The sequence below is a fragment of the Staphylococcus auricularis genome, assembly GCF_001500315.1.
GTDB classification, from domain to species: domain Bacteria; phylum Bacillota; class Bacilli; order Staphylococcales; family Staphylococcaceae; genus Staphylococcus; species Staphylococcus auricularis.
The window spans coordinates 57,672-115,342 of record NZ_LLER01000020.1 but is presented as its reverse complement, the minus strand read 5'-3'; the positions used below and the strand labels follow the sequence as shown (position 1 = coordinate 115,342).

Annotated in this window: 47 protein-coding genes and 2 pseudogenes (2 of these 49 cut by a window edge); 19 read left to right on the top strand and 30 right to left on the bottom strand. The window is 37.4% G+C overall.

Annotated features, from left to right (window positions below):
• Together APS80_RS09605 and APS80_RS09600 are read left to right on the top strand one after the other, a co-directional pair.
• Positions 1-1,031: the 3' portion of an MDR family MFS transporter gene (locus APS80_RS09605; RefSeq protein WP_059108039.1), read on the top strand. It extends 406 nt beyond the left edge of the window; only the last 1,031 of its 1,437 coding nucleotides appear in the window; the start codon falls outside the window, past its left edge; its stop codon occupies positions 1,029-1,031.
• Positions 1,032-1,077: 46 nt separating this feature from the next.
• Positions 1,078-2,310, top strand: coding sequence for an ArgE/DapE family deacylase (locus APS80_RS09600; RefSeq protein WP_059108038.1), 1,233 nt, complete (start codon positions 1,078-1,080; stop codon positions 2,308-2,310).
• A gap of 129 nt (positions 2,311-2,439) precedes the next feature.
• Here the strand turns inward: APS80_RS09600 and APS80_RS09595 are convergent, their stop codons facing one another.
• Both APS80_RS09595 and APS80_RS09590 read right to left on the bottom strand, forming a co-directional pair.
• Positions 2,440-4,698 (bottom strand): ATP-binding cassette domain-containing protein, encoded by a 2,259-nt coding sequence (locus tag APS80_RS09595; RefSeq protein ID WP_059108037.1) that lies wholly within the window; start codon positions 4,696-4,698, stop codon positions 2,440-2,442.
• Between the two features lie 267 nt (positions 4,699-4,965).
• Positions 4,966-5,382 carry a DUF2188 domain-containing protein gene (locus APS80_RS09590; protein ID WP_059108036.1) on the bottom strand — a complete coding sequence of 139 codons (417 nt, stop codon included), beginning with the start codon at positions 5,380-5,382 and terminating at the stop codon, positions 4,966-4,968.
• A gap of 235 nt (positions 5,383-5,617) precedes the next feature.
• Here APS80_RS09590 and APS80_RS09585 point away from each other — a divergent pair, with 235 nt between their 5' ends.
• Positions 5,618-6,805, top strand: coding sequence for a hypothetical protein (locus APS80_RS09585; protein WP_059108035.1), 1,188 nt, complete (start codon positions 5,618-5,620; stop codon positions 6,803-6,805).
• Positions 6,798-7,946, top strand: a complete 1,149-nt coding sequence (locus APS80_RS09580; protein WP_059108034.1) for a hypothetical protein — start codon at positions 6,798-6,800, stop codon at positions 7,944-7,946. The genes APS80_RS09585 and APS80_RS09580 overlap by 8 nt, the downstream gene beginning before the upstream one ends.
• A gap of 111 nt (positions 7,947-8,057) precedes the next feature.
• On the opposite strand, the gene APS80_RS09575 is transcribed toward APS80_RS09580, so the two are convergent.
• The 3 genes and pseudogenes from APS80_RS09575 to APS80_RS09565 form a co-directional block, all read right to left on the bottom strand.
• The gene (locus APS80_RS09575) at positions 8,058-9,959 is read right to left on the bottom strand and encodes an FUSC family protein (protein ID WP_232234371.1); all 1,902 of its coding nucleotides are present in this window, start codon (positions 9,957-9,959) and stop codon (positions 8,058-8,060) included.
• A gap of 126 nt (positions 9,960-10,085) precedes the next feature.
• Positions 10,086-10,799 (bottom strand): acetolactate decarboxylase, encoded by a 714-nt coding sequence (budA, locus tag APS80_RS09570; protein ID WP_225309973.1) that lies wholly within the window; start codon positions 10,797-10,799, stop codon positions 10,086-10,088.
• Between the two features lie 162 nt (positions 10,800-10,961).
• Positions 10,962-12,241, bottom strand: a pseudogene (locus APS80_RS09565) (pyruvate MFS transporter).
• A 902-nt stretch (positions 12,242-13,143) separates the two neighbouring features.
• Between APS80_RS09565 and APS80_RS09560 the strand changes: the two are divergent.
• Complete coding sequence (locus APS80_RS09560) at positions 13,144-15,096, top strand: fructose-bisphosphatase class III (RefSeq protein WP_059108033.1); 1,953 nt, start codon at positions 13,144-13,146, stop codon at positions 15,094-15,096.
• A 460-nt stretch (positions 15,097-15,556) separates the two neighbouring features.
• Here APS80_RS09560 and APS80_RS09555 read toward each other — a convergent pair whose 3' ends face one another.
• A complete protein-coding gene (locus APS80_RS09555) occupies positions 15,557-17,347 on the bottom strand; it encodes a cation:proton antiporter (protein ID WP_059108032.1) in 1,791 nt (596 codons plus the stop codon).
• 468 nt (positions 17,348-17,815) lie between these two features.
• On the opposite strand from APS80_RS09555, the gene APS80_RS09550 reads away from it, so the two are divergent.
• The 4 genes and pseudogenes from APS80_RS09550 (at position 17,816) to APS80_RS09540 (ending at position 22,144) form a co-directional block, all read left to right on the top strand.
• Positions 17,816-18,883, top strand: a complete 1,068-nt coding sequence (locus tag APS80_RS09550; protein ID WP_059108031.1) for a YkvI family membrane protein — start codon at positions 17,816-17,818, stop codon at positions 18,881-18,883.
• A gap of 65 nt (positions 18,884-18,948) precedes the next feature.
• Positions 18,949-19,098 (top strand): annotated as a pseudogene (locus tag APS80_RS11210) (ISL3 family transposase); the annotation flags it as partial.
• A 540-nt stretch (positions 19,099-19,638) separates the two neighbouring features.
• A complete protein-coding gene (locus tag APS80_RS09545) occupies positions 19,639-21,054 on the top strand; it encodes an anion permease (RefSeq protein WP_059108030.1) in 1,416 nt (471 codons plus the stop codon).
• Positions 21,055-21,406: 352 nt separating this feature from the next.
• Positions 21,407-22,144, top strand: coding sequence for a CHAP domain-containing protein (locus tag APS80_RS09540; RefSeq protein WP_059108029.1), 738 nt, complete (start codon positions 21,407-21,409; stop codon positions 22,142-22,144).
• A gap of 75 nt (positions 22,145-22,219) precedes the next feature.
• Here the strand turns inward: APS80_RS09540 and APS80_RS09535 are convergent, their stop codons facing one another.
• From APS80_RS09535 to APS80_RS09520, 4 genes are all read right to left on the bottom strand, one after another.
• Positions 22,220-22,813, bottom strand: coding sequence for an alpha/beta hydrolase (locus APS80_RS09535; protein WP_059108028.1), 594 nt, complete (start codon positions 22,811-22,813; stop codon positions 22,220-22,222).
• A gap of 44 nt (positions 22,814-22,857) precedes the next feature.
• Positions 22,858-23,835 (bottom strand): ring-cleaving dioxygenase MhqE, encoded by a 978-nt coding sequence (mhqE, locus tag APS80_RS09530; protein WP_059108027.1) that lies wholly within the window; start codon positions 23,833-23,835, stop codon positions 22,858-22,860.
• 74 nt (positions 23,836-23,909) lie between these two features.
• Positions 23,910-24,344 (bottom strand): MarR family winged helix-turn-helix transcriptional regulator, encoded by a 435-nt coding sequence (locus APS80_RS09525; protein ID WP_059108026.1) that lies wholly within the window; start codon positions 24,342-24,344, stop codon positions 23,910-23,912.
• Between the two features lie 149 nt (positions 24,345-24,493).
• Positions 24,494-24,838 carry an antibiotic biosynthesis monooxygenase gene (locus APS80_RS09520; protein ID WP_059108025.1) on the bottom strand — a complete coding sequence of 115 codons (345 nt, stop codon included), beginning with the start codon at positions 24,836-24,838 and terminating at the stop codon, positions 24,494-24,496.
• Between the two features lie 300 nt (positions 24,839-25,138).
• Here APS80_RS09520 and APS80_RS09515 point away from each other — a divergent pair, with 300 nt between their 5' ends.
• Positions 25,139-25,417 carry a GNAT family N-acetyltransferase gene (locus APS80_RS09515; RefSeq protein WP_059108024.1) on the top strand — a complete coding sequence of 93 codons (279 nt, stop codon included), beginning with the start codon at positions 25,139-25,141 and terminating at the stop codon, positions 25,415-25,417.
• Between the two features lie 61 nt (positions 25,418-25,478).
• Here APS80_RS09515 and APS80_RS09510 read toward each other — a convergent pair whose 3' ends face one another.
• The gene (locus tag APS80_RS09510) at positions 25,479-26,285 is read right to left on the bottom strand and encodes a Cof-type HAD-IIB family hydrolase (protein WP_059108023.1); all 807 of its coding nucleotides are present in this window, start codon (positions 26,283-26,285) and stop codon (positions 25,479-25,481) included.
• Between the two features lie 195 nt (positions 26,286-26,480).
• Here APS80_RS09510 and APS80_RS09505 point away from each other — a divergent pair, with 195 nt between their 5' ends.
• On the top strand, positions 26,481-27,032 hold the full coding sequence (locus APS80_RS09505; RefSeq protein WP_059108022.1) for a GNAT family N-acetyltransferase: 552 nt from the start codon (positions 26,481-26,483) through the stop codon (positions 27,030-27,032).
• Between the two features lie 59 nt (positions 27,033-27,091).
• On the opposite strand, the gene srtA is transcribed toward APS80_RS09505, so the two are convergent.
• Entirely contained in the window at positions 27,092-27,724 is a 633-nt protein-coding gene (gene srtA / locus APS80_RS09500) for a class A sortase SrtA (RefSeq protein ID WP_059108021.1), read from the bottom strand.
• Positions 27,725-28,022: 298 nt separating this feature from the next.
• On the opposite strand from srtA, the gene APS80_RS09495 reads away from it, so the two are divergent.
• The gene (locus tag APS80_RS09495; RefSeq protein WP_059108020.1) at positions 28,023-28,511 is read left to right on the top strand and encodes a GNAT family N-acetyltransferase; all 489 of its coding nucleotides are present in this window, start codon (positions 28,023-28,025) and stop codon (positions 28,509-28,511) included.
• Positions 28,512-28,810: 299 nt separating this feature from the next.
• Here APS80_RS09495 and sdaAA read toward each other — a convergent pair whose 3' ends face one another.
• From sdaAA to APS80_RS09480, 3 genes are read right to left on the bottom strand one after another with little or no spacing between them, the layout of a single operon-like run.
• Positions 28,811-29,701, bottom strand: a complete 891-nt coding sequence (gene sdaAA / locus APS80_RS09490; protein ID WP_059108019.1) for an L-serine ammonia-lyase, iron-sulfur-dependent, subunit alpha — start codon at positions 29,699-29,701, stop codon at positions 28,811-28,813.
• A gap of 12 nt (positions 29,702-29,713) precedes the next feature.
• Entirely contained in the window at positions 29,714-30,391 is a 678-nt protein-coding gene (gene sdaAB / locus APS80_RS09485; RefSeq protein WP_059108018.1) for an L-serine ammonia-lyase, iron-sulfur-dependent subunit beta, read from the bottom strand.
• Between the two features lie 39 nt (positions 30,392-30,430).
• Entirely contained in the window at positions 30,431-31,468 is a 1,038-nt protein-coding gene (locus APS80_RS09480; protein WP_059108017.1) for a PTS sugar transporter subunit IIC, read from the bottom strand.
• Between the two features lie 774 nt (positions 31,469-32,242).
• Here APS80_RS09480 and APS80_RS10790 point away from each other — a divergent pair.
• Entirely contained in the window at positions 32,243-32,509 is a 267-nt protein-coding gene (locus APS80_RS10790; RefSeq protein ID WP_142381994.1) for a hypothetical protein, read from the top strand.
• A 131-nt stretch (positions 32,510-32,640) separates the two neighbouring features.
• On the opposite strand, the gene APS80_RS09475 is transcribed toward APS80_RS10790, so the two are convergent.
• The gene (locus tag APS80_RS09475; RefSeq protein ID WP_059108016.1) at positions 32,641-33,213 is read right to left on the bottom strand and encodes a TetR/AcrR family transcriptional regulator; all 573 of its coding nucleotides are present in this window, start codon (positions 33,211-33,213) and stop codon (positions 32,641-32,643) included.
• A gap of 148 nt (positions 33,214-33,361) precedes the next feature.
• On the opposite strand from APS80_RS09475, the gene APS80_RS09470 reads away from it, so the two are divergent.
• The 4 genes from APS80_RS09470 (at position 33,362) to APS80_RS09455 (ending at position 38,177) form a co-directional block, all read left to right on the top strand.
• The gene (locus APS80_RS09470) at positions 33,362-34,879 is read left to right on the top strand and encodes an MDR family MFS transporter (RefSeq protein WP_059108015.1); all 1,518 of its coding nucleotides are present in this window, start codon (positions 33,362-33,364) and stop codon (positions 34,877-34,879) included.
• Position 34,880: 1 nt separating this feature from the next.
• Positions 34,881-35,633, top strand: a complete 753-nt coding sequence (locus tag APS80_RS09465; protein WP_059108014.1) for a DUF4811 domain-containing protein — start codon at positions 34,881-34,883, stop codon at positions 35,631-35,633.
• Positions 35,634-36,079: 446 nt separating this feature from the next.
• Positions 36,080-36,937 carry a helix-turn-helix domain-containing protein gene (locus tag APS80_RS09460; protein ID WP_059108013.1) on the top strand — a complete coding sequence of 286 codons (858 nt, stop codon included), beginning with the start codon at positions 36,080-36,082 and terminating at the stop codon, positions 36,935-36,937.
• A 208-nt stretch (positions 36,938-37,145) separates the two neighbouring features.
• Entirely contained in the window at positions 37,146-38,177 is a 1,032-nt protein-coding gene (locus tag APS80_RS09455) for a hypothetical protein (RefSeq protein WP_142381995.1), read from the top strand.
• Between the two features lie 117 nt (positions 38,178-38,294).
• Here the strand turns inward: APS80_RS09455 and APS80_RS10650 are convergent, their stop codons facing one another.
• From APS80_RS10650 to APS80_RS09410, 9 genes are all read right to left on the bottom strand, one after another.
• Entirely contained in the window at positions 38,295-40,484 is a 2,190-nt protein-coding gene (locus APS80_RS10650) for a bifunctional glycosyltransferase/CDP-glycerol:glycerophosphate glycerophosphotransferase (RefSeq protein WP_083498198.1), read from the bottom strand.
• Positions 40,485-40,788: 304 nt separating this feature from the next.
• On the bottom strand, positions 40,789-41,655 hold the full coding sequence (gene galU, locus APS80_RS09445; RefSeq protein ID WP_059108011.1) for a UTP--glucose-1-phosphate uridylyltransferase GalU: 867 nt from the start codon (positions 41,653-41,655) through the stop codon (positions 40,789-40,791).
• A 2-nt stretch (positions 41,656-41,657) separates the two neighbouring features.
• On the bottom strand, positions 41,658-43,508 hold the full coding sequence (locus APS80_RS09440) for a DUF6270 domain-containing protein (protein WP_059108010.1): 1,851 nt from the start codon (positions 43,506-43,508) through the stop codon (positions 41,658-41,660).
• Between the two features lie 27 nt (positions 43,509-43,535).
• Positions 43,536-45,554, bottom strand: a complete 2,019-nt coding sequence (locus APS80_RS09435; RefSeq protein WP_059108009.1) for a CDP-glycerol glycerophosphotransferase family protein — start codon at positions 45,552-45,554, stop codon at positions 43,536-43,538.
• A 15-nt stretch (positions 45,555-45,569) separates the two neighbouring features.
• A complete protein-coding gene (locus tag APS80_RS09430; RefSeq protein ID WP_059108008.1) occupies positions 45,570-46,679 on the bottom strand; it encodes a glycosyltransferase family 2 protein in 1,110 nt (369 codons plus the stop codon).
• Positions 46,676-48,010 carry a glycosyltransferase family 2 protein gene (locus APS80_RS09425; RefSeq protein WP_059108007.1) on the bottom strand — a complete coding sequence of 445 codons (1,335 nt, stop codon included), beginning with the start codon at positions 48,008-48,010 and terminating at the stop codon, positions 46,676-46,678. The genes APS80_RS09430 and APS80_RS09425 overlap by 4 nt, the downstream gene beginning before the upstream one ends.
• 147 nt (positions 48,011-48,157) lie before the next feature.
• Entirely contained in the window at positions 48,158-49,618 is a 1,461-nt protein-coding gene (locus tag APS80_RS09420) for an ABC transporter ATP-binding protein (protein WP_059108006.1), read from the bottom strand.
• A gap of 10 nt (positions 49,619-49,628) precedes the next feature.
• Positions 49,629-50,348 carry an energy-coupling factor transporter transmembrane component T gene (locus APS80_RS09415; RefSeq protein ID WP_059108005.1) on the bottom strand — a complete coding sequence of 240 codons (720 nt, stop codon included), beginning with the start codon at positions 50,346-50,348 and terminating at the stop codon, positions 49,629-49,631.
• A gap of 2 nt (positions 50,349-50,350) precedes the next feature.
• Positions 50,351-50,935 carry an MptD family putative ECF transporter S component gene (locus APS80_RS09410; RefSeq protein ID WP_059108004.1) on the bottom strand — a complete coding sequence of 195 codons (585 nt, stop codon included), beginning with the start codon at positions 50,933-50,935 and terminating at the stop codon, positions 50,351-50,353.
• Between the two features lie 277 nt (positions 50,936-51,212).
• Here APS80_RS09410 and APS80_RS09405 point away from each other — a divergent pair, with 277 nt between their 5' ends.
• On the top strand, positions 51,213-52,550 hold the full coding sequence (locus APS80_RS09405) for an aspartate aminotransferase family protein (protein WP_059108003.1): 1,338 nt from the start codon (positions 51,213-51,215) through the stop codon (positions 52,548-52,550).
• A gap of 115 nt (positions 52,551-52,665) precedes the next feature.
• Here the strand turns inward: APS80_RS09405 and APS80_RS09400 are convergent, their stop codons facing one another.
• From APS80_RS09400 to pgsB, 5 genes are read right to left on the bottom strand one after another with little or no spacing between them, the layout of a single operon-like run.
• Entirely contained in the window at positions 52,666-54,261 is a 1,596-nt protein-coding gene (locus APS80_RS09400; protein ID WP_059108002.1) for a gamma-glutamyltransferase, read from the bottom strand.
• A gap of 2 nt (positions 54,262-54,263) precedes the next feature.
• Positions 54,264-54,425 carry a hypothetical protein gene (locus tag APS80_RS10885; RefSeq protein WP_169791265.1) on the bottom strand — a complete coding sequence of 54 codons (162 nt, stop codon included), beginning with the start codon at positions 54,423-54,425 and terminating at the stop codon, positions 54,264-54,266.
• Complete coding sequence (locus APS80_RS09395) at positions 54,415-55,485, bottom strand: CapA family protein (protein ID WP_059108001.1); 1,071 nt, start codon at positions 55,483-55,485, stop codon at positions 54,415-54,417. The genes APS80_RS10885 and APS80_RS09395 overlap by 11 nt, the downstream gene beginning before the upstream one ends.
• Before the next feature lie 14 nt (positions 55,486-55,499).
• Positions 55,500-55,952 (bottom strand): poly-gamma-glutamate biosynthesis protein PgsC, encoded by a 453-nt coding sequence (gene pgsC, locus APS80_RS09390; RefSeq protein WP_059108000.1) that lies wholly within the window; start codon positions 55,950-55,952, stop codon positions 55,500-55,502.
• Positions 55,953-55,957: 5 nt separating this feature from the next.
• On the bottom strand, positions 55,958-57,115 hold the full coding sequence (gene pgsB, locus APS80_RS09385) for a poly-gamma-glutamate synthase PgsB (RefSeq protein WP_249664840.1): 1,158 nt from the start codon (positions 57,113-57,115) through the stop codon (positions 55,958-55,960).
• Between the two features lie 401 nt (positions 57,116-57,516).
• Here pgsB and APS80_RS09380 point away from each other — a divergent pair, with 401 nt between their 5' ends.
• Positions 57,517-57,671: the 5' portion of a hypothetical protein gene (locus APS80_RS09380; protein WP_059107999.1), read on the top strand. The gene runs 136 nt beyond the window's last position; 155 of the gene's 291 nt are visible here — the first part of the coding sequence; its start codon is at positions 57,517-57,519; the stop codon falls past the right edge of the window.

Here is a 57,671-nt window from a genome sequence, read left to right as displayed (position 1 = left end):
GTTTCGCGATGGGACTTACAGGTATCGTTGCACAATCAGCTCCGGCTATTGGGCCTACTGTTACCGGTCTTCTCATCGATCACTTTAGTTGGAGAATGCCATTCCTCATCGTAGCAGCGATTGCACTGCTCGCATTTGTTATCGGTGCACTCTTCGTTCAAAATAAAGGCGAAACAAAAGCTATCAGTCTCGATAAAATTTCAGTTGTTTATTCAACATTTGGTTTCGGACTCGTCCTTTATGCATTTAGTAGTGTAGGTCAACTCGGCCTTAAATCTCCTTTAGTATATATTACATTCATCGTTGGGGTTATCATCATCACGATCTTCGTCTTACGACAACTCAAAATGGATACACCATTACTTAAAATGGATATTTTCAAAAACAAAACATTTACACTTTCTTCAATCGGTACAACATTCGTATTCATCGGTATTGTTGGACCTGCTTTACTCATACCAATCTATATACAAGATGGCTTAGGTTTATCTGCTTTGCTATCGGGTATAGTTATACTACCTGGTGCAATTGTCAATGCATTTATTTCTGTCTATACGGGTAAAATCTATGACAGATTTGGTGCGAAAGTGTTAATCATTCCAGGATTTACACTATTAACGATTATGACAATACTACATTCTTTCTTAACTGTAGACACACCTTATTGGTACGTTGTTGTGATTTATGCGATCCGCATGTTCTCTGTTGGGCTCATCATGATGCCATTAAATACAGCTGGACTTAACGCATTACACAACGATGAACTTTCTCATGGTACTGCAATCATGAATTCATTAAGAATTATCGCCGGTGCTATGGGTACAGCTATTAGTATTACGGTTATGTCTGTATTCTCAAGAATGTTTGTAGAACACGGAAATCCAAGCGGTACAAAAGAAGAAGTGATGCAACAAGCAACCGTTCGCGGTGTCGATGCTGCCTTCATCTTTACAACCATCTTAATCGTTATTGGATTTATCCTTTCAGCATTCATTAAAGAGAAAAAACAATCTAACCATAATGTTCAATAGTGAAAACGCAAGTGAAATAATTTCTGAAGAAGAAAGGTAGATGACTATGAGTAAATTTTCTAAAGAAGAGAAAGTTGAAATCCTATCTGATATCGTTGGTATTAAAACGGTTAACGATAACGAGATCGAAGTTGCAGAGTATTTACAAGACCTATTCAAAAAACATGATATCGATACTGAAATCGATAAAATTAACGACAAACGTGCAAACTTAATCGCCACAATCGGTGAAGGTGAACCTGTCGTTGCTATTTCTGGTCACATGGACGTTGTTGATCCTGGTGATGAAGACGATTGGGAACACCCACCATTTGAATTAACCGAAAAAGACGGTTACCTCTATGGCCGCGGTTCTGCTGATATGAAATCAGGTTTAGCCGCACTTGCCATCGCAATGATTGAAATCAAAGAAAGTGATGCACTCGAAAAAGGTACCATTAAATTCTTAGCAACTGCTGGAGAAGAAATGGAACAAACAGGTTCTCAACAACTTTACGAAAATGGTTATATGGATGATGTAGACGCGCTGATCATCGCTGAACCATCAGAAACATCTCTTGTTTACGCACATAAAGGTTCTATGGACTTCCGCATCACTTCAAAAGGTCTGGCATCTCATAGTTCAATGCCTATCCTTGGTAAAAATGCAATCAAACCTTTAATCGACTTCATTCAAGCCATCGACAAAGATTATCAAGAAGCATCTAAAGATATTAAATTTGAAAAAATGGACTTCTCAAAACTGCTTGATTTAGCTAAAGAAAAAGGTCGTGACGACATTGATGATGATGTTATCGAAAGCGTCGTTTCAGGCTTAGTTCTTAACAATACAGTCATTAAAGGTGGTAACCAAGTTAACTCAATTCCTGAGGTTGCAGAAGCTGAATTTAACGTACGTACCGTACCTGAATTTGATAATGACAAAGTAAAAGAACTGTTCCAAAAACACCTTGATAAAGTCAATGACGAAGGTGGCGATCTTAAATCAGAAATGTTCTTAGACTTAGATCCCGTACTTACAACTGGTGACAATGACCTCATTAAAACAGGTCACGACATCGCAAGTGACATGTTCGATGAAGAAATCATTATCACACCTACTGTAGGGGTTACAGATGCTTCAAACTTACTCAGAGGTAAAGACGAAGACTTCTCTTTCTTAATGCTTGGACCTGGTAGTACACCACACCAAGTAGATGAAAATGTTAAAAAAGACACTTACCTAGACTTTATTGATTACTACATTAAATTATTAACAACATATATCAATAATCAATAATACTTCAATGGATATAGATCAAAGAAGCGTGGTCGTTGCAACGCATGATGTGTTGCAACGGCCACTTTTTTGTATTAAAAAAGGGATGACTACCGTCACCCCTTACATCGATTAGATATGCTTTTACTCTTATGCTTCCACGTAACGTTTCAAGTGCTTAGACGTTAACGTATCTGCTTCATTAATAAAGTCTTTCGGTGTACCACTATAGAGGACGTTACCTCCTTCTAAACCTGGACCTGGTCCGATATCCATCACCCAGTCCGCTTCACACATCGTAGATAGATTATGTTCGATGAGGATGACCGTATTATGATTTTCTATTAAATCATTGAAACGATCCATTAATAATGGAATATCCGCTTCGTGTAGGCCTGTCGTTGGTTCATCAAAGACAAAGACTTTATTCTCATGATCTTCTATCAAGTACTGACTTAATTTCACGCGTTGGATTTCCCCACCTGAAAATGTAGAGAGTGGTTGACCAAGTGACATATAACCTAGGCCTGTTTTTGCGACTGAATCTAACACACGGTGAATATCTTTATGCGATTCAAAGAATGATAGACCTTCTTTTACCGTTAAATCAAGTACATCTGCGATAGAATAGCCATCTACTTTCGCTTCTAATACTTCATCTTTATAACGCTTACCGTGACATACCGGACAAGTTTGTGAAAAGTCACCCATAAAGGCAAGTTCTGTTTTTACATAACCTTTACCACCACAATTTGGGCAACCGCCTTTAGAGTTATAACTAAACATCGCTTTTTTCAAACCTGTTTGTTTACTGAAGAAACTTCTCACCTGATCAAAGATGCCTAAATACGTCATGAGATTGGAACGGCTAGACCCTTGTAATGCTTTTTGACTCATAAAGATGACGTCATCGTCGTCTCTAAATCCTGCTTTAACGAGCGTACTCTTACCTGAACCTGCAACCCCTGTTAACACGGTTAATGTCTCTTTCGGAATAGAGGCCTTAACTTCTTCTAAATTATTTTCGGTAATGGGGCCGAGTTCATAATAACCTTGAGGCTCACGTACCTCTTTTTTGAGATGATGTGTTTCTGAAAGTGCACGGCCAGTCGCTGTATCAGATTCAAGCAAGTCATCATACGTGCCTTCAAACGTAATTTGACCGCCGTCAGTACCTGAACCTGGTCCCATATCTATGACGTAATCCCCTTCTTTAATCACATCGGGATCATGTTCTACAATCAGTACCGTATTCCCTTTATCTTTTAGAGATTGTAAGATTTCATTGATCTTCGCAATATCTTCCGGATGTAGACCCACACTTGGTTCATCGATGATATAAACGAGATCGGACAGTGGACTATTCAGATGACGAATCAATTTGAGTCGTTGCGCTTCCCCACCAGATAATGTCGTCGTTACACGATCTAATGTGAGATAACTAAGTCCGATATAATCTAATGCTTCTAGTTGTTCAAGAAGAGGTTCAATAATGTATTTCGCCGTAGGATCGTCTAATTCTTTAAGGAAATCAATATTTTCTTTAATGGTCATTTGTGTAAAATCAGAAATATTATAGCCATTAATCTTACAACTTAGCATTTTTTGATTGAGTCGTTGACCATGACATGTTGGACACACTTTATTCGTCACGACATGTTTTAAATGTTTTGCATAGCGTTTTTTGTTGAATTCTTTATCCCCTAAAAAGATACGACTAAATCTATGAATGAGTCCCACATATTTTGCTGATTTACGCCACTCTTTAGGCGGATTCTCTAATTTCATCGGTTCTTGATATAAAAATAAATGCAACTCTTCATCTGTGTAGTCTTTTAATTTTTTATCATTATCAAATAAACCACTGTCACGATAGGCTTTACCGCGTTCTTTATCTGGCCCGAACGATGGGAAGTCAATCGCGCCTTCATTCAGTGATTTGTCCCAATCGAGTAATTCATCTAAGTTGATATCTTCAATGTAGCCTAAGCCTTCACATGTTTCACACATGCCACTCGGACTATTAAATGAAAAGGCATCAGAGTAACCAACAAATGGTTCCCCTATCCGTGACCATAATAACCGTACTGAAGCGTAAATATCAGATACGGTACCGACTGTTGAACGTGAATTACCATTAAAGCGTTGTTGGCTAATCGTCATCGCTACCGGTAAGTTTTGAATTTCTTTCACATCCGGTCTTGGTTGTTGGTTTAAGTGAAACTGTATGTAACTCGAATAACTTTCGTTCAGTAATTGTTCAGATTCAGCCGCAATCGTATTAAACACGAGTGATGATTTTCCTGAACCTGAACGTCCGGTAAATACACTAATTAAATGCTTAGGTACAGACAAATCAATATCCTTTAAATTATTTTGCACCGCACCTTTGATGTTAATATAATCCATACGTCTCCTCCTCTATTTCTCGTATGTCATTGGAATCCTTAAAAATACGCCGTAATAACTTTATTTAACGCATAAACAGTATGATTGCTTGATCCAGAAACCAGCCAAAAGTCATGAAGCTAGATCATAAAACACAAAAAACGTATTCCTGATTGAGTATGATCAAGAAATACGTTTTTAAGACCCTCGGCAATACGCACTCGTTAAACCCGTCTCTGCTGAGTTATGAAGCTTAACGAAATGAATGCCGCTTGTCATGAAAGCCGATTATGATTCATTCTTTTTATGTTCAATCACTTCAGTGTCTCTGTTATCTGCAATGTTGCGGGCACGTTTCATCGCATCTTCTTTTTTATCAAAGCTGTCTGTCGCTTGTGATGCTTGGTCGGTTTTTACTTTCCATTTACTATCTTCGTAATATACATGTACATCACGATCGTCTAATGAAGGATCGGATGATTGATTATCATCGTGCTGAGTGATTTTCTTATTTTTTAATTCTTTAAGCTCAGAGTCACTGGCATCCTTGTACCAACTTTCAGCTTGTTTCGTAGCGATAGGGATTGTATCATTTTCACTGTGACCATCTTTAAGCATGGCATTCCCAATATCAATCGCTTTTTTACGCTCTAACTTATCCATGTTCTTCCAACTTTGTGGATAGTCATCCATTGTCCAAGGCATTTACGATCATCCTTTCATCCAGTTCTTAATTGTCGTTTACCACTCTTCGCGTTACGATAAACCCTGCATTTTAGGCTTGCTGCAAGTTTGTTTTCCTGAAATAATAAATCAAAAACATTATATGAAATATAAATATATGTACAATGTAAATTTTTACCTTTAAATTATGATTTAACTAATATGATTTAGGGAAATTATGGGAATGATATCATCATATGTTCAAAAGGAGGTCTATATGAGTAAAGACATCACCATAGGTCTCATCCCATCTCCTGATATGCCGCAAAAAATGGTCTCTAAAATCATTGATCATCTCGGTTCTGAAATGGCACATCATGTCGATGATGAAGTGAACTGGCGGTTTTCTCAATATGTTGCTTCCATCATCGGTACAGCAGAACATGTTGATAAAGCGATCGATATCGCCATCGATATCCGTAAATCAGAGGACTGGGACTTCGCTATTTGTATTACAGATTTACCAAGTATTTCTTCAACGAAAACGGTTATCTGTGATATCAACAAAGCTTCCCAAACCGCAATGTTATCGCTACCTGCTTTAGGGGTGATGAACCTAAAAAATAAACTTCGAGACTTGATTACAGGTATCGTCAGTTATATATACCACGATCAAGATGAACTACCACATCTCATAAAGAAACATCATAAACTTTCGAGAGTGATTGAGGTACAACCTAAAGGTGATGATGAAAATGAAGATGAAACAACACGATTGATTGTTAAATCGACGATCTTAGGTTGGTTACATTTAATTACAGGCATGACCTTGGCAAATGAACCGTGGACTGCTATCTTTGATTTCAAAAAAATTATTTCTGTATCCTTCGCTACAGGGACATATATTTCGATCTTTTCAACGCCGTGGGACTTGAGTCTCCATTATGATTATTGGCGTTTTATTTTACTGACCTTACTTTCAATCTTCGGTATGGTCGGCTGGTTAATTTATGCTTATCATTTATGGGAACCACCTAACCCTAGAACACAACGTTTATACCGTTATGTTTATAACTTTACAACGCTCACGACCTTAACCATTATTACCTTTTTAAACTATCTAGCACTCTTTGTACTACTTACGTTTAGTATCTTGCTCTTCGTCCCCGCATCACTCTTTGCAGGATGGACCTCACTTGAGCTCAACAATCCAACTGCAGGGGATTATTTCCATTTAATCTGGTTTGTAACATCTCTCGGTATCCTTGCCGGTGCGATGGGTTCTGCGGTAGAAAGTGCAGATAAAATTAAACGTGTCACTTACTCTTATCGTCAATACTTTAGATATGAAACACTAGAACAACAAGAAGAAAAAGAAGAAGACAGTCAACACGAAGCAGAAGATGACGATGAAAACTATGAAGGTAATAAACAATCACATGATAAGGAGGAGGAAGATGAGTAATCAAACGATTTCAATTGGTATCGTCGCAGCACCAGGTGTCCCCGCACGTGTAGCAACAAACTTAGAAACAAATTTACCTGATGCGTTAAAAGACCAAATCAGTGATCAAGTCACTTGGGATATTCATACCAACGTCGATCCGCTCACTGGTTCTGCAGAACATCTGACCCCTATCTTTGAAAAGATTTCCGATTACCAAAAAGAAAATGAATGGGATTATACCATCGCGATGACTGATCTTCCTTTATTTAAAGATGACAAAGTGATTGCGATTGATATTAATAAAGAAAATGGCGCCAGTGTCGTTTCAATTCCTGCTTATGGATGGCGACTTATGCAAAAAAGACTGTTACAAACAACGATTGGTATCATCAAAGACTTTAATACAGATAACCCTCATCCAGCACTAAAAGCCGACCACAGTGAAAAAGAAAGTGATGCGAAAAGTAGTAAGCGATTCTCACGTCAATTTCCACTAACATCCATCAACCAAGAAGAAGACTATTTAAACGATACGGGTTCTACCCATAAACGCTATATCGTTTCATCTAAATTAAACGGTATGATTCGCTTGCTTAGTGGCATGACGTTTGCGAACAATCCACTGACTATGATGAGTGGTTTAAGCAGTGTGCTCGCCATCGCATTTACGACAGGTGCATTTGGGATTGTCTTCACAACCATGTGGAACTTAAGCTATGTATACAGTGAATGGCGGCTCTTTATCATTTCTTGTGTGGCGATATTTGGGATGATGATTTGGATCGTCATCGCGCACGATTTATGGGAACCGCTTCGCGATAGTAGTCAGAAACGGATTACCATGTTATACAACCTCACAACACTCATGACGTTGTTTGTATCACTGTTAATTTATTTTGTGATTCTGTTCTGTCTCTTCTTACTGACAGCGGTAATTGTGTTACCATCAAGCTATCTCGGCGCTGCACTTGAATTAAATGAAGCAGCTGGTGTCGTCGATTATATTAACTTAGGCTGGTTCGCAGCCTCTATTTCAACAGTTGCGGGTGCCATTGGTGCAGGTTTAAACAACACCGAACTCATTCTCGAAAGCACGTATGGTTACCGTCAGAAAGAAAGATATAATGAATTGAATGAAGCACAGTCCTCAGATGAATAAATGGTTGGATGCTCAGGGCAAATGTTGTCCTAACTTTATAAACGAAAAGAAGCGGTTGAAGACTTTGAAACATCAAGTCGTTCAACCGCTTTTGTTATATGCGCGATATGCTTAATTTTTATGCATCGCTGATAAACAATTATGTTGCATATGAAGTAGTGCATTTCTGATATATACATATTGTGGTAAGGCAGGTAACGATTGTTGCGTGAGTTGTTGTCCGCGTTCATAATATTTCGCGAGATTTTCGAACACGAGCAAATATTGGCCCATCGGTTCTGCATCAATCGTTTTACGCTTATCGTTGTACATCGCCCGTGAGAGCATCAAGCTCAGTTCTTCTAACGCATGAATGTTGGCGTAATAAGCTTGAATATAGCGTTCCTTGCTGAAGAGCTCACCTTTAGCACTGTTGTACACTTCAAGCATATTACTGATTTTAATGCTTAAGTGAAGCAATTCGTGTTTATCAAATGGTTGTTCCCCCATCTTATCTGTTGAAAATAAGTAATGGAAGAGCACCGCTTCTTCTCGAATCACATCGACAATCGTTTTCGGAATCATAGAAGACGCCGTTTTACGACCTAAGATCATCACACCTATCACAGCGATGACGATACCCACAAAGACATCGATTAAGCGCGGTAAGGCGTTAAGAATAGTTAAGTTACCAGATGCTAAACCGTTTAAGAGTAGCACTTGGATCGTGATGAAAATGACTGCATAGAAATAGTTCGCACCTACGATCATTTCTGTAAGTCCTGCTGCGACGGCAAGTAAAATAATCGCGACAGGAATAGGAGGTGAGAAGAGTAATACGACTGATAATACGAGGACACCTAAAATGGTTCCAACGCCACGGGAACCTGCACGTTCAAAGCTGTGCCACGTAGATGAGCCGAGCAATACGGTATGCGTACTGATTGGAATCCAATATGCTTTGTCAAAATCAAACATGAGTGCGATTATAATCGAAACCGCCATAATGACAATGTAACGCAACGTATTTCTAAATTTGTAAGACTCTAAACTTAAATTCTGCAATAGTGTTTGTCCATGTATAGGTAAACGCACATCCATTTCATGCTTGATTCGTTCATCACTGACACGCATCATTTCGTCCACTTTAAAGATGTGGTTCACCAACATTTGAAATTCAGGCTCGACTTGTACTTCTTTTTGCCATTGCGCACGAATATCGCCTTTACCATAGACTAATTTGATGACGTAATCGATCATCTCTTTGATAATCGGTGGCAATGGACGATGTCCGTTTTCATTCAAATCAAGCAACTCTGAATGGATGGCTTGTGCTAAATTATGTAATAACAGCAACCGTTGAAAACCATTCGGCTCACTTGAATGCGATGCTGAAAATGTCACCAATGCTTTATCGGATCGACGGAAGCTATCGACAGCTAAACGAGACACTTCCATAAATGCATTAGGATCATCGAAATTATATATCAGTTGTTTTAACATATTATAATCGTTCTGTACTGCTTTGAACTCGCCAGCATTTCTAGAAAAATAAACGGTTAAGAGCACGACAACTGTCGCTAAGAAGCCCCCAAAGAGCATCGCACAACCTCTGAATAACGCTTCATCCGGCGCATGAGGTAAATTGATCGGTAAACTGAGTGATACGATAAAGAATATCGAAGAAGGACCTGGGATGTTTAACGTGCTGAAAATATAATACGGCACTACTGCAAAGATCAGTAACAAGATCCCAAAGATGATGGGTTCATCGACCGTTAACGTGCCCAGCATCATTCCTAGAGAAAAGCCAATACTACATAGTACAACGGTGGTTAATCTTGAACGTAAGGGACCACCAAAGACATAGATGTGTGCCAACGTACCTGTGGCTACTAATAATCCCGTTGAAAAATGATCACTAAAATAACCAATAAAAAGTGGTACAAGCATTAATAACATCTGTCTTATCCCTTTATTGATGTCTACTTTACTCGCGTTAAATTGGAGTAATGCTTGCAAATACTTTTTCAACTTGAACCTTCTTTCTCTCTTTAGTTTAGCGGGTACCGTGGTTTCACATGTTTTAACGCAACCACTTCAACCCCACTTGCTGTTTCTGTTCAAACTCGAATCGGTTCATTTGAGCATGGTCTCAATTTATTCGACTTCGTTAATTTCCTCGGAAATATGATCATAATCGATATCCGTTTCTAAAAATGTTGGATCATCGATTGGAAAATGTTGTTCTAATGTTTCAATATGATGAAGTTCAACTGTACCAGATTGTATATTAAAGTCTAACACATGTCCGCCAAATGTTTTATCGTCATCAATAAAATGTAAGTGGAATCCACCTGAAGCAATACCGTGGAAGAGTTGTGGCGCATAAAAGCCAACAATGGTTCCTTTCATGTCTGTTTTAGTAAATTCTGGTTGTTGCTCAGCAGAGTTTTTCAAACGTGTATAGGGTGGTTCTTGTTTCGGTAACATGCGTACACTTATATCTTTAAATTGACCTGTGACTTTTACCGCTAAGAAAAGATTTTTACTTTTCGCTTGATCGAGAATCGCTTGTTGTAATGCATCAGAAGCTTGCTCACTCTCCACTTCAAATTGTGAATCCTTTTGAAACGGAACGACTGTAGCAAACGGCGTTAATAATTCTCCTGTTAATGTTTTAAATTCACCCGCTGCATTTGCATGATATGCTTTACCATCCAGGATGATGACCTCTCCGTCAGAACCAGACAATGTCCCAATACCTAAATCTCCATGCGCTAAAATATCATTGATAGAGGCTGTCCCTTGTAACATACCTGCCATTAAATCAGCTAACGTGCCATGTTGATATAACATTTCTTCATCTCCCATAATTTACAGTACTTCTTACTTTCATTTAGTATTATACAACGGTTGTCGAATTTCTTCATAGGTTGAATATAACAGCTATCTTCCCTTCCTTTTTGAAAATATAAAACGCACACGTGCTGGTCAATCATCAACTGATTCAACTGCACATGTGCGCATTTCAAACTATTTTAATTTATGTTTTTCTACGATTAATGGTTTATCCGGTTTAACAAACAACCACATGATAATCGCAAAAACAACTGGAATGATAATTAATTGAAGTGTGAGCGTCCAACCGAGACGATCTGCTAAGAACCCAGCTAATAACGGGCTTAATAAAGCACCTATGTTGCCCCATAAGTTCATCCAACCCGATACAGAGCCCGCAAAGTTACGTCCAAGATCAGTTGCTGCAGCCCAGCTCATGCCTGTTGAAATACCGATACCGCCTAAACATAATGACAACCACAGAATGTTAATCACTAAATCTTCTGAACGTACAGACATAAATAACGCAATACTAAATACGACAAAGCCTGTAATTGCGATCGAGCCACGTGCGACGAAGCGAGATTTACCTGCTTGTAAAATTTTATCTGAAATCATACCACCAAGCATGATGAGGACGAACATCGCTATCCATGGTGCACCTGCCGCCCATGCCATATCAGGATCCGTTAATTTCACGTGATACTGCTCTGTTAAGTAAGTCGGTAACCAAATTAAAAAGAGTGCAACGACAAACTGAACTACAAAGTATTGAGCCGCAATCGCATAAAAACTGAAACGTTGGAAGAATAAAGACCATGGCGCAGTCGCTTTATCCGTTTGAATGACGTCACGCTCTGCCATAATGTATTGTTTCTCTGCTTCATTGACCATGCGGTGTTGCTCTGGTAAGTCTTTCGCAATGATGAACCATAATAGTGCAATGATAATCCCTACAAAACCAAAGATGTAGAACACGGCTTGCCAACCGAACATATTAACGATGGCAATCGTTACTACTGGTGCGATAACGGGTCCAAAGTATGAACCTGCGAGTAACGCACTTGATGCACGTCCTTTTTCATTTTTCGCAAACCAAAATGAGTTAAATACTGCGTTTGAAGGATACATCGGTGCTTCCCCTACACCAAAGAGGAATCGCACTGTATATAATAAACCATGATTTTTCACTAAACCTGTTAAAATCGTAAATGCACTCCACCAAACCAGGGAAATCGTCAACATTTTCTCGGTCCAAATTTTTCCGCTAAAAATCCTGACGGTACTTGCATGAGCGCATATCCTAGTGAGAAGAATGATGCTAATAAACCAAATTGCGTTTTGGTTAAATGTAAATCTTCCATCATCGGAGCCGCTATAATAGAGATGTTTGATCTATCCATATAAGCGATGACGCCAATGATGAAAAATGCAGCCATAAAAAACCAACGTACCTTTGTTCTCTTATGTGTCATAGTGTTTCCTTCTTTCCTGATAGCCTAAATATCAACTTAAGTTGTTTGGATCCACTTGATATTAGCACATAATGAAATCGGTTACAATAACATTTTTATAATTAGTGAATAATGAAACTATTTTATGTACTAGCTAACCATTTAGCCCTGTCAGTTATACATTTTTCTGCTCATTGTATAATTAAAGGAATTTATTTTACTAAGTTTTACAACATTTAAAAGTAGAATAATTCTAACTTTACGATAAACAAATAAAAAAAGGATTAACTCCCCTTATCGAGTTAATCCTTCCATATTGATAGAAATTTCTCCCTTTAGTTATGTATACTGGAACTTCTCCCTCGTATTGTTAAGCCTCCAGCAACATAAATGTAACTAAACATTGGTGTGTTTAATTCATCGTTTATTTAAACGCATACCCCTTGATAACGATTTATGATTAGTGATTGTTTATACTGATTTACGCTTTTACTTCTTACACCAATGTATGATCCGTCTATGAATTAGTTACATCATATATTATACAAAAATTCAGATACTTTTAAACCCTTACACAGTGAATTATTATATACTTATGTGAATTAATGAGTTATTTTGCATATATTTTATCTTTCTACATCAAAAATTGATCGAACTTCTATTGCTACATTTGTGAAAATATGAACAATTTACTCCTTTAATCTATTAAAACAAGTGTTACACTTAGATTTTTACATATTTGAGTAACATAACGATTCGCTTTTAAGCATCATTCATGATGACACTTTTACTATTATATCAAAACATACTTGTACACAATTGCTCATATTTTATGATATGTTGGAATTGATCTGATCTATGTGTAAGCGTTTTACTACACATGATGATATAGAGAAAATTACAAAAGATGGAGTGAACGATAAATGACTATGCCGTCATCGAACAAATTAAAAAGCAGATATTTAGATTTACTAGCTAAACAATTTGATAATGAAGAAGCGCTCGCTACAGAAATTATTAATTTAAAATCAATCCTCGACTTACCTAAAGGTACTGAGCACTTTGTCAGTGACTTACACGGAGAATATGACGCCTTCCAACACGTGTTACGTAATGGTTCAGGCAATGTACGTCAAAAAATCTCTGACATTTTCCACGACGAGTTAAGCGAACAAGAAATCAATGACTTTGCGGCGTTGGTTTATTATCCTGAAGAAAAAATCAACCTCGTCAAAAGTGATATCAAAACGAAAGATGCGTTAAACCAATGGTACATTGAAACCATTCACCGTTTAATCAAACTCGTGACATATGCTTCATCTAAATATACACGTACGAAATTACGTAAAGCATTACCTAAAAACTATGTCTTTATTATAGAAGAATTGCTCTATCACAGTAATAAATATAACAACAAATCTTCTTATTATAATACGTTGATGAATCAAATCGTCGAATTAGAACAATCAGACGATCTCATCATTGGTTTATCCTTTACTGTACAACAGCTCGTTGTCGATCATCTGCATGTGGTCGGTGATATTTACGACCGTGGACCTGATCCAGATAAAATTATGGAAACGTTGATCAACTATCATTCTGTAGACATTCAATGGGGGAACCACGATGTGCTATGGATTGGTGCTTATGCCGGTTCTAAGGTATGTCTCGCTAACTTACTTCGCATCTGTGCGCGTTATAACAACTTAGACATCATTGAAGATGCATATGGTATTAACCTAAGACCGTTACTTACATTAGCCGAAAAATACTATGACGGTACAAACGATCCATTCCGTCCAAAACATGCCGACGATTTAGGAGAAGAAGAAAAAGCACAAATCACTAAAATTCATCAAGCGATCGCGATGATTCAATTCAAACTTGAAGCACCAATCATCAAACGTCGTCCGAGCTTTGATATGGAGAGCCGTCTTGTGTTAGAAAGCATTGACTATGACAATCTCACAGCAACACTTTATGGAAAAACATATCCATTAGAACATACATGTTTCCAAACGGTCGATCCTAATGATCCTACTGCGCTCACAGAAGAAGAACAAGAAGTCATCGATAAATTACTCCTATCCGTCCAACAGTCTGAAAAATTAAAACGTCACATGACCTTCTTGATGCAAAAAGGAAAACTCTATTTACCTTATAATGGTAATCTGTTAATTCACGGCTGTATCCCAGTCAATGAAGATGGTGAAATGGAATCCATGGAAATCGATGGCGTAAAACGTTATGGCCGTGATTTATTAGATCACTTTGAAGCTTACGTGCGTTATGCGTTCAATCATAAAGACGTCGGTGATGATTTGGCGACTGACCTCGTATGGTACTTATGGACAGGGAAATATTCATCACTCTTTGGTAAGCGCGCAATGACGACGTTTGAACGTTACTTCATCGCTGATAAAGCTGCACACAAAGAGATTAAAAATCCTTACTATTATTTACGTGAAGATGTCGACATGTGTAAAAAAATGCTCAAAGACTTTGGTCTAGATCCTGAACAAGGCCGCATCATCAATGGTCATACACCTGTCAAAGAAATCGATGGTGAAAATCCAATTAAAGCTGACGGTAAAATGCTCGTCATCGATGGTGGCTTCTCTAAAGCCTATCAATCTACTACAGGTATCGCAGGTTATACACTGTTATATAATTCATTCGGTATGCAACTCGTTGCGCACCAACACTTTAACTCTAAAGAAAATGTGTTACGTAATGGGGCTGATGAATTATCTGTACGTCGCGTCGTAGATAAAGAGCTAGAGCGTAAAAAAATTAAAGATACGAATAAAGGTAAAGCCATTCAACAAGAAATTGATATCTTAAAAGAATTGATGCAAGATCGCTTCTTAAAATAAAGCGCTCCACCCTAATGGTAGATATATTAAGTGATGTTCTACAGATTGCTCACCTGTCCTCGCTTTCCTAGGCGCCTCACTTCAACTAATTTTGGCTATTAAAAAACGCCTTAAATCATTTCATGTATTTTGCCAAAATGGATTTTCAGTTTCGGCTAGATGCCTCAGGAGTCTCGGACGGTGCTGCAATCTTTCTAAGCGACTTTATCCGATTTTTCGGGTGGAGTCGCTTTTTCTTATCTTGCTTTATCTATAATTTCTTGAATTTTTATAAAATCTCACGATTTTACATCCTTACTTCTAACTTAGTAACAGTAATATCCTCATTAGTTTTAATAAATGATTGTTCATAAGCACAACTTGTGTCCTTTAATTTAGTTTTAGGGAAACCACAAAAATGCATCCGTCAAATGAGCCTTAGTCGCTCACTTGACGGGTGCTTTCTTTTTACTATGAGAATTTAATTGTTATAAGCATCTTTTAGGTAACCTATCGTACCTTCTTCAGTATCATTGAAGTTTGTGTTGTTACGTTTTAATGTGACTGTATTCTCTTCATCAATGTGATAAAGTACCATATCATTGTCCGTTAATTGATTTTGTTTATCTGCTGCAATTTCTTGGATTTCGTGATCTTTCACAAAATCATCGAACCATTTCGCCGTCATTTCTTGATCAAACAAGATGTGATTTTGAATGGGTCCATTGATGTTTTGACGCGCACGTTCATCGTTAAATGCAATCGGCATCATGTCTACATTTTTCAGACCAAACTCTGGTACAAGTTCATTAAATGCCAATGTGTTTAAGACGAATGATTTTGCCATCAATAGACATTTATCATAACGTGTTAAATCAGCGTAAATACGATCATTACTAGATAAGAAGTTACCTTCGAAGACTTCAAAGCCATCATTTTTCGCACGTTCTTTTGTATTAGAGAATAGGCTGAACATCATCACTGGAATGTCGTGCTCACGTAATTTAGAGCCGAGTTCAAATGAAAATTCGCTATCACCAATAAGAATAACGCCAGGTGGTTCTGTACTTGATAACCCCATCGCTTTACTCAATGGAACGAAACCAAAGCCATAGATGACAACGGTCACGAAGACAAGCCCGAATGTAACTGGCATGATAAATTCTGCCATCGGTGCATTATCTTCTACGAATAAACCTGCAAAGAATTGAGCTACGGTAAGCACAACGATACCTCTTGGTGCCATCATACCTATCATGAGACGTTCACGTAGCGAAATTTCGGTTTTGATTGTTGAAAGTAATACAGAAATCGGTCTGACTAACACGATCATCACGATACAGAAGACCACGAGTTGCCATGATAAGACACTTTTTAGAATGTCTAACGTTAATGAAGAAGTGATTAAGATAAAGACCGTTGAGACAAGAATCGTTGATGCATTATCAATAAAGTGATCTGACTCTTTGAAGAGTAAGTCGTGACGTTTTAGACGTGCCATTGCTAAACCAAAGATCGTTACAGCAAGCAATCCTGACTCTGGTAAGATTTCATCACAGATACCAAAGATGAGTAAAATAAACACAAATTGGATCGGTGGCATCAAGTTTTGCGGAATCTTATCATGCTTCACGAGTTTCATAAATATGTAAGAAGCTAATAAGCCGATTGCTACAACGATAAGCAATGTAAGAATGTAACCAAAGATCGTTTCTAACGCAAAGCCTTTGTCTACGATATCAAAGACATAGAATGCAGTTAATGCGACCATTGGACCGACTGGATCGAGGATGATACTTTCCCAACGTAAGATCGAGTCGATACTATTCCGTACTTTACCTTGTTTTAATAGGGGTTGAATCACGGTTGGGCCTGTGATTAAGAATAAACCACCTAATACGAGTGAGATTTCTACAGGGAAATCTAAAATATAGTGTAGTGCGACAGCGCCAAGCAACCATGCAATCGCTGCACCGACCGTGATAATCCGGCTGACTGCTTTGGAGACGCCTCTTAATTCTCTAAAATCAAGATTACTACTACCTTCAAATAAAATAATCGCTACCGCGAGCGAGACCATAGGTGAAAAGACATCTTCACCTAACGTTTCTTGTGGGTTGACTAACCCTAAGATCGGACCAATGAGAAGTCCAACAATAGACATCACTACAATCGATGGCCATTTAATCTTATCTGCCAGCCATTGACTGAAGACACCGAACGCAATGAAGATGACGATGACTAACATGATTGGTAAATCTAATAGCGACATTGTTTTCCCTCCAATTTCTCAAACGATATGCATAAAGCATATGACTACTTATCATTTATATTTTATTGTAAAAACTTATGATATCAGAATTTAAAAGTCTATGCATCGAAACATGCATATTATTTTTTACTTTTACAATCCTCTATATACCCTAATTTTAATAAACTATTGCACTATGTTTCAAAATCGTCATGATATATGATTGTATATGTTACTTTTCGATGTTCGCTCACTTCATACGTTCAAAGCTTGTATGCCCCACCTCATATTCACTTCATATGACAGGATTTGTCCGACTGACTGAATCAAATGACGTTGTGTTTTCCTGATGTAAACAATTGTTTACTGAACAATGACTTTTTATTTATTTTCCCCACTAAATAAGTTACAATGTATACTTGTTGTTTATTAAATAATGAATATTAATATGATTAATACATATATAATATAGAAAGGATACATCTCATTTTGTCTTATTTAAAAGAAATCATCACCGTTGCCTTTGCCTTTGTAGGGGTTGTCGTAGGGGCAGGTTTCGCAACAGGTCAAGAGATCTTTCAGTTCTTCACAAGTAACGGTGGATATAGCGTTTGGGGTATCCTCATTACAGGTGCCCTCGTCACTTTAGGCGGTATTTTTGTGATGTATACTGGATATCATTTAAAAGCGAATAGTCATTCTGAATCAATTCAGTATTATTTAAAGCCAGGGATAGCTAAAGTCTTTGATTTGGTCTTAACGTTATTTCTCCTCGCCTTGGCAATGATTATGACAGCAGGTGGCGCTTCAACGATTCATGAAAGCTTCGGTGTTCCTTACTGGTTGAGTTCACTCATCTTAATCATTGCGATTCTGTTAACGCTTTGTTTGAAATTCGATCGCTTAATTTCAGTACTCGGCATTGTCACACCATTTCTAGTCATCATCGTTGCGATTATCGCGTTTTACTATTTCACAACCGCAGACCTGTCATTTGATGAAGCAAAAGCATACGCAAACGCACATCATACAGATAGCAATTGGTGGTTTGACGCACTGAACTATGCCAGTCTTCAAATTGCTGCTGCCTTTAGTTTCCTATCTGTCATGGGCGGTCGCATTCATAAAGTACAAAGTACGATTTGGGGCGGCTTACTCGGTGGACTTATTATCACATTCTTATTATTAGTATTGAATCTGGGTATGGTCACAGAGTTCAAATCAATCGTTGATGTGTCCTTACCTTCATTATTACTCGCCAATCGTATTTCACCCATTTTAGGCGCAGCGATGTCACTCGTTATGGTACTTGTCATCTATAATACAGTCGTCGGGTTAATGTACACCTTTGCATCTCGTTTTACAACACCATATTCAAAACGATATTACCGATTACTACTCATCATCAGTTTGATTACTTTTGCGACGACATTTATCGGATTTATTTCTCTTATTGGAAAAGTATTCCCGGTGATGGGCATCTTCGGTTTCATTCTTCTCATCCCTATCCTATGGAAGGGATTTACGCAAAAACCATCACGTCATTCTCAGTCATAATGCACATTCAATCACTTCTTTCATATATGGTCGGCAAGTCTTTGAGCTTGTCGACTTTTTATGAATTAACCAAAAAAATTAAATTGGTTAAGCGTTTATCCTACGGTTATCGTAACTTTGACTTCTTTAAAAATAGGATTTTTAATATCTTTAGACTTTATAAACGAGATAAGAAAAAGGCGACTCCACCCGAAACATCGGATAAAGTCGCTTAGAAAGATTGCATCACCGTCCGAGACTCCTGAGGCATCTAGCCGAAACTGAAAATCCATTTTGGCCAAATACATGTAGTAATTTAAGGTATTTTTAATAGCCAAAATTAGTTGGCAGTAGATGACTGGATTGAAGATGCGCTTAATTGAGCTTTTTCAATCCTAGTCATCCTTGCAGGGGTGGTACAACGAAATCTTTATACAAGATTTCTGTACCTCTCCCAAGTGAGGCGCCTAGGAAAGCGAGGACAGGTAAGCAATCTGTAGAGCACCACTTAATATATAGTGACATTTTCCCACCTTAAATGGTGGAGAGACATTTTTTTATCATCTCATTTAGCCTTTACTCCTTCTCTTCATGCCGCTATTTACTTTTGTTGCTGAACTCAATATAATAACTTTGATAACTATTCTCAATTAATTTCCGGAAAATGTAAACGCTTAATGCAATCCTCAACTAACTACTATATAATTAAATTAAAGCTCAAATGCTATACAATTTTTTTAAATTAACGCTAATACATATGAGAAAGGTGAAAAGATGTGGATGCAAAAATAAATTACAAAAAAATAATTCTTCCTATTGCAGTCGGGATTATCATTTGGTTACTCACGCCATTTAAACCCGCTGCCCTTGATGATACAGCTTGGCGTATGTTTGCGATATTCATCGCGACAATTATCGGTTGTATCACGCAACCTTTACCCATTGGTGCAGTCGCTATCATCGGTTTTACTGTCGCTGTTGCTACAGGAACAGTCGATATCGATACTGCAGTTCAAGGTTTCGGTAATCCGAGTATTTGGTTGATTGCGATGGCATTCTTTATTTCTAGAGGCTTTGTCAAAACAGGATTAGGTCGCCGCATTGCCTTACAATTCGTAAAGTTATTTGGTAAGAAAACATTAGGATTAAGTTATTCTCTAATCGGTGTCGATCTGTTACTCGCACCTGCAACCCCAAGTAATACTGCGCGTGCCGGCGGAATTATGTACCCGATCATCAACGCATTATCTCGCCAATTCGGTTCTAAACCTGAAGACGGCACAGCACGTAAAATGGGTTCATTTTTAATATTTACAGAATTCCACGGAAACTTGATCACTGCTGCCATGTTCTTAACAGCAATGGCAGGGAACCCACTCGCACAATCATTAGCACAACATCAAGGTGTTAATATTACATGGATGAATTGGTTCCTTGCAGCGTTAATTCCTGGTCTTATCTCATTGATTGTGGTGCCACTGATTATCTATAAAATCTATCCACCACAAATCAAAGAAACACCAGATGCGAAACCATGGGCAGACAATCAACTCGCAGACATGGGCAAAATGAGTCGAGATGAAGTATTTATGATCAGCATTTTCCTCATCGCCCTCTTGTTATGGGTACTCGGTTCAACCCTTGGCATTAATGCAACTCTTGCTGCCTTTATCGCACTGTCATTATTACTACTCACAGGTGTGTTAAATTGGTCCGACGTATTAAAAGAAACAGGTGCTTGGAACACACTCGTATGGTTCTCAGTCCTTGTCATGATGGCCGATCAATTAAATAAACTTGGCTTCATTCCTTGGTTGAGTAAAGCCATTTCAGGTCAGTTACACGGTTTAAGTTGGCCGATTGTACTCGTGATCTTAATTTTATTCTATTTCTATTCACATTATCTTTTCGCAAGTTCAACGGCCCACGTCAGTGCGATGTATTCTGCATTACTCGCAGTGGCAATTGCGACAGGCGCACCACCATTATTCAGTGCCTTGCTACTCGGTTTCTTCGGTAACTTGATGGCTTCTACCACACATTATAGTAGCGGCCCTGCGCCGATACTCTTTTCATCCGGTTACGTATCTCAAAAACGCTGGTGGACCATGAATGCACTGCTTGCATTCGTTTACTTTATCATCTGGCTCGGACTCGGTTCGCTCTGGATGAAACTGATCGGTTTTATGTAATTTAATGCACGCAAAACTTATTTAAGCACGACTTCTGTTTTGATTAACGATACAGAAATCGTGCTTTTTTTCGTGAAAAATTCGCCTATATACCATGAGAGTTATCAGTTTAATTACAGCAAACCGATGAATTTTACATAATTTTTCATAGAAACGGAAGAATATTTCTTGCACATTACATCTTAATATTCTTCCTATTTTTTGTAACTTCAAAGTTATTTCACTGTAATTTACAGCGCTAAATCATATGTTACAGTACACAAGGTAAGTTAATAAAGCAGAGAGATAACGCAAGAAACGTAAATATATAAATAAAAGAATCTAAAATTAATATTGGGAGGATTTATTCATTATGAAAAAATTAGCTACAGCTACAATCGCAACTGCAGGAATCGCTACAATCGCATTTGCAGGTCAAGACGCAGACGCAGCAGAAAACAATAATCAATCTTCTTATAACTATTCTTATACAATCGATCAAAATGGTAACTACAACTACGACTGGCAAGGTAACGGAAACGACGGTTACAGCTATACTTACACTATCGATCAAAACGGTAATTACAACTATGACTGGCAAGGTACTCCAGTAAATAACAATCAATCAGCACAAAACAGCAATCAAACAAGCACTCAATCTTATACATCAAACAACACTGGCGGTAAAGGTGCGAAACCCGCTTCAACAACTTCAGATAAAAGCTATCATGTAAACACTGAATCAGCACCTTCAAACGGTGGACAATCACTTTCTCAAGCTTCTGGTTCAGGCAACAACACATACACTGAAGGTCAATGTACTTACTACGTATACGACCGTGTTGGCGGTAAAATTGGACAAACTTGGGGCGACGCTAGCAACTGGGCTAACGCAGCAGCTCAAGATGGTTACTCAGTAGACAACTCACCTAAATCAGGTTCAATCTTACAATCAACTGCAGGTTCACATGGTCACGTGGCTTATGTAGAAAATGTAAACAATGACGGTTCTGTAGAAGTTTCTGAAATGAACTATGGTCACGGCCCTGGTGTTGTATCACAACGTACAATCTCAGCTGACGAAGCTTCTTCTTACAACTACATTCACTAAGATTGAAATATCAAATAGAGGCGGAGCATTTACCCCTGAGGTAAGTGCACCGCCTTTTTTATGACGTCATATTTATTATTGTGCTAACAGTTTTTGTCCTGCTTCAATACCTTCTCTTGATAACTCATGACTGTTGACCCACACCGTTTCAACATTCGCGCCGTGTTGTTTCAACAGTGAAATCAAGCGTTTACTTTCTCGTACTGGACTGATTGGATCTCGTTCTCCAGCAGAGATTAAAATATCCATATGGCTTAAGTCAATTTCATTTGTAACAGGTAATGGATACAATGGTGCGTATAATAAAGCTTTATGAAAATCAATACGTTCATCAAAAATCATGTTCAGCGCAATGTTAGAGCCATTAGAAAATCCTACGACAACTGCTTGTTCAAGATCAAACTCATATTGCTGTGCAGCATCTTTTAAGAATTGTATTAAACGATCTGTACGAAAATTTAAATCTTCAATATCATATTTCCCTTGACCATGACGTTTAAAGAATCTATTCATACCATTCTCTGAGATTTCACCTCTCACGCCCAAAATATTGTAAGATGGGTTTAAGTTTTGAGCTAAAGGAATGAGGTCGTTTTCGTCGCCGCCTGTGCCATGTAATAAGATAAATGTAGGTGCATCGGGCGCACCTTGTTTAAACACGTGTTCCATGATTCTATTCCCCCTCTTAGATTTGTGATGACTTGCTACATCTCTTATTGTACATCATCATCGTGGTTGCGTGAGGTATCAAAGTGTCTAATTTGAGATTCGATATAGTCACGTTGAGGTTCTAACATCGGTGGTAATGAGAGTGTTTCACCAAGTGTTTCGTATGGTTCATCTCCCATGAATCCAGGTCCGTCTGTAGAAACTTCGATTAAAATGTGACCGATACGTGCATATAGAGCTTCGAAGTAGTAACGATCTACGAGTCCTGAGTTAACGACACCTAATTCTTTATATTTATCAATCCATTGCATGATCGCATCATGGTCTTCTACTCTAAATGAGACATGGTGCACTTGACCGTAACCTGGTTGAGCAAACGGACCGTCTGCATCTTTACGTAAGATGACTTGGCCACCGTTGCCACCTTCTCCTACGTTAAGCAACACAGCATTGCCTTCTTCTGCAACAGGTTTCATACCATAAATATTTTCTAAGATTGTTTTGAAGTCATCAAAATAGCTGACTGTAATTTCTATTGGTCCTAAACCATAGATGGCTTTATCTTCTGGTACTGGGCCATTTTTCCAAGGTTCACCTGGTGCAACCCCTTCATTATTTTCATCAGAAACAAGTTGATAATTTTGGCCATCGCTTTCTTCAAATGGAAGTACTTTTTTACCGAATACAGTTTGAATGTCTTCATGTTTCACATCATAATCATCAAAACGTTGTGCATAGTATTCAAGTGCTGCATCGTTTGGCACTCTGAATGATGGTTTCGTAATCGCATTTGTACCATTTTTACCTTCAGGGACATCAGGGAAATCGAAGAATGTCATATCAGTACCTGGGTGACCCACATCATCCGCAAAGAATGTATGATAAGTGTAAATATCATCTTGGTTTACTGTTTTTTTAACGAGTCTCATACCGAGCACTTCTGTAAAGAATTTATAGTTACGTTCTGCATCGTCAGTCATCGCAGTGACATGGTGAATACCTTTTAATTGATTATTTGTCATGAAATATCCTTCTTTCTTTATTGTTATTTATCTCTAATTCGAGATATTTTCAGCTAAAAATTTTAAGTGCACAGCTACACTTGAGTGGTTTGAGCACTTAATTTTTTTAAAACATGTTGTAAGGTGGTTAATTCGTCGTCTGTCAGCATCGAAAAACTATCCGTAATGATTTGTGCATGTGTCGGGAAAATCTCTTCCATTAAGCTCTGTCCCGTTTCAGTTAAATGAACTAAAGTCACACGTTTGTCTTGTACGTCACGTTGTCGTTGAACTAACTGCTTACGCTCTAAGCAATCCACGACATAGGTTATACTGCTACTCGCAATTAACACACGAGATCGAATACGTTGAACCGGTTGCGGCCCTTTATTAAATAAGAGCTCTAGCACGCCGAATTCTGTAATATTCAAATCGTGTCGCTTCGCATCTTTCGCTACAATGTTTGTCAGTGTATCAATGGTGCGATTCAATCCAACAAATGCATTTAACGATCGTTCGGTTCGATCCATACTCATCACCTCAATTTATTTCGAATTCGAGATAAAGTATATAGCATGTTTGTTATTAAGTCAACAGTTTAGTTTTTATACCGATTGATACGAAAAAACACAGCATAAAATCTAAGCTACTTAAACTTTATACTGTGTGCATTTGGTTATTATGATTGATATTCTGCGTTTGTATCATTATTGTAATGGTAACCGATGTCATACGTAGTAACGGTATTATTCATAATTGGACTTTCACTCTGCTGTGAATTTGTGCGTACATTTTTATGTGCCTCTTTAAATACATCAGATGTGAGCCACGTTTTAAATGCTTTTTCTGAATCCCATACCGTTAAAATTTTAACTTCGTCTGCATCTTTTAAACCATTCGTTTGAGTGACGAACATTTCTTTAAATCCATCTATCGTTTCAATGCCTTGACGATTATAAAAACGTTGAATCGTCTCTTCAGCTGAACCTTTTTTCAATTCTAATTTATTCTCTGCCATAAACATATTAAAATCTCTCCCTTTGTTAACCCCTATCATACCTATAACAGAAATGTATGTGTAAACTTGAGTTTATGATTGATTAAGTTACTTCGAGTATAATTGGTTTTGATTATCATTGTCAATTAAGTTTTATACAAGAGACAGCATTGCGTATTAAAATTACTGCGTTTGTAATTCATTCTACCGGGTAAAATATGAATATAGCGGTTGATAATGACCTATGTTTCAATCGAGGTTGAATTACAACCACTCACATTTATTTTCCTAATGACAATCACGCGAAAATATATAGGAGATGATTTTATGGCTGAAATTAAACAAGGCGATCATCAATTCTACATTGGTGAAGACGAACAAAATCCAGATGCAAAAATCACTTTTAGAACCGTAGACGATAGCACAATTAATGTTGATCATACGGGTGTACCTGAATCAATGGGCGGTCAAGGTATCGGTACTCAACTCGTATCCGCTGTCGTTGACTATGCACGCGACAATAACTTAAAAGTTCAAGCAGATTGTCCATTTGCGAAAAGTGTCTTCGAAAAACATGAAGACTTTCAAGATGTCTACGCAAAATAAACCAAACGACATAGCAGAGAGCTGGTCCCTTATCGGATCAGCTCTCTTTGCATATGATATTCTAATGTGCTGAGTTCAATACAACTTCATCAATGATGTATAAGACGCCTTGATGATTATTTGACGGTGCAACATGTTGAGCCGCTTTAAATACATCCTCATCCTTCGCGTTACCCATCACATAACTATGAGGTGTGAGTTGTAACATATCTAAATCATTATTTGCGTCACCAAATGTCATGAGTTCATCAGCGGTTAAACCAAGTTTTTGTAATAAACGTTTTAGCGCAAACCCTTTTGTAACGCCTGGTTGAATGACATCAATACTGTCATGTCCACTTGAAACAAGTCTGATATCATCTTCAAATCGTTCCGCAATATCTTCATCTAAAGTCGGATGTGTTTCCCTATTGACGTTAAATGCGATTTTCACAAATTCATCTTCTGGTAATGGATTAAATGACTCCACTTCTTCTAATTGGCGGTAATAAAAATGCACGTTCTCCTTAAATGCTTGTGGCGTATCTTTTAAAATATAAGCACTGTTTAAACCACACACGATAATTTCCTTATACTCGCGTGCTTTCACTAAATAATCAATGACATCACGATATATCGCTTGATCAAAGGCATGATAATCGATGCGTTCATCTCCATGGTATAACACAGCACCATTCTCTCCGACAAAGTACATCTCACGTTCTCCAAAAATCGAACGTAACTTTGCATATTGGTTTCCACTCGCTGCAATAAATGCGATATTCTGTTCTTTAAGTTGTTGAAAAATACGTTCAAAACGCGGTTGATCGAACGTTTTCTCATCTGTTAAAAATGTGCCATCCATATCTGTGGCGATCGCTTTAATCATTCCATACCCCTCTATTCTCTCTTCTTATTGCTTTAACTGTATCAAATTGTATAGGCGCTTGCCACTTTATTTCATTTTAGACAAAGTCACTTTGTTCAAATTTAAAATATTTTATATTTTCTAATAATTTATCGCTATATTGATAAAATTCGTGTACAATAAAGCATAACCATCGGGGATTAGAGGAGGCATTTTATGGAGCAAAAAGATTTAAGCTGTTCATCAGGACGCTTAGAAATAAGACCGATCGCGTATTCGGATTACGAAAGTTGGCTTGAAGGATTTTTAAATCGAAGTCCTTCTAAGCATCCATATGACCAAGGATTGATCGATATGTCTGAATGTACACAGGAATGGTTTGAGGCTTTAGTCGATAAACATCAAGCGCTCATGAAGGAAGATGACATGTATATTTTCGCTATTTTTGATCAATTAGGAAATCATCTTGGCATGTTAGATATCGTCACGATTCAACGCGCAAACTTTAACTGGGGTGAAATTGGTTATTTTGTACATAATCAGTTTTGGAGACAGGGTTATGCTTTTGAAGCCATATCTAAAATCTTACCTTTAGTAAATGAGCGACTCGAATTTCATCGTATTGAAGCGCATGTCAATATCGATAATGATCCATCAATCAACTTACTCAAGAAAGTAGGTTTTGAATACGAATGTACACGTAAAGCTTTCATTTATGAAAATGGCGCATGGACAGATAATAAGATTTTCTATATTAATTTAGATTAAAGATGACATCAAAAAACGAGGCTCACGCGATATGGTGAACCTCGTTATCCTTCAATAAATTAAGATGCGACTTCTTCAGCGACAAAGATTTTTCGTGTATCCCACATGCCTGTTTCTGGATTAAAATCATCACATGTAATCAATGTGAGTTGTTGTTTATCTGAATCTTGTTCGTCTAATACCTTCACATCATCGGGTTTAACATCAAATATTTTTGTGATTTTGTACGTGCGTTTTTCATCGTCGATGGTTAAATTCACTTTACTGCCTTTTTTAGCAGCAGGGAGATTTGAGAATTGATAATCGTCGCTATCTGTAAATGTATGACCTGCGATGGCTACGTTTTGATCTTGCATAGATTCGTCTTCTTCAGCAAAGCTAACGCCACGATCTAACTGTTCTGGTGTTGCTGGTCCAGGGTAAACAGGCTCTTTGATATCAGCTGCTGGAATAGAGATATAACCGGCCATCTTAGATTTGTCTTTTGGAATTTCTAACTTTTTCTTCTCATTACTTTTTTCTTCTGACTGCTGATCGGAAGCGTTACTTTCTTTATCATAGTTTTCAATTTTATCTTCATTTTCTTTATTTTGTAAGTAATTATCGATATGTGGCTTAGCAAAAAGATAAATGGCCACGAGTATTAAGATGACGCCAACAATTGTTAGCACCCAATCCAACCACTTTCTCATCGTTCATTTCCTTTCATGTTGAGATCTACGCCTACCTTTTAAAACTTAAAAAAGATATCACTGGTAGATCCTACTTTTTACTTTAATATCATTAGTATAGCATGACTTGAGTTTAAAGTGACAGCGGACGTTTTTGAATTAATGATATCACCGGTCAGCTAGCCAACGATATACATTCATTCGTACACTTTTTTTCTGCTAATATTTTCAAATCGTGATTTCGACACTTCAATATGTGTTATCATCATACTATGTTTTATGATTAAAGATTAATAATATGACTTAGGAGGTGTTTCTCGTGATTAGACAAGCGACTGCCCATGATTTACCTGAAATACTAGATATCTATAATGACGCCATATTGCATACTACTGCGGTTTACACTTATCAACCGGTCACATTGGAAGAACGCCAGCGATGGTTTGACCAGAAACAGCAACAACAACTCCCTGTCTTTGTATTTGAAGAAGCAGGACAGGTTGCAGGTTTTGCGACGTATGGTTCCTTCAGAGATTGGCCTGCCTACCTCTATACCATTGAACATTCTATTTACGTAAGTCCACATTTTCAGGGGCAAGGGATTGCATCACAGTTACTCGACACACTGATCAACTATGCCAAAGATCATCATTATCAAACGATTGTTGCGGGAATTGATGCACATAATGCTGCGAGTATTGCATTACATGAGAAATTTGGCTTTACACATGCCGGCACATTGTCGAAAGTGGGATACAAATTTGACCAGTGGCTCGACTTAGCCTTTTATCAATTACAGTTAAAATAAAAATGATGCATCTCCTGATATTGAACCAGGACATGCACCATTATTTATTTTGTCTCAAGTGAATAAGTAACCTTACATACGTATATAGGAAAACAATCATGATACTGATTGATATTGATTTTAATAAACGATTTTGCCACGTGCCATCAACCGTAAAATAATATGTCAAAATCGTATTGATGGTGAGCGTGATAAAAAGTATAGCTAACTTAAAAAGCACCCATCCCCACTCCTTTACATCAGTTTAGTGGGTTGGATGCTTTTTTTCAATAGTAAATGAAAGCGATCACACTTTTATTTTATGATTTGACGTTTTCTTCGCCAAAGATTTTACGTTTAATTTCTTGTCCAGTTGGTGTACCAGCAAGACCGCCCATACCTGTTTCACGTAATGAAGAAGGTAAGTTTCTACCAACTTTATCCATTGCTTCGATAACTTCATCAACTGGGATACGACTTTCCACACCAGCTAATGCTAAGTCTGCTGAAATTAATGCGTTACCTGAACCAATAGCATTACGCATGACACATGGGATTTCAACTAATCCGGCAACTGGGTCACAGACAAGTCCAAGTAAGTTTCCGATTGCAATGGCCATCGCATGACCAGATTGTTCAGCAGTACCCCCTGAAATTTGAACTGCTGCTGATGCTGCAATCGCTGAAGCTGAACCGACCTCAGCTTGACAGCCACCTGTCGCACCGGCAACGCTGGCATTGTTTGCGACAACTTTACCACAAAGTGCAGCTGCGAATAAGAAATCAATCAATTGTTCATCATCAAAGCCGTGTGTTTTTTCTAATTTGAAAATAACACCTGGAATCGTACCTGATGAACCAGCTGTTGGTGTAGCACAAATAATACCCATCGCTGCGTTAACTTCGTTTGTTGCAACTGCGCCTTTCACCGCTTCAATCATTTCTTGTCCTGCTAATGGATGTTCGTTTTCGCTGTATTTTTGTAATCTGATGGCATCTTGCCCTGTATAACCTGTTACACTTTTTACGCCTTCACCTGTTGTACCTTTTTTAACAGCATCTCTCATTACTTCTAAGTTAGATCTCATTTGTTCTCTAACTTCTTCTCTTGGTTGTCCTTGAAGATCCATCTCTTCTTCGATCATCATTTCGGAAAATGATTTATTATGTTCAGTTGCATAATCTATTATCTCTTTCATAGATTCAAACATGATAACACCTCTTTATTTAATATACGAAAAGACTATGTCACTATATTTATTTCTTATACGTTCTAGGAGGTCAGGATCTAAACTTTTATTTAGATTGCACGCTAAGAGCCAACCTTCTTTTTTAATCGTTTTAATTTGTTCATTGATGTCGACATTCCAGTCAATCAAATCGTTAATTAAATGGTTAATTTGTGCATTATCTGTTTGACCATCAACGACTAAAATGGGTAGTCCGTGATTCATCAAAATACATAATCCATTTACATTGATACTTTTAATTTTAATTGTACCGCCACCGATAGAAATACCATTGACTTCAACGTGACGATCGCCTGCATCTGCTTTAATCAATGCACAGTTAGGATGTTCCCCTAGACTTGAACCAGATTCTTCGATGATTTCAACTTCAATTCCTTTGTCTTCTGCGATTTCTAAAGCTTCTCGAATACGCGTGTCAAATGTACTAAAACCAATTGCTCCCCCAACTGTAGCTTTATCTGTACCATGACCAGAATGTGTTGCTGCAAATGATTCGTAATAATGTACCTCAATTCGTTCTGGCTCTGCTTGTAAAACAGAATAAACTGCGTTACCGATTTTTACAGCGCCTGCGGTATGTGAACTTGAAGGTCCAATCATGACGGGCCCAATCACATCGAAGGCACTTTGATAATCTTGTTTACGCGCCATAACTACTTCATCTCCCTTAATTTTAATATGCCCTATGCATTAATTTGCTTGGTTTTGTGTACTTTGTGCTTTGAAGTTAAAATTAATAAGATTGAATTTCTTAATAATTTTACTGATGATATATCCTAATACGAGACTGACAATGATGACAGTGACAATGGTTACAACGGCACGTACCGGTTCGTTAAAGCCGAACAATACGATTGCACCAGCAATTGGTGTTGCCATACCTGTAACATTGATCACAAGACCACTAAATGTCACGATACAAGCATTGACCATTCCAACAAGGGCGTTCGCACCATAAAGTTGTAATGGATACTTAGCAATTAAATCAATTTGAGTTAATGGTTCAACGGCAACTGCAAATGCTTTAGAACCATTGCCACCAAGATTTAATTGTTTGAACATCATGAGGTTGACGAATGAACTACCTGTACAAGCTAATGCACCGATAGCCATTGGAACACCAGTTAAGCCAAGTAAGCTTGTTAATACCATTGAACTTAGTGGCGTCATACCTGTAACCGGAATAATCAATCCTAGAATAATAGCTAACGCATAAGGATGATCATCACCGACTGCTGTAACCGCACCACCAATTTGTTGTAAGAGTGCTGTTACTCCAGGGCTAATAATTGTAGCAAGTAAGAATGTAAGTGCAGGTGCAATTAAGATAACTACAATTAAATCGAGTCCTTCTGGTACTTTTTTCTCTAAAAATTTAACCCCAAATGATATGATATAGGCTGCTAGAAATGCTGGCAACAATTTGAAATCATGTAACACTAAACCAACAATAACAGCAAAAACAGGAGAAATACCCATTTTCGTACAAGTAAGGAAACCAACAGCTACCCCACTTAAACTACCAGCTAAATCCCCAATTTTTTGTAGAAACTCAATGTCGAACACGCCGCCAATCGCATAGCTTAAGAATGCTTGCGGTAGAAACGTCGCACACGCGGCACCCGAAAGTGCTTGTAAACCTTCCTTACCATAAGGCGCAAAATTTAAAAACAACGTCATCGCTAAAAGCACGATGAGTAGTGTGCCGGTCCCTAAAACAATATCCATTTCCCAATTACCTCTTTTCAGTTTTCTTTATAATTTATTTGTAATTCACAAATATCTATAAATAATAAGTAAGCGATTTCAAATAATATAATACTATAAACATCATATTTTTGTGAAGCGATTCACAAATCATTCCCGATGTAAAATATCCCTTTTGAAGTGTTAAGTGTGTTTATTAATCAAATCGCCTTCATTGAGACCTAAAAAAGACGCATAGTGGAAATTTTAATTGGAAAATTCATCGGTAAACCACTTTTTTATGCTGTTTTATCACTAAGTTGTCACAAATTGTTCATAGTTAGAAACCACTTAAATTTATTTTAATCCATTGCAAACGGTAACATTTTTACTATGATTTTTAAATGTATTTAAATCACTTTTTGGTTTATTTTGAAAAAGTAATTGTATATTTGCTACAAAATTCAATAAGCAAATATTTTCGGAAAATTAAAAAAGATAACACATTTTCCGTCTTTCTAAAAAAGCAAATTGGAGGATAAATAATAACTGTAGTTTAATATTATCTATACTTATATTCTAACATAGATAAATATAAAGTTACACAAAACCTAAATTATTAAGCAATTAACCCTATTCACAATTATTTGACAATTGAAGAATGGTGTGTGCAAGTCACTTTTAACGAATAATGATGAAGTTTGCATTCGTTCTGTCACATTTCCCCATGTTTTATAAAAAATACGTAAATTTTTTGTAAAATCGAACTAAACGTTCGCTATTCATAATATAATGTAGGCAAAGAGGTGATATATCATGATAAAAAAATCTCAATGGTCCAACTTACTGAGTTTAGCTATCGCAGCATTGTGTTTTTTATTTATTATCGCTGTCGTCCTCTTTCTGTTAGATGCCTTTCATATTAATACTTCTGGCGCTTCTTATATTATCACGTTAGGTAACTGGTCTTTCGTGAGTTTTTTCCAATATGATCTCTACAACGGGTTATTCACCTTGTTCGCAATCATTACACTGGTTTTATTCTGTATAGAAAGTGTTCATATATGTTATTCCATGCACTAAGATGATTTTAAAGAACTTATATTAAGCTTTATCTTACATAGTGCTTCATAAAAAAGGAGACGAACTTCAACCGAATGGGTTGGAGTCGTCTCCTTTTTGTTTTATATCAAAATGGGTCCTTACTACACATCCTATAATCCTATAGCCTTTTTTAATCCTACGAGTTGAATATCACGCAGTGTCGCCGCCACTTCATCAATATCTATATGATCTTTATTATTGGACCAATATTGGAAGGTCTTAATCAGAATAACAAAGACATATTCTCTCACTAAATCTCCACGTACTTTTGACACGTGTTGCATTTCCTCTAACGCAAAAAAGCGTTTAGCAATTTCATTTTTTAATTTCATTTCAAAGCTTGAATCTCCATTACGCCCGAGTAATCGCTGTATAGCTAAAGAGTATGGCTCTAATGATTGGAAAATTTGTTTGTACATTTCCACATTAAAGATATTTTCTCCTGGAAATTGTTGCTGTAATTTTATTCTTTCATCATTGATATGACTCACAATCATTTCTTCAATTTCTGAAAGCAAATCATATTTATCTTCATAATATCTGTAAAAAGTACTTCGAGTCACTTCTGCTTGTTCAACAATTTGGTTCACCGTAATTAAATCAAATTTCGTATGTTCTAGTAATGCAATTAAACTTTCTCTGATATTGCGCTGAGTCAAATTTGTCTTTCTTTCATACCCCATATGTTGCCTCCTTTTCAAACTCAATATAACACAAAATAATACATATTGTTCGAAATTGTACAAGGCATTTCATTTTGTACTGTCTTCGTAACCTAAACCTTGCTATAGTGCCAAAGTATTCAATATAAGAAATTTAGGAGGCTTGTTCATGTCTACTCAAGCAAATCACAATAGACATTTAGATATTCATGGTCAACCTTATCGACCAACCGTAATCATGAGTATCATTTTGTTAGCTACCTTTGCGGGTGCACTCATGCAAACGTCTTTAGGTACTGCATTACCGACCTTAATGGAAGATTTCGATATCGACTTTAGCACTGCTCAACAAGCAACGACGTGGTTCTTACTTGCTAACGGTATCATGGTTCCATTATCTGCATTTCTCGCAACTCGAATCTCGACCAAATGGTTACATGTCAGTTCATATGCCATTTTACTCTTAGGTTTAATCTTAACCGCTATCGTACCTTCTCAAACAGAAGGATGGGCACTATTCCTTACTGGACGTATTGTAACAGCCGTTGCAGTTGGAATTATGTTGCCACTGATGCAAATTATCATCATTAACATGTTTCCACCAAATCGACGTGGTGTGGCGATGGGATTAAGTGGCTTAGCTGTCGGCCTTGCCCCTGCCATGGGTCCTACCTTTGCTGGATGGATCCTCAATAAAGATCACGTGCTACTTGGCATTACGATTACAGATTCATGGAGAAACATCTTCGTCTTACCGATCATCATTGTCGCAATCGCATTTGTATTAAGTTTCTTCTTCATGAAAGACGTCATTCCAAATCGCAAATTGAAATTAGATATCTATTCACTCGTACTTTCATGTATCGGACTCGGCCTGTTCTTATGGGGCTTTTCAAACGTTGCGACAGAAGGATGGGGTAGCGTAGGCTACGTCATTTTACCTATTATTGCGAGTGTAATTATTTTAACGTTCTTTGTAATTAGACAGTTAAAATCTTCAGATCCGTTCTTAGATTTACGCGTCTTTAAAACTAAAGGCTTCACGATCGCAACTATCGGATTGATTGTCGTCACAATGGCAATGTTCGGTGTTGAAATGATGTTACCGACGTACTTACAAAATATTCACGGGTTTACGCCTTTTGAATCAGGATTAACGTTATTAGCTGGCGCGCTCATGTTAGGCTTTATCTCACCGATTTCCGGTGCGCTTTATAACAAAGTCGGCATTAAACGCTTAGCTTTCGCAGGCTTCACGATATTGACGCTTGCATCGATTCCATTTGGCTTTTTAACCGATCACACATCACCTACATTAATTCTAATACTTTACGCAGTTCGTATGTTCGGTGTTGCCATTTTGATGATGCCATTAACTACGAATGCGATGGACGCCCTTTCTACTGAAAAAGGTACGCATGGTACAGCGGTGAATAATACAGCAAGACAAGTTGCCTCATCTATCGCGGTCGCATTACTCACATCTATTACGCAAAATATGATTAATAATCACATGCCAGCATCTAGTTTAAAAGAAAGCAATCCATTAAAATTTGCTGAACTCGCGCAACAAGCTTCAGTAGACGGCTTTAATACCGCATTTATCATCGGTATTGGCTTTGCCTTAGTCGGTGTCATTATCGTACCGTTCTTGAAAATGAATTCAACAGAAAGTGAGGAGAAATAACATGATAGTAACGATTGTCTTAGCCTTATGTGTCTTTGCGAGTTGGCTCTTAATTCCTCATAAAATCACACGGTATATTTTAGGAACGTTAGCTACTCTTGCGTTGCTACTTCAAGTTATTGCGATTACTGCAAACATGACGCACCACTGGGGTATGGAAAAACAAGTTACAACTTCAGATAAAAAAGAAATCTATAGTGCAGGAGATCAAAAATTACCTACTAACCTACTGATTACCAATGAAATTGGGGAAGACACAGATAACTATGTCATGGTTTTCAAAAATAACGAAGATGATAAAGAAGCAAAACCCCATTTTAAACCTAATATGGATAAATCACACATGTCAGAAGCAGTGAAAAAACAAGCGAAATATGAAGTGAAAGATACGGATCAAGCCACACAACAAACAACGAAAGAAGAATGGGTCTGGAAATCCGATTTCTATAAATTTTTACTGAACTTTGGTGACGATCAGCAGGAATTAATTCAATCTACGACGACTGTAACTGTACCCAAAGACACATGGGTCGTGCTTAATGCTGACCAAGCGAAAAAACTACAACAATCTCAAAAAGATGCACAGCAACAAAAGGATCCTAAAAAACAACAACAAATGGCTCAGCAGTTAGCAATGAAATACAAAAAACAACATCCAGATGCTTCAGAACAACAAGTTAAAGATTATGTTGAACATCAAACACAAATCCAAGTGACGAAACAAATCAAACAGATGATCTCTGACCAAGATTAATGCTATAGATTGTAAATATAGGAATTTTCTGAAATTAATATTGTCACATCATACGTATAGTTATATAATAAATATGAAAACAGGCAGCCATATGATAGCACTGTGTTAATGTTTACATTGACACCTATACTTAATCATTTACACTCACATTCATCGTCATTATCATAGCTTGGGCTGCCTTGTTTTCTTTACATATTGAATTCTACAATCCATATTACTTATTTTGAGATCTATTCATAAATAAATGCTCATTTTTTTATTTTTATCCCCTTTTTTATTACTACGATTCGAATTCAGTTACTTTCTTATTAATAAAAACACCCTTTTATACATAAAAACTATCTTTTTATGAAAATTTATTTCTCAGTGATCATAGATGCAAGCGTAAATTGTAAAATATCCCTAATACAACCAGAAGATTTTTACGACAAAAGGTGATTTTATTTATGGCTATCTCAACACTAACCATTCATAGTAATATACATACCACTCTACAACGTTGTATCGATGAAGTAATTATTTTGTTCCCGTTATCGTATCATTGCAGTATTACGAGAAATGGCAAACATTATAATATCCATTCTGGCATCATTATTAATAATTCAGATCTTTACCAAATTCACGACAGCAAAGACTTGGTTGAACTACGTATTCCATTAGCCTGGTTTGTGAAACGTTTTGATGATATCTCTCATTCTTACTTTGATTTTGCACAAATTCAAAGCCCTTTCGAACTGAAATCACTCATTTTACAAAATGTGTCACCGAAGTTTATGAATAAAACGATTGAAACAAGTAACGTTCTTAAAATTATTGATTTTTTAATTAAAGAAGCACGTATTCCGCTAACCCAAGTGTATATGCCTGTGGTTAAAACTGAAAAACCTTTAATACGTAAACTATTAGCGTTTACGAACCAACACATCTATGAAAATATCTCAACTTCAGATTTAAGTCAGCACTTTTTCATTTCACAATCTTATATCTCAATTTTATTCAGTAAACATTTAGGAATGAATTACAAGGATTATGTCGCATCGTTGCGTATATCTCTTTCTTTATTAGATTTAACTCAGAACGGACTGATGTTGAATGAGGTCTTCCATAAATTTAGTTATACCAATATGGCTACTTTTACGAAACAATTTCAACGGTACCTCTATCAAACGCCGCGACAATATACAATGGACTATCGCGCACTTCACCTTAAAACCAAGGTGACTTGCAGATTCTTCCATTCGACTATGCCGCGTACCACGAAGATATACAGAAATTACAATCTCAACTCAATGAAGTTGAAGTGAGAAGTTTGCACCTCAAAAATTTAAAAGAAGTGCACTCCATTCCACCGATCGAAACTTACATACACGTGACTATCTTGCTGATTTAGTTAAATACACGCACCAGTATTTTAATCACTTTGAACTGAAACGGTTCGCTGCGCCAAATCTGCTCATTCGTCATTTAACTGACTCAGATTTTGAAGAACTACATTCTTATTATGCGTTAATTGTGTTAAAGGAGTTGATCGACAACGGTTGTCATGTGACGTTTCAGCTCGACTCCATTGCGCTTTACCATCGTTGCGAACAGTTTTTATCAAAGCTGTTAGATGCGGGAACCATCACTACACAACACTTTGCTTCCCTTACATTACTATTTAACAGTGCACAAACCCCGTTAAATGATATCGCTCTGATTCGAAGAAGTGCTCAAAGCAAATTACCTTCTATTCGTTTCGCATATATCATTGATCATTATTTAACTGAGACGAAACTATCAGACTATACGTTAGAATCATTAAAATCGGTCAGTATCGATTTTTATTTTATCGAATCTGACCTTATCACTTTTAACCAGTACTTATGTGTGAACGCTGAACAATATCACACGACTTCAAGCATTAAAGACAACATTCAACAGTTTATTAAACAATTTGGAACAGAGGCAAAGCAACTTGTGTTTAACCAAATGACACATAGTGGTATTCGTGCATATTTTGAATCCCATTGTCACTTAATCAATGTACATCTAACTCAATTTATTATCGAAATTAGTCAGCACATTGGAGGCCTCGGTTATCCGATTCAGTCAGAGGATAAAGATCAGATCACCTTACTCAATCACCATCTTTGTAAAATGCCGGTCGTGCACATCTATCAACTGTTAAGACAATTTATCGGCTATCAAGTCATGTGGACCCCTTTTGGGATTGTGAGTAAACGCGACAATCAGTACCATTTATTGCTCTTTGGCGCCACAGAATACAATGATGAACAACGCGTCTCTCGGTTAGTAAAGGTCTACCATGAAACACAATCACAAACGACGATTTTTACACGTGTATTAAACCAAGAATTCGGTACGATTGAAAATGCTATCCCATCGACTATGGATCATGTGTACTTAAATCCTTCCATTATCGAAGCTTTAAATGAATCGAATCATATGAGTGCTAAGATTGAAACACTCAAACACAATGGCTATTTTGAGATTAAACTTCAAAATCATTCATTACACTATAAAACTTTTTTACACTATTAAAAAGAGTGGCCATGAAATCCACGTTCAATAGATGTATTTCCTCGTGCCACTCTTTTATTGATTGACGACAAATCTCTTTATAAGTTTTTTCTTCTAATCTTTAGTGTTATTACTCAATTATGATGGTGGGTTACTTACCGCTTCATCTCCTAATATTTCCCGGGTAATACGGTCTCCGATTTGTTTAGCAGCTGTCCCTTGTTCCAAATGACAAAAGCGATCCGCAAATGCTTTGATTTGATCTTTATACGTCGCTTCAATTTGAGTTAGGTCTTTCAGTTGTTGTGTTAATGTATGCGCATCTTTGATGATTGGACCAGGCAATTCATGTAAGTAATCCATATAGAAACCGCGTAATGCTTCATCATATTTTTCTAAATCATAAGCGAAAAAGAATTGCGGACGTTGTAAGATCCCGTAATCAAACATGACGGATGAATAATCTGTGATTAATGCATCACTGATTAAAAATAACTCGGACACATCGTCATACTCAGACACATCATACGCAAAATGCTCATATCCAGTAAGATCTAATTGTTCAGCTATCAGATAATGCATGCGTAACAACAGCACGGTATCATCACCGAGTTGTTCATACATGTCAGCGAGATCAATCTTCAACTGAAAGGCATATTTTCCTTTTTCAATATATTCATCATCCCGCCAAGTTGGTGCGTACATGATGACTTTTTTGCCTAAAGGTATATTTAAATTGGCTTTAATGTGCTGGATATAACCTGTATCATGCTGATGATTCACGATGACATCATTACGTGGATAGCCCGTCTCTAATATACGTTCGGGCTCCATCCAAAACGCCGATTGGAAAATCTCAGTTGAATAGCGATTCGGTGAAATCAAATAATCCCAACGTGCAGTTTCCTTTCTGAAGTTAATTTTATATTGAGCAGTCGTTGTACCTGGCATACGCACATGGGTCATATCCCCTGCTAACCGTTTCAATGGGGTACCGTGCCAAGTTTGATAGTACGTTTGATTATCTTTCTTATTGAGTGTAGGTGCTAAACGCGCGTTCGTAATCCAGTGGCTCGCTGTAGCATATGCTTTGTAATAAGCATCTGATCCCTTCAACACTTTCGTTACAGGCCCAGGCACCTCGTGTTTCAAATGATCTTTAAATACCCAGATATAGTGAAATTGCGGATAGTGATGCATCATATATTCATAAATATATTTTGGACTATCACTATAATTTTTCCCGTTAAAGCTTTCAAAGACAATCGTATGAAGCTCAACTTTCGCGTCACGATCATACAGCTGGTATTTCGATAAAGCCTTTCCTTTACCGCCTATAATGAGACGCTTCACATGTTTTACGACATATCTCAACGTGCTAAACCGTTTGACCATTTGAGGACGGCCACAATATACGAGTAGCATGCTTGCGATAAATAATGGACGTTTTGTTTGTAAAATCTGACGTAGTGTACTTTTAACTACCGCTTGTAACAATGGAAAATGTTGATCATAACGTACTTTGATGTCTTCAAGTGAAGGATTAAATGCATCCATGAGTAGGTGCACCATCCGTTTTTTCAATATCATTCGATGGACTGATTGCGATGCAAGTTTTAAACTACGGAAAAAACTCGTCCCATAATCTTTAAATTGTGTATCAAAATCTTTCATAGACAGATTTGGATTTTCAAATGGATAAATGACCTCACCTCTGTAGTAAAAATGAGCACCTTCGACATATTTAAATCGTTCAACGTATTTCAAATACTGCAACATGAACGGTTGATCGATGAAGATAGCTAAACATGTATCAAATTGAAGGTGATGTCCTTTTATGATAGACGTTTTAAGCACGATGTTACATACGGTTTCATCACGTAATAAGTATTGTGTCTCAGCAGTTGAAGTTAGTGTGTGAACTAATACTTCAGACGTATCGAGTGTTTCAGGACGATCAGTACTGAAAGTTGAAATCGGCGCAACCAATGCATCTTGATGCTCAATGTGTGCTAAATAAAATTCGACACTATAGGGCGCTAAAATATCATCTGCGTCGACAAACATTAAATAGGGTGTTGTTACTTGTTCGAGACCTTTATTTCTCGCTACAGCATGACCATAGTTATCATCTAATTTGATGTGAATGTTAGGTTGATCATACTGTTTAAGTAACGTCGTGACGATTTGTTCTGAGTTATCCGTTGATCCGTCATTGATCAAGATCAGTTCAAAATCCCGTTCCGTTTGTTGTAAAATGCTTTCCAAACAAAGTTGGATGTTCTCTTGATTATTGTAATACGGAACAATGAGAGATAGTTTTTTCATATTAACCCGCTTCCTCTTTAATAGAAGTTAATATATGTGATTAACCTAAATATATTTCTCATAATTATATATACATCAACCATCAATAACAAGTCATAACGTTGCAACTTCTAGTAAAAATGGTTAAATCTTTATTACTATAGTTAGATGAGTTGTCTACATTATATTTTGTCTTTCTATTCTAGACACTTTTTTAAATCTGACAAAATAGACAAAAAAATCCACCTCAACTCGGAGGTGGGTTTAACTCATCATTTCATCTGTTTCCACATGCTACTACCGCATGACAATTCAAAATCTATCATTAATTTAATTTTTGTTGCATAAAACGCATGACTTCATCTTTCATTTCTTCGTCACGCAATGCATATTCGATTGTCGTTTTCACAAAACCAATCTTTTCACCAACATCGTAACGTTGACCTTCAAAGTCATAAGCGATCACTTTCATGTCATGATTCATGCGCTCAATCGCGTCTGTCAATTGAATTTCGCCACCGCTACCTTCCGTTTGGTTCGCTAAGTAATCAAAGATTTTAGGTGATAACACATAACGACCCATGATTGCTAAATTAGAAGGTGCTGTACCTTGCGCAGGTTTTTCAACGAATTGTTTCACTTCATAACGTCTGCCGTCTTGTTGACCAGGATCAATAATACCGTAACGATGCGTATCTGATTCTGGCACAGTTTGTACGCCGATGACTGAAGCGTCATTCGCTTCATATTGTTCAATAAGCTGTTGAATCGCTGGTGTTTCAGAATCAACGATGTCATCTCCTAATAACACCGCAAAGGGTTCGTCACCGATAAACTGTTTTGCCGTATAGATTGCGTCACCTAAACCGAGTTGTTCTTTTTGACGGACATAAAAGATGTTTGCGAGATTCGTTGCGTCATGAACCTTTTCTAATAAAGTATCTTTTCCTTTGGCTTCAAGCACACTTTCTAACTCTTGTTGTCTATCAAAATGGTCTTCAATCGCGCGTTTGTGTTTACCAGTTACGATGATAATGTCTTCGATGCCTGCGCGAGCAACTTCTTCTACGATATATTGAATGGTTGGTTTGTCTAGAATCGGTAACATTTCCTTCGGCATCGCTTTCGTTGCGGGTAAAAATCTTGTGCCTAATCCAGCCGCTGGAATCAGTGCTTTTTTTACTTTTTTCATAGTCAAATTCCTTTCGCTAAATAGAGTAGTTTAATTAATTCATCAAAATAAGTTTGATAATATTTTGATTCATAATGTGAATAAGAAAAACCAAAAGGATAGTTTTTATCTGAATGGTAAGGTAAATGGGTTAAATCAAGCACCTTAACTTCAGGATAACGTGTTAACAATATATTATCTAGTTTTTCCCAATAATAGTTCGAACGTCTAGCTTGATCGAGGCTACCAAAGTTTCTAATTGTCCCATCGTCATCATAATATTGTTCCGATAACCGACCACGATTTAAAATGACGTGATTCAATGGGATGATGTTAGATAGACGAGCCATAAATGCATCAAGTATTGGAACCCATCGTGATAGAAACATCTGTTCATCTTTATAACAGTCTCTACGCCAGTCTTGAACATAATCCCTTAGCCGTTGTTCTTCTTTAATCATATAGTTATAAGTGATGTGTGCCCCGTTCGTGAGTTCAATTGTTCGCACCATCGCATCCGCATATAAATCAATAATGAGAAATTCAGGTGCTTTTTCTGCTAATTGATCAAAAAATAAATGCTTCATATCTGTCTCAATGTACTGATAATCAGGGTTCTCTTTATATAAATCTAATAATTGAGCCGGCGCTTCCGTGCCGTTAATACAACTTTCAAGCGTACTGTGAAATTGGGTATACACACAATCGATGTAACGTTTATATTGTGGGTTAAAGTAATCACTTGAATTCAACGCATTTCGAGAAAAACATGTGCCTAAGACTGCGATACGTGTTGCTGAATCATCAGCTGTCTTTGTCTTACTTCTAAGGTAAAGACTCAAAGCACCTCTCCCGTTCACATACATTGTACCTTGGATATGTGGCGTCAGTTGCACCTTAGCTTGTGTGAGCGATACATCTTCCGCCAATGATACATACGCCGCTTTTTCTTCGGTCTTTCCTACTAATAGGTCGAGATTATCGCCCTCTTTAAGATATTGTTGAATGTTCAACGTTTCATCACTGAGTCTCGCGTCACCCTCAAAGAGCGGTAATGTCGTCAATACTTGATAATCAAACATATTACCTTGGCGTTGTCTCAATGCTAAATATAAATTTAAATCTGGTGACGACGAGTTCACATGTAATGTTAGAGCTGTCTTGTCTACCTTCACTTCATTTACTTTTAACTGCTCGCTCAATCCTTTAATACGACGTTTCAAATAGTTGTGCTTCTCATGGTAATCAACCCCAGCCGCTTCAAATGTGTCATGTAATGCATGATAATATCTTGAAAGTTGGACAGGTGCTTCTGCACGATTACCTTGTTTATCGTAACGTTCTGCATATATTTTCCAGCATTGATTGACCGGATATTGTTCGATGATATCCAATACTTTTAGTGCTTCCCCTTGTAAATCAGCATTCGATAATGGGAGTGCTTCTGTATAATACTTCGACGTTTCATTCAGCATTTTACATAGCTTGAGCTGGTAATGGCATGTGCTATCTAATTGCCATACATGATGATCTAACGTTAAGATTTGGTCGAATGATTTTGGTGTCACCTTCACATGTAATTGTTGTCCTTTTGATAGCAACGTCACATCATACAGTGAGTTGAGCGTCGTAATCGTCTCATCTATCTCACATGGGATTTGAAGCTCAATGATGAGTGCAGTACCCTCTGTTACATCCGCCCCAAACCATTGCTTTAAATCAATCACCAACTTATGTCTCGTACTCCGATATGGTAGTGAATATTTCTTCACAAATTCTCCGACGCCATCAACGAAGTGATATTTTAGCTTTTCTGATGTATATTCTTTTGGGATGATTAATTTCTGATCGCGTTTTAATTTGATGTTCGTCATAATGGTCCTTTCTCACTGTTGTTCTATTTACAGTTGTTTAAGCGTTTCGAATAAAGTTTTTCTCGTTTGTGACTTCACTTCAAACAGTTTGTCATAAGAAGCTTGGTACGGCTCAATGAGTTTAAAATCATGTTCACTTATCGTTTGCAATGCCTCAAAGAATTGATCCAAGTCACTGACGACTTGTCCGATATCACGGTATTGAATCGTTTTAGATGCCACGTGATGAGAGGCGTATTTATTATATTGGTAAAAGATGACATTCTTTTGTTGGAATAGAAAATCTACGGCGACTGAAGAAAAATCAGTAATTAAACATTTACAAGAAGCGACCATGCTTGGAATATCCACTTGTTCTGTCGTTAAATATTGAATCAATGGATGTTCACTTGTTAAGTAACGCGCATATTTTTCAAACTGTGGATGCATTAAAATGTTTAATTTTAATTGATGTGCCTCTAAATAATCCACCAACCGTTTATCTGTCACTAATTCTTTAATCTTTTGATAATATTCTGTTTCTAAAAACTGCGCAACTGTAAGATTTTGGAGTCCACGTTGCCAAGTCGGCATAAATAAAATCTCATCGTTAAATTGGCGATGTTTCAACAAATTATCATGTCGCACCATACCTGTGATCAATACTTCTTCGGGCTTATAACCCAGTGTTTCACAAATGATTTGACGTTCATATTGACTATTGGCTGTAATATAATCTACGAGATAATCTTTTTTACTCAAATACGGCGCAATGTTGTGAATAATCATCCCATGTTGTATCGAGATGATTTGTTTCTCTGCCAATTCCTGTTGGTATAATTCGCGATATAATTTGCCATGATAAGGCATCATCGTTTCTTCAATGGTAAATGACGTAATATACTGATCTGCCAGCAACATCATCAACTTATGCTTGAAGCTCTTTAAATAGACCACATGCCCTAATGGTAATAATTTTTCGATTGCTTTTGTCGCAGACTTATCAATTAAATAATAAGCTGCCACTTCATTCTGATGTTTTCTCAGATATTCGAAGAAGAAATATGAGTTATCGGACGCTGTATTTGTACGTTCAGAAATAAGCCATATCGGTTTCTTTAAATCTCGTTTGATTTGTGAAGCGAGTATTTTTAATCCTGCCTTTTCTACCTTACGTGCCCACTTCTTCACTTGTCCTCTTACGTTTCTGAATTTCTGAGTCTTCTTCCACGCAGCACTTTGTCTAATATCGATATGATCCACATCATAATTGGCTTCAATGTGTTCGACTTGTTTTCGCCAATAGCTCTCACTACGATATAGTACCAATGCATTTAATGCTTCCTCATCGAAATGTTGCTCGAGTAAACGGTAGAATAAATACATTTCTGACGTTTCTTCCTCTTTAAAACTAGGGCAGACCGCAATGAGCTTTCTTATACTATCAAATGTACGTTGTTGCAGCGCTTGAGAGATGTCCTTTTCAAATGATTTATGATTAAATATACGCTCTACATATTGAATCATGGCACTGTCATCAATAAAACAATGCGCAAAGGTAGTCGCAGGAACATGGTCAATTAAATCATTGAAACCATACAATATATCCTCTTTGTACCACAGATTACGCAAGTCGCGGCCAATATAGTTCGATTCGATATAAAGTTTATGACTCGATTCTAACTGTGCGAGATAATATTTTGCGATTAATGATTGTTCAGGATATGCATTGGCTTTGATAATGATACTTGAAAATAACTCCCGCACATCCGACGTCGTAAAGTCATATAATGTAATCGCATCGATATTTTTTAGTGTGAGTTTAGCGATATCCACTTGTTGCGCTTCCATTTGTCGTATCGCCTCTACGACAGCTGTTGCTTCAAATGCAAAATCAACATTATTATAAAAGATGTAATCATATTCAGTGAAATCCACTTCGAGATTTGGCTTTGAATCTGCTGGATTGTAAACAATCGTATGATCAAACAGATCTTGTTGTTCAAAGCGTAAAAATTGTGTGATATTGCGATTCTGATTATGGAATAGAAGTTGTAGTATCCGCATTTCGTAACCTCCACGTCACTTCAATAAATGTAATTTCTGCATCATTCGACTCAATTGATAACTTTTAGAATGTTTAAACTGTTGTTGTTCATTTTTCATACGCACTAAATAAGTGCCACGGTAATAGCTTTCTCGACGTTGTCTTAACAGGGCTGCATATTCAATCGCAAGCGCATACGCCTTATGGTGAATGAGATTCACAATCGGTTTTTCATTATTCAAGTACAGGTCTAATACTTGTGCATCATATTCAGAAACGACCTTATGTATCCCTTCCATACACTGAAGTTGTTCACTTTCCGTTAACAGTTCAAATTCTGGGTCAAGAACTTTCCACAACAATGATCTCAAGGCATTCATTTTAAAGAATGGTAAAGTCTCTGCATCATAATGTGGCGCACATAGTTCATATGCGAAGACATCATTTCTTATCGCATCGATGACTGCTTGATGCGTTAATGATTTATTCTCTCCTACCTCTCGATTGCGATAGTGATAGATCACTTCAGAGATATAGCTAAAAGCATCAGCACGCGTGTATAACAACGTATCTACAATCTTATCCTCACCATTTCGAAGATCCTCTGTAAATTGAATTCGCTTTTTCTCATAGAAAGCTTTGCGTATTAATTTTAAAACGACCCCGATTTTGACTTGAGCAAAAAACGGTACTTCAGCTAGTGATACAGAGGTATATTGTTTCTTTAACTTGTGCTGCTTAAACGTCGTATGTTGGAAAGTCGATCCATCTTCGTTAAAGGATTGCATCGTTCCCATCACAAAGTCATCTTCAGGTTGCATGTGATCGAGTAATAACCCATATGCGTGATGCTCTAAAATATCATCTGGATCCATAAAATGGATAAATTCTCCATGAGATAACGAGACGCCTTTATTACGCGGTTTACCTGGTGATCCGTTATTTTCAGGGTAGCGATAATAAATAAAATGATCGAATTGATCACGATAGCGTTCTGCGCGTTGTTGCGTATCATCTGTAGAACAATCATCCACGATAATGATTTCTAAATTCTCCTGCCCTACTGTTTGATGTAGCAATGACTCTAAACATGCTTCTATATATTCCCCAACATTATATACGGGTAAAATCACTGAAATTTTCATGCGTTAACTCCTTTAAACTTTTTCGTTACTCGGCGTATACCACGCGCTAACACTGAAGGGCTCTTGACTGTGATGACTTGATGCGCAGCTTCATGATGGATCTCCGCTTCAAACCCAAACATGATCTGCATCCAACTCAATTTTGCCGTGTACAAATTGAGAGAAAAGTCTTCGATCTCCACTCCACACATTGAGACACATTTCGTCCGACATAATTGAGCTGTTGAAGGACGCGTTTTTGAAGTGATCAAGACCTTTGCATCAACCGGAAGTCCATAACTCTCGTCAGAAAAACTAAAGCAAATCTGACGCTGTTTCAGCTTGATATATTGGATCAACAACTGAATACATTGATAGTGTGTTTGATGTGGAAAGGGTAACGATTTGAGCTCATATAAAAATGCCTTATAACGGTTCGGACAGTTGAGTTGTTGAATGATTGAGACTGAGATGAAACGGAATAGGATTTCAGAAATTTCGATGAACTGTGGATCTTCCGTCACGCAGTGCTTGTTTAATTTACTTTGATTATGCTCCAATAAATATTCCAAATAATGCAGGGCAATTAAATATTGCACATAAGGTAGCACACAGCCATGGTATTTTTCAGATTGTTCTATCAACTCGAAATAGTTATTTTCAATATGTTTGATATATCGATCTGCAGATGTCCAGCATTCACGACTTAATGACTGAGGGTTATTTCTGTCATAATAGTAAAACGCATTTCTAATCAATCCATACTGCCCTTCCTCAATGAACACTTGGTTAATTAATAAAGTATCTTCCCAATATGATAAGGCCGTATCAAAACGATATCCCTTATCAAAAATACAACGTCTAAATACGACGCCTCCAATATGAAACTGTACAGCACGCAGCTGCGACGTGATATCAATCACATCTTCTCTCTGATCGAATTTGTGATTTAACATAGAGGGCCGTTGTCGTCCTTGCTCTTCGATCACAATCGGTGCCACAGCTATATTGACTGCTTCGTGTTCGCTGAAGAACTGAATACTTTGTTGTAGAAAATGAGGGCTTAACCGATCTGAATCGTCCACAAAAATAATGTATTCACTTGAAGGATTCACATGTTGTAACCCTAAGTTACGTGCCGCGCTCACACCTTGGTTTGCTTGATGTAGCAGTTTGACGTGCTTGTGATTTTGATAATTTGATAAAATATGAGCGGTATCATCCGTACTTCCATCATCGACGACAATAATTTCAATCGGTAACCAGGGAACATAAAAATGATGTATTAAATCGTCTATAGTCTGTTTAATCGTACTTGCGCCATTATATACAGCAATAATAATAGTAAACATCTGGGCATCATCCTAGTTGTGTTCTACTTAATTTAACTAATTTAGTTAATTTTTTGTTAATATAGCGTTTTATTTACTGGTATCTCATTATACAATACCATATAAAAAATTGCGACATCTATCCGTAATACATGTCGCATTTCCGATTTAAATCAGATTAAAAAAGCGTTGTAACTGCACTAATGAGCCCTTATTTAAGGCGTACTGAGCAACGACACTCCCTTGTTCAAGCTCAGCGATTTGATCGACGCAATTCAATAACAGCTCGTAGTCATGCGTAATAAGAATAACTGTATAACCTGCTGCTGCAAGTTCATTCAATTGTTGACTCATCTCTCTCATACGTGCACCGTCTAAACCACTGGAAGGTTCATCAAAAATCAGCACCTCGCGATCTGCGACCATCGCACTCGCTACAGCTAAACGTTGTTGTTCTCCCCCAGACAATGCAATCGGATGTTGTTGTTGCAATGAGGCAAGTTGGTGTTTCTCCAACTCCGTTTTGATCTCATCCGAGTTCATGCCAGGTTGACTCAACAACAATTCTTCTTCAACGCTTTCTGTGAAGAGTTGATGGCTCACTTCTTGAAAGACCATATAGATCCTTTTTAATCTTTCTTTATTGGATAACACTTGTTGGTCGAACATGATGCGTCCATGGTTCGGATGTAACACCCCGGTTAAACAGCGCGCAAAAGTCGACTTCCCTGCCCCATTGTGCCCGATTAATGCGGTAACTTGTCCTCGTGCAATATGTAGCTCATCGATATCTAAAACCCATGGGGCACGTCTATGATAACGATATTTTAATCCTTTAATTGATAAGCCATCATGATTACTTTGATCTGTATGTGAACTCGGCTGTAATGCACGTAGATCGGTCGCTCTCAACCCGAGTTGAGCCACTGCGGTTTGTGGCAATCGATTGAAAGCTTCAGCATCATATTCCTCAATCATCTGACCATCTGACATCACAATAAAGCGATCAACTAAATCCATTAAATAATATAAACGATGTTCAGCAATGATGATCGTCTTACCTTGCCTTTTCCATTGATGAATCATTTTCTTTAACTTTTCAATCGTCGTAAAGTCTAAATTTGAAGACGGTTCATCTAAAATGATGAGCTTATGGTGCGCCACTTGGACGGCAGCACATGCTAAGAGCTGTCTTTCTCCACCTGAAAGATTGAAAATATTGCGATCCAATAAGTGTGTCATCTCATTTTGCTTCGTCACCTGTGCGATATCTTGAGCAATGAGCGCTGGGTCTACACCATAGTTTTCCGGCTCAAAAGCAAGCTCACTCGTCGTATTAAGACAGAAAAACTGCGAACGTGGATTTTGAAACACAGAGCCACAATTTTTCGAGATGTCGTACAAGTCTTGATCGATTAAAGAGGTGCCATTGATGCTAGCTTCACCTTGCAAGTCCCCTGCAAAGTACTGAGGGATGAGCCCATTCAATATACGGATTAAAGTCGTTTTTCCACATCCAGATGGTCCTGTTAAACATACGACTTGTCCTTCCTCTACGGTTAAATTCAGATCCCTTAAAATCGGTTGGCTATCTTCATAACTAAATGATAAATTTTTCAACGTGATCATACATGCACCTTCAAATCAAATAATAAAGTATGAATAACATCAAGGTTAACACTAAAAAGCAAATATCGATCAAAGTAAAGCTAATCCGTATTAAACTGGTCCGTGGATGCTTTAAATTCAACCCTCGTGTCATTGACGCAATCGTGAGCTCATTCCCAATTTTCATTACGCTATTCAGTAATGGGACCACTCGATATTCCAAGTACACAATTGGATGACGCAAAGCATGGGAGCATGTGATACCTCTCATTTTCATCGCATCTTTAATATGCGCTGCTTCTTCCCTTATCGTCGGAAAAAAACGAAACATCACAGCAATCGGAATCGTAACTTGATTTGGAATCTTTAATGTTTCTAGACCTCTAATGAGTACTTCGACTTGCGTGCTTTTTAAAATATAATAACCCATGAGTAATGGTGGCACGAAACGGGTTACAATCCCGCTTGGAATAAAAATAAGCAAAGTGAGTGTTTGATGCTGGGGTAAATATGTAAATGCTTCTCCGTACCAAGTGATCCCAATCAACAATCCGAATAAGACACCGATTTTAACCTGCCCAATCAACATACATAAAATGACGGGAATGCATAGCAATATCAATCTCACAAAGACATCGGGGCCAGACACTGCACCGGTTAATGCAATAAATGAGATGACTAACATCAAAGCAATTTTAACCCTTGGATCTAAGTTGAACGGATGGTGTTGATGGATCGTTACTTCATACATGTTTAAATCATTCCTGCTCGTTTAAAATGTTTTTTCAATACTATTCTTGCGATTTCGACACCAACCCATGCACCAATCACTGTCGTAATGATGATGACTGGAATCATTCCAACTGAAAATAACCCTGCTACAGTTTCTTGATAGGATTCACCATATTTATCTTCTATAAATGAAAGGTATTCATTTCTCATAAAATAAAACGGAATAAAATTCCCCATCGACCAGAAAGAAAAAATAATATAGCCAATGCGATTTAGCTTCCAATCTTTGTATTGACGTAAAGACATCACGTAATCAGCAATTATAATGACGGGCACACTCAATATCAAGGCCACCCATGGATGTCCCATCATAATTAAAATGATGTTCACGACGATTCCGCAAATCGTCAACGCCCCAAAGGTCTGTGTTTTCATCACGAGCATCATAATTGGAATACCACCAATAAGCCCGATCATCGCTGGCAATAGGACCATAAATATAGGGATGATACCTAAAATGCCAGGCGGTGCGATTAAGATAAAATAAATCGCAGTAAATATACCAATATATATTAAATCTTTTACTTCTAATTTACGTTTCTTCATCCTTACACCCTTAATCTCTTATTATGTGGAATATCACGCTGCACAGTTCTTTTTACTACTCTTTTAAAGATACAATAATTGAAAATGATTATCAATGATTGGATAAAATGTTTTGTCATTTTTAATTGCCTCATGTCTATATTCCAACGTGAAAAGAAAACGTGTTTTCCCTCCCTATCGGATGATAACAACACCCTTGTTGACATTGATAATTCTAAATTGTTAGAATAATGTTTATATTTAGGAAATGAATTGTAAATTAAGGGGATGGAATATTATGAAAAAAGCAACGTCACTTATCGAAGAAGATGGACAATATTTTGCTAAACCAGGACGCATCAAATACTATCCGTTAGCCATCGATCATGGTCACGGAGCGACATTAGTTGATGTGGATGGAAATACATATATTGATTTACTCTCAAGCGCAAGTTCACAAAATGTGGGTCATGCACCACAACCCATCGTCGATGCGATTAGCGCACAAGCACAACGCTTCGTCTACTATACACCGGCCTATATGTATCATGAACCACTCGTTAAACTCGCTAAAAAGCTCTGTGAAATTGCACCAGGTAATTATGAAAAGCGCGTGCTGTTTGGATTATCAGGCTCTGATGCGAACGATGGTATCGTTAAACTCGCTCGTGGTTATACAGGTAGACCTTATATCATCAGTTTCACAAATGCTTATCATGGCTCTACATACGGTTCACTTTCAATGTCAGCCATCAGTCTCAACATGCGTAAAAAATATTCACCATTAGTCCCAGGCTTCTACCATATCCCGTATCCTGATAATTATCGCGGATTATATGAAAGTGAAACACCTGCAACTGTCGAACAATATCTCGCACCTTTTAAAGAAATGCTTGAAAAATATATCCCCGCAGAAGAAATCGCGTGTATTGTTATTGAAACGATGCAAGGTGATGGTGGGTTATTAGAACCGATTGATGGTTACTTTAAAGCACTTCAAGAAATCTGTAGAGACAACGGCATCCTTCTAGCAGTAGATGATATTCAACAAGGCTTAGGTCGAACAGGCGCATGGAGCTCAGTTGAACATTTCGACATTGAACCTGATTTAATCACGTTCGGTAAATCGCTTGCAGGTGGCTTACCGATGTCAGCCATTGTCGGTCGTGAAGAGATCATGAACCACTTAGATGCACCGGCCCATCTCTTTACCACTGGTGCAAATCCAGTTAGTTGTGAAGCTGCACTTGCTACATTACAAATGATTGAAGATGAGAATTTGTTACAAGCGAGCACAGATAAAGGGAACTATGTACGACAACGTATGGACCAATGGCCAGCGCAATTTGACTGTGTGGGTGATGTACGTGGCAAAGGGCTCTCAATCGGTATCGATATTGTTTCAGATAAAGCGAAGAAAACGAGAGACCCTGAAGCGGCACTCAAAATCTGTAATTACTGTTTTGATCACGGCGTCATCCTCATCGCTATCGCAGGTAATGTCCTCCGCTTCCAACCACCACTCGTGATTGAATACGATCAATTGGATCAAGCGTTAGATACCATTGAAGATGCGATTCATGCACTTGAAGCGGGTGAGTTAGACAACTACAATATTGCAGGACAAGGATGGTAATAGCTCGAGTCCTTCACTTAGCGATATAAAGATACAAAAAAGAGGCTGAATGTTGTTTCAGCCTCTTTTAATGTGCGCATTATTGTTAGCACTTATGAAATTTTTGTTTTATGTTCTATCTGTTACCAACATCTTGTCCGACTTCAACGGTATCGTCGTCTTCGTTATAGACAGCCGCTTGAACACTACCGAAGTTTGGATCGTTACGTTTTTCTTCAACGTTGTAACCCATGTTTTTAAAGACGTCGATATCTGAGTTTGGCATGGCTTTTTCATAATAAACCGTACCACCATCGTTGTAGAATCTTGGTTTATCAAGTGCATCTTGAAGTGTGCTGTCATTTCTGATGTAATCGACAATCACTTCGTTCAGCATAGTAGGGATTTTGTTACCACCTGGTGTACCAATACCCATGTAGAAGTTAGGTCCTACGACAATCGTAGGTGCTGTAAATGAACGTGGTTGTTTGTGTTTTTCACCATAGTTTGGACTGTTTGGATCGCTGGAGAAGTTTTTCAAGGCGTTGTTCATATAGAAGCCTTCTTTCATGTACTTACCAGAGCCGAAGTAACTGTCCAATGTATTCGTTGTACTTGTAAGGTTACCGTCTTTATCGACCACGACGAAGTGGGTTGTATGTGTATTATCTATACCTTCAGGATTAATTTCTTCTTGTGTTTGGTTAACCTCATTCAATTGGCTTAAGATATATTCTTGAGATAAGTAGTTTTCTGAATTGTTGTCTTGACCATTAACGATATCTCTATTTTGATACATTAAGTTTCTTGATTTGATGACCCCTTCAAGATAATCTGTACGGTTCATTGGAACTGAGTTATTCATTGCTTCATCGATTTCTAACCCTTGTAACATTAACGTACCTGATAATGGGTTTGAAGCTGAATAAATTTTGTCGTTGAGATAATCCGTACTTACTGGTGCTTTAGGTGTCATTTCATAATCTTGGAAGTCTTTTTTAGTCAATTTATTATCTAATTGTTTAGAGATACTTTTACCAACTTTATCGTAGAAGTAATCTGGGCCATTATCTCGAATCCCTTTCAACGTTTTAGCGAGTGCGGGTTGTTTCACAACGTCACCTTCACGTTTAGTTCTACTGCCGTCAAAGAAAGGAGAATCACGATCTACGTCGGAACCATAAAGTTTCAAGCTTCGTTCTAATTCTGAGTCTACTTCAAAGCCGTCAGTCGCAAGAGGAATGACATAATTTAAGATGTCTTTTTCGCTCATTTTACCTTCGCGTTGGTGTGCTTCATGCATCCCTTTTACAAATCCTGGGGTACCGATGACATCTTTTTGTTTAAAGTTATAAGATGAAATATCTTTGTATTGATATTGTTTAGGTTCAGCGTTTTGATCACCATTGTATGTGAGCATAACGCCCCCACCACCGAGTCCAGAGGAGTGTGGTTCTGTAACGGCTAGCGCATAACCGACACCCATCGTTGCATCAGCAGCATTACCGCCATCTTTAAGTATCTTATTACCGATACGCGTAGCGATTGTATTGCTGGAAGCCACTCCATATTTTTGTTGATTAGATGCAGATTGCGTATGACCTGCGATTTTATTTTCATACAGTTCATTTTTATCGTAAGTATCTGGTTTCGTATAAAAATAAAACACGAATGATACCGCGATGGTCGCGACTAAGATCAGAATCAGAAATTTTTTATTGTACATATTCATCTTCAACTGGCTCCTTTAGATAAATATTTAACTTCTTCTGTTTGGATCTCTTGTTTTTCATATTTATCTAAACCTTCATTCGCTCTTGCAAACACAACAACGCAGAAGATTAGTATGATCAAGAGAACAATTATGATTGCTACGCCACGTTCTTTAATCTTCATATACATAACCTCCATCTTGTTTTTCTAATTTAACATTTTCTTTCTGCAGGTTATTCATCAGTCTTCTCTCTTCAATTTTGTTCATCTTGTTCGTAGAGATCGTACCACCTTCATATTTCACTGGTGTAATTTTGAAAGTAGAGTTTTTGTTATTCCAATCTTGTTGCACTGCGATACTTTCTTTATTTTTAGATAAGAAATTCTCAGATGTTGTATTACCTAAGCTGTAAAAGATGGATGTGTTGTTATATTGTTCTATCGGTTGCACCACTGTATTATGTCCGACAATCACATCCGCACCCGCTTTTGATAATGCGTGCGCATATTCTTTTTGTCGTGTTGTGACGTTACGTTCATCAGGAATACCCCAGTCTACATTAACAACGACGTAATCGTTATTTTTCTTCAAGTTCTTAATTAGCGGCATAAAAATGCGGGGTTTCAAACTGATAGACGTTGTATTTCTCAATGAATCTGTATATTTAGATTCTACGTCTGTAAATGATACGGTTGCGACTTTTTGACCGTTGATTTCTTGTTGTACGGTTTTACTATTGATTGGGTTTGAACCGTTACCTGTAAGATAGTTGTAACCGACTTGTGATTCTGCTTTTTTATCTAAATCTGTAGCTTGAACGTTATCAATTTTATCGTTAACGATATTTAAACTTGTGAAGCCTAGACGTTTTAAAAACATGATGTTTTCGATGTTTCTATTGATGTTAGTCTTCTGATCATTGGAGAATTTGGCGATTCTCAAGCTACCTGTTGAATAATCACTCTGCTTCAATACATTTCTCAGTGCTGCAAATGACTCATTCAAATTTGTTTTATGTATGTGAGAGTTGAGGGTAATATTACCGAAATAAGTGAAACGCGTATCTCCTTGCGCTTTTGCCGTCGCGTTAATTGACTCTGTTTTTTGAGCACTTACCACAAAGACAATCAAGACAATGGCGATAGCTAATACCACTAAGGTAAGCAGTGAGTTGTGCTTTTTATGCATTTTAGCCCATTTCAATACCCGTTCGCTCATGGTCAATTTTTTTTGCTTTTTCATTTTCATGCTCCTAACTAATTAATAAAGCTGTAAAGGAATAAAATGACGTAAGTGATACAAGTTAATAACATACATGAAGCCAATGTAATGACGACACCTTGTTTTTGGATTGTATTAGCGATAATACCAGGAATAACGACACCAATTCCGGACATTTCGACCATTTCAAACGGGGTGAGGGGATAAATCAAATCTAGTAAGAACTTGAGTATCATCCCTGTTAATATCATAGCTGCGAACTTACGACGTCCGTATAAGATAACCCAACGGCTCACACCGTGGTTCACAATAAAGTATGTAAGGCAACTAATAATCAATACTGATAACAGCATGACTGGTTGATCAAAGATTAAGGCTAAGTAACCTGGTACGACTAGACCTGCTGGATTAATGCCGAATTTCTCAGCGAATAACAAACTTAAAACGACACCTATAAATAATGAAAAATATAACTCTGAACCTATCATATGATTTATATCCCTTCTATATATTCTGCAATTTCTTTACCGGGTCCGTGAATATTACCGGCACAGAAGATCAATGCATCTTTTGATTCTTCATAGACTGCTTTTTTCACATCTTCAATGCTATGGCCTTCGAAGTTTAAGTAATTCACATCTGGATAATTTCTCATGACTTCACTGACTAACTGCGTGCTCTTACCGGTACAAATTAATGTGTCAAACTTAACATTTGGTATGAAATCTTCTGCGAATAATCGCGTTCTATCTACCCTGTCTGAACGACAGTTTAAGATGACGACCACTTTTTCGTACGGATAATTGTAAGAAGCAACTTTATCTAAAATGGCCATAGTGGACTGTGGTTCGTTTGCCGCAAAAGCATTGACATAGACATTACGCGTTTGATTGGCTTCGAAATATTTGATTTCGACTGCCCCAGAGTCAGCTGGTGCATTAAGCATGCCGCGCGTTGCCGTTTTAGCATCAATGCCAAGTGCTTCTGCAACACCCATCGCAATTGCAACATTGTCAGGGAACACGAGGTAATCAAACTTACGTAAGAATGATTCTGGCACTTCATTTTTATCAACGACAATGACTTTCGTACGTCGTTTTTTCGCTTGTTTAATAAAGAAGTCGGTGTATTCGTCTTTCATAATGACGAGATGACCATTATAAGGAATGGTTGCGGTAAAGGCTTGTGCGACCTCGTCTAATGTTGGTCCTAACACATCCATGTGGTCTTCCATCACGTTAACGATGACACCAATGTTTGCTTTGACAAGTTCATTTTGGAATGTAATTTGGTAATCTGGGTTGACCGCCATACATTCATTGACTAAGGCGTTCGCTTTTTGGTCAACGACACTTTTCACAATGTCGCGTTGCTCACCAATGTTGGCGCCTTGAGGTTTTCTAATGACTGGTGTTTCCTCGTCTTGATACCAATACATCATTCTCGCATCTGTACCTGTCGTTTTACCGATCACATGATACTGATCTTCCTTTAAAATACCGAAAATCAATCGTGTTATGGTTGATTTCCCTCTAATCCCGTTTATGTTAATCCGCACTGGAATTCGTTTTAAGCGTTGATTGTGTCTCTTTTTATCTACGATGCCTAAACATAAAACCAATACCACACAGATGGTAATGATAAAGAACAATATATGACCCTCATTTCAATGTATTTTCATTGCTTTAGCATATAAAAAAGGATCAGAAAATGATGTTGCTATTATATGAAACATCTTAGTTCAGCATATCGCTGCACATACTTTTTCCATTTTCTAATCCTTATTATAAAACATGGTACTCCTTCAATATTTAGCCACATTAAAAAATGTAAAGCCAATGTAAATTTCATATTAATATTGAATTAAAGTTCCCAAAATTTAAAATCACCGTTTATATGACAAGTCATTTGTCACGACGGTTGCGTGATTGCAAGTATTTTTATGTAAATTCTTTTAATATAAGTAATAAATTTACTTGTTATTTACATGTACTTAATATTCTCATGTTACGTTTATTGTAATTTAAAGGACAAAACGAGGAGGTATCTGAATTGAGTAAATATAAGCGTTTCATACTTACATTATACTTAGGTGTGATATCTCTAATAACGATCGGTTATCTGTTAATGATCTTAATTGGTAGTATACAAGGAAATGATATGAAAGGTGCTGCACTCGATGCAGATAATACCAATCATAGTAAGTT

What these genes read in the sequence shown, in the direction of transcription:
- APS80_RS09560 (WP_059108033.1), top strand. Translation starts at nt 13,144, where the DNA reads ATGACTATGCCGTCATCGAACAAATTAAAAAGCAGATATTTAGATTTA.
- APS80_RS09475 (WP_059108016.1), bottom strand. Translation starts at nt 33,213, where the DNA reads ATGGGGTATGAAAGAAAGACAAATTTGACTCAGCGCAATATCAGAGAA.
- APS80_RS09415 (WP_059108005.1), bottom strand. Translation starts at nt 50,348, where the DNA reads ATGTATGAAGTAACGATCCATCAACACCATCCGTTCAACTTAGATCCA.
- APS80_RS10885 (WP_169791265.1), bottom strand. Translation starts at nt 54,425, where the DNA reads ATGAAGATTAAAGAACGTGGCGTAGCAATCATAATTGTTCTCTTGATC.
- APS80_RS10650 (WP_083498198.1), bottom strand. Translation starts at nt 40,484, where the DNA reads ATGAAAAAACTATCTCTCATTGTTCCGTATTACAATAATCAAGAGAAC.
- APS80_RS09585 (WP_059108035.1), top strand. Translation starts at nt 5,618, where the DNA reads ATGAGTAAAGACATCACCATAGGTCTCATCCCATCTCCTGATATGCCG.
- APS80_RS09505 (WP_059108022.1), top strand. Translation starts at nt 26,481, where the DNA reads ATGGAGCAAAAAGATTTAAGCTGTTCATCAGGACGCTTAGAAATAAGA.
- APS80_RS09590 (WP_059108036.1), bottom strand. Translation starts at nt 5,382, where the DNA reads ATGCCTTGGACAATGGATGACTATCCACAAAGTTGGAAGAACATGGAT.
- mhqE (WP_059108027.1), bottom strand. Translation starts at nt 23,835, where the DNA reads ATGACAAATAATCAATTAAAAGGTATTCACCATGTCACTGCGATGACT.
- pgsC (WP_059108000.1), bottom strand. Translation starts at nt 55,952, where the DNA reads ATGATAGGTTCAGAGTTATATTTTTCATTATTTATAGGTGTCGTTTTA.
- APS80_RS09430 (WP_059108008.1), bottom strand. Translation starts at nt 46,679, where the DNA reads ATGAAAATTTCAGTGATTTTACCCGTATATAATGTTGGGGAATATATA.
- APS80_RS09425 (WP_059108007.1), bottom strand. Translation starts at nt 48,010, where the DNA reads ATGTTTACTATTATTATTGCTGTATATAATGGCGCAAGTACGATTAAA.
- APS80_RS09540 (WP_059108029.1), top strand. Translation starts at nt 21,407, where the DNA reads ATGAAAAAATTAGCTACAGCTACAATCGCAACTGCAGGAATCGCTACA.
- APS80_RS09410 (WP_059108004.1), bottom strand. Translation starts at nt 50,935, where the DNA reads ATGAAGAAACGTAAATTAGAAGTAAAAGATTTAATATATATTGGTATA.
- APS80_RS09515 (WP_059108024.1), top strand. Translation starts at nt 25,139, where the DNA reads ATGGCTGAAATTAAACAAGGCGATCATCAATTCTACATTGGTGAAGAC.
- APS80_RS09460 (WP_059108013.1), top strand. Translation starts at nt 36,080, where the DNA reads ATGGCTATCTCAACACTAACCATTCATAGTAATATACATACCACTCTA.
- APS80_RS09595 (WP_059108037.1), bottom strand. Translation starts at nt 4,698, where the DNA reads ATGGATTATATTAACATCAAAGGTGCGGTGCAAAATAATTTAAAGGAT.
- APS80_RS09600 (WP_059108038.1), top strand. Translation starts at nt 1,078, where the DNA reads ATGAGTAAATTTTCTAAAGAAGAGAAAGTTGAAATCCTATCTGATATC.
- APS80_RS09580 (WP_059108034.1), top strand. Translation starts at nt 6,798, where the DNA reads ATGAGTAATCAAACGATTTCAATTGGTATCGTCGCAGCACCAGGTGTC.
- APS80_RS09465 (WP_059108014.1), top strand. Translation starts at nt 34,881, where the DNA reads ATGATAGTAACGATTGTCTTAGCCTTATGTGTCTTTGCGAGTTGGCTC.
- APS80_RS09470 (WP_059108015.1), top strand. Translation starts at nt 33,362, where the DNA reads ATGTCTACTCAAGCAAATCACAATAGACATTTAGATATTCATGGTCAA.
- APS80_RS09510 (WP_059108023.1), bottom strand. Translation starts at nt 26,285, where the DNA reads ATGATTAAAGCGATCGCCACAGATATGGATGGCACATTTTTAACAGAT.
- srtA (WP_059108021.1), bottom strand. Translation starts at nt 27,724, where the DNA reads ATGAGAAAGTGGTTGGATTGGGTGCTAACAATTGTTGGCGTCATCTTA.
- APS80_RS09420 (WP_059108006.1), bottom strand. Translation starts at nt 49,618, where the DNA reads ATGATCACGTTGAAAAATTTATCATTTAGTTATGAAGATAGCCAACCG.
- APS80_RS09405 (WP_059108003.1), top strand. Translation starts at nt 51,213, where the DNA reads ATGAAAAAAGCAACGTCACTTATCGAAGAAGATGGACAATATTTTGCT.
- galU (WP_059108011.1), bottom strand. Translation starts at nt 41,655, where the DNA reads ATGAAAAAAGTAAAAAAAGCACTGATTCCAGCGGCTGGATTAGGCACA.
- APS80_RS09480 (WP_059108017.1), bottom strand. Translation starts at nt 31,468, where the DNA reads ATGGATATTGTTTTAGGGACCGGCACACTACTCATCGTGCTTTTAGCG.
- APS80_RS09555 (WP_059108032.1), bottom strand. Translation starts at nt 17,347, where the DNA reads ATGTCGCTATTAGATTTACCAATCATGTTAGTCATCGTCATCTTCATT.
- budA (WP_225309973.1), bottom strand. Translation starts at nt 10,799, where the DNA reads ATGGGAGATGAAGAAATGTTATATCAACATGGCACGTTAGCTGATTTA.
- sdaAB (WP_059108018.1), bottom strand. Translation starts at nt 30,391, where the DNA reads ATGGCGCGTAAACAAGATTATCAAAGTGCCTTCGATGTGATTGGGCCC.
- APS80_RS09395 (WP_059108001.1), bottom strand. Translation starts at nt 55,485, where the DNA reads ATGAAAAAGCAAAAAAAATTGACCATGAGCGAACGGGTATTGAAATGG.
- APS80_RS09440 (WP_059108010.1), bottom strand. Translation starts at nt 43,508, where the DNA reads ATGACGAACATCAAATTAAAACGCGATCAGAAATTAATCATCCCAAAA.
- APS80_RS09525 (WP_059108026.1), bottom strand. Translation starts at nt 24,344, where the DNA reads ATGGATCGAACCGAACGATCGTTAAATGCATTTGTTGGATTGAATCGC.
- APS80_RS10790 (WP_142381994.1), top strand. Translation starts at nt 32,243, where the DNA reads ATGATAAAAAAATCTCAATGGTCCAACTTACTGAGTTTAGCTATCGCA.
- sdaAA (WP_059108019.1), bottom strand. Translation starts at nt 29,701, where the DNA reads ATGTTTGAATCTATGAAAGAGATAATAGATTATGCAACTGAACATAAT.
- APS80_RS09400 (WP_059108002.1), bottom strand. Translation starts at nt 54,261, where the DNA reads ATGAATATGTACAATAAAAAATTTCTGATTCTGATCTTAGTCGCGACC.
- APS80_RS09435 (WP_059108009.1), bottom strand. Translation starts at nt 45,554, where the DNA reads ATGCGGATACTACAACTTCTATTCCATAATCAGAATCGCAATATCACA.
- APS80_RS09520 (WP_059108025.1), bottom strand. Translation starts at nt 24,838, where the DNA reads ATGTTTATGGCAGAGAATAAATTAGAATTGAAAAAAGGTTCAGCTGAA.
- APS80_RS09535 (WP_059108028.1), bottom strand. Translation starts at nt 22,813, where the DNA reads ATGGAACACGTGTTTAAACAAGGTGCGCCCGATGCACCTACATTTATC.